Annotated in this window: 60 protein-coding genes, 1 pseudogene and 1 other annotated feature (2 of these 62 only partly in view); of the genes and pseudogenes, 28 read left to right on the top strand and 33 right to left on the bottom strand. The window is 58.5% G+C overall.

The window, feature by feature from the left end:
* The 3 genes from HF327_RS12465 to HF327_RS12455 form a co-directional block, all read right to left on the bottom strand.
* On the bottom strand, positions 1-2,086 hold the 5' portion of the coding sequence (locus tag HF327_RS12465; RefSeq protein WP_169108522.1) for a TonB-dependent siderophore receptor. It extends 401 nt beyond the left edge of the window; the window shows 2,086 of its 2,487 coding nt (coding positions 1-2,086); its start codon is at positions 2,084-2,086; its stop codon lies off the left edge, out of view.
* Positions 2,087-2,189: 103 nt separating this feature from the next.
* Complete coding sequence (locus HF327_RS12460) at positions 2,190-3,203, bottom strand: FecR domain-containing protein (RefSeq protein ID WP_169108521.1); 1,014 nt, start codon at positions 3,201-3,203, stop codon at positions 2,190-2,192.
* Positions 3,204-3,207: 4 nt separating this feature from the next.
* Positions 3,208-3,723 carry a sigma-70 family RNA polymerase sigma factor gene (locus tag HF327_RS12455; RefSeq protein WP_169108540.1) on the bottom strand — a complete coding sequence of 172 codons (516 nt, stop codon included), beginning with the start codon at positions 3,721-3,723 and terminating at the stop codon, positions 3,208-3,210.
* 367 nt (positions 3,724-4,090) lie between these two features.
* Here HF327_RS12455 and HF327_RS12450 point away from each other — a divergent pair, with 367 nt between their 5' ends.
* Entirely contained in the window at positions 4,091-4,558 is a 468-nt protein-coding gene (locus tag HF327_RS12450) for a (2Fe-2S)-binding protein (RefSeq protein ID WP_169108520.1), read from the top strand.
* Positions 4,558-6,843, top strand: a complete 2,286-nt coding sequence (locus HF327_RS12445; RefSeq protein ID WP_169108519.1) for a xanthine dehydrogenase family protein molybdopterin-binding subunit — start codon at positions 4,558-4,560, stop codon at positions 6,841-6,843. Before HF327_RS12450 ends, HF327_RS12445 begins: the two co-directional genes overlap by 1 nt.
* Positions 6,844-6,954: 111 nt before the next feature.
* On the opposite strand, the gene HF327_RS12440 is transcribed toward HF327_RS12445, so the two are convergent.
* Positions 6,955-7,164, bottom strand: a complete 210-nt coding sequence (locus HF327_RS12440) for a hypothetical protein (RefSeq protein ID WP_169108518.1) — start codon at positions 7,162-7,164, stop codon at positions 6,955-6,957.
* A gap of 250 nt (positions 7,165-7,414) precedes the next feature.
* Between HF327_RS12440 and HF327_RS12435 the strand changes: the two genes are divergently transcribed.
* Together HF327_RS12435 and cutA are read left to right on the top strand one after the other, a co-directional pair.
* Positions 7,415-8,419, top strand: a complete 1,005-nt coding sequence (locus HF327_RS12435; RefSeq protein ID WP_169108517.1) for a 2-dehydropantoate 2-reductase — start codon at positions 7,415-7,417, stop codon at positions 8,417-8,419.
* Between the two features lie 42 nt (positions 8,420-8,461).
* On the top strand, positions 8,462-8,821 hold the full coding sequence (gene cutA, locus HF327_RS12430; RefSeq protein WP_169108516.1) for a divalent-cation tolerance protein CutA: 360 nt from the start codon (positions 8,462-8,464) through the stop codon (positions 8,819-8,821).
* A gap of 114 nt (positions 8,822-8,935) precedes the next feature.
* On the opposite strand, the gene ftsY is transcribed toward cutA, so the two are convergent.
* Positions 8,936-10,099, bottom strand: coding sequence for a signal recognition particle-docking protein FtsY (gene ftsY / locus HF327_RS12425; protein WP_169108515.1), 1,164 nt, complete (start codon positions 10,097-10,099; stop codon positions 8,936-8,938).
* 28 nt (positions 10,100-10,127) lie between these two features.
* Here ftsY and HF327_RS12420 point away from each other — a divergent pair, with 28 nt between their 5' ends.
* The 4 genes from HF327_RS12420 to coaD all read left to right on the top strand — a co-directional run bounded on the left by HF327_RS12420 (position 10,128) and on the right by coaD (position 14,333).
* Positions 10,128-11,597, top strand: a complete 1,470-nt coding sequence (locus HF327_RS12420) for a M16 family metallopeptidase (protein WP_407927040.1) — start codon at positions 10,128-10,130, stop codon at positions 11,595-11,597.
* A gap of 17 nt (positions 11,598-11,614) precedes the next feature.
* The gene (locus HF327_RS12415; protein WP_169108514.1) at positions 11,615-12,967 is read left to right on the top strand and encodes a M16 family metallopeptidase; all 1,353 of its coding nucleotides are present in this window, start codon (positions 11,615-11,617) and stop codon (positions 12,965-12,967) included.
* Entirely contained in the window at positions 12,964-13,668 is a 705-nt protein-coding gene (rsmD, locus tag HF327_RS12410) for a 16S rRNA (guanine(966)-N(2))-methyltransferase RsmD (RefSeq protein ID WP_169108513.1), read from the top strand. The genes HF327_RS12415 and rsmD overlap by 4 nt, the downstream gene beginning before the upstream one ends.
* Before the next feature lie 170 nt (positions 13,669-13,838).
* On the top strand, positions 13,839-14,333 hold the full coding sequence (gene coaD, locus HF327_RS12405; RefSeq protein WP_169108512.1) for a pantetheine-phosphate adenylyltransferase: 495 nt from the start codon (positions 13,839-13,841) through the stop codon (positions 14,331-14,333).
* A gap of 10 nt (positions 14,334-14,343) precedes the next feature.
* On the opposite strand, the gene HF327_RS12400 is transcribed toward coaD, so the two are convergent.
* The 5 genes from HF327_RS12400 to HF327_RS12380 all read right to left on the bottom strand — a co-directional run bounded on the left by HF327_RS12400 (position 14,344) and on the right by HF327_RS12380 (position 18,273).
* The gene (locus tag HF327_RS12400; RefSeq protein WP_169108511.1) at positions 14,344-15,429 is read right to left on the bottom strand and encodes a zinc-binding metallopeptidase family protein; all 1,086 of its coding nucleotides are present in this window, start codon (positions 15,427-15,429) and stop codon (positions 14,344-14,346) included.
* Between the two features lie 126 nt (positions 15,430-15,555).
* Positions 15,556-15,876, bottom strand: a complete 321-nt coding sequence (locus HF327_RS12395; protein ID WP_169108510.1) for a BON domain-containing protein — start codon at positions 15,874-15,876, stop codon at positions 15,556-15,558.
* Positions 15,877-15,948: 72 nt separating this feature from the next.
* Complete coding sequence (locus tag HF327_RS12390; RefSeq protein WP_169108509.1) at positions 15,949-16,437, bottom strand: hypothetical protein; 489 nt, start codon at positions 16,435-16,437, stop codon at positions 15,949-15,951.
* 163 nt (positions 16,438-16,600) lie between these two features.
* Positions 16,601-16,762: a DUF1328 domain-containing protein gene (locus HF327_RS12385; RefSeq protein WP_099735842.1), complete on the bottom strand. Its 162-nt coding sequence runs from the start codon at positions 16,760-16,762 to the stop codon at positions 16,601-16,603.
* Between the two features lie 161 nt (positions 16,763-16,923).
* Positions 16,924-18,273: a sensor histidine kinase gene (locus tag HF327_RS12380; RefSeq protein WP_169108508.1), complete on the bottom strand. Its 1,350-nt coding sequence runs from the start codon at positions 18,271-18,273 to the stop codon at positions 16,924-16,926.
* A 135-nt stretch (positions 18,274-18,408) separates the two neighbouring features.
* Here HF327_RS12380 and HF327_RS12375 point away from each other — a divergent pair, with 135 nt between their 5' ends.
* A complete protein-coding gene (locus HF327_RS12375) occupies positions 18,409-19,041 on the top strand; it encodes a response regulator (RefSeq protein WP_158393249.1) in 633 nt (210 codons plus the stop codon).
* A 47-nt stretch (positions 19,042-19,088) separates the two neighbouring features.
* Here HF327_RS12375 and HF327_RS12370 read toward each other — a convergent pair whose 3' ends face one another.
* From HF327_RS12370 to gpmA, 4 genes are all read right to left on the bottom strand, one after another.
* Entirely contained in the window at positions 19,089-19,469 is a 381-nt protein-coding gene (locus tag HF327_RS12370; RefSeq protein ID WP_169108507.1) for a response regulator, read from the bottom strand.
* Positions 19,470-19,594: 125 nt separating this feature from the next.
* Positions 19,595-20,341 carry a HesA/MoeB/ThiF family protein gene (locus tag HF327_RS12365; protein ID WP_169108506.1) on the bottom strand — a complete coding sequence of 249 codons (747 nt, stop codon included), beginning with the start codon at positions 20,339-20,341 and terminating at the stop codon, positions 19,595-19,597.
* A 74-nt stretch (positions 20,342-20,415) separates the two neighbouring features.
* Complete coding sequence (locus HF327_RS12360; RefSeq protein WP_169108505.1) at positions 20,416-21,927, bottom strand: S41 family peptidase; 1,512 nt, start codon at positions 21,925-21,927, stop codon at positions 20,416-20,418.
* A gap of 132 nt (positions 21,928-22,059) precedes the next feature.
* The gene (gene gpmA, locus HF327_RS12355) at positions 22,060-22,803 is read right to left on the bottom strand and encodes a 2,3-diphosphoglycerate-dependent phosphoglycerate mutase (protein WP_169108504.1); all 744 of its coding nucleotides are present in this window, start codon (positions 22,801-22,803) and stop codon (positions 22,060-22,062) included.
* Between the two features lie 288 nt (positions 22,804-23,091).
* Here gpmA and HF327_RS12350 point away from each other — a divergent pair, with 288 nt between their 5' ends.
* The 4 genes from HF327_RS12350 to HF327_RS12335 all read left to right on the top strand — a co-directional run bounded on the left by HF327_RS12350 (position 23,092) and on the right by HF327_RS12335 (position 25,626).
* Positions 23,092-23,499 (top strand): rhodanese-like domain-containing protein, encoded by a 408-nt coding sequence (locus tag HF327_RS12350; RefSeq protein WP_169108503.1) that lies wholly within the window; start codon positions 23,092-23,094, stop codon positions 23,497-23,499.
* Positions 23,500-23,572: 73 nt separating this feature from the next.
* Positions 23,573-23,830 (top strand): glutaredoxin 3, encoded by a 258-nt coding sequence (gene grxC / locus HF327_RS12345; protein WP_169108502.1) that lies wholly within the window; start codon positions 23,573-23,575, stop codon positions 23,828-23,830.
* Positions 23,831-24,032: 202 nt separating this feature from the next.
* Positions 24,033-24,494, top strand: a complete 462-nt coding sequence (gene secB / locus HF327_RS12340; protein ID WP_003051901.1) for a protein-export chaperone SecB — start codon at positions 24,033-24,035, stop codon at positions 24,492-24,494.
* 121 nt (positions 24,495-24,615) lie between these two features.
* Positions 24,616-25,626: an NAD(P)H-dependent glycerol-3-phosphate dehydrogenase gene (locus HF327_RS12335; RefSeq protein WP_169108501.1), complete on the top strand. Its 1,011-nt coding sequence runs from the start codon at positions 24,616-24,618 to the stop codon at positions 25,624-25,626.
* Positions 25,627-25,735: 109 nt separating this feature from the next.
* Here HF327_RS12335 and HF327_RS12330 read toward each other — a convergent pair whose 3' ends face one another.
* Both HF327_RS12330 and lysA read right to left on the bottom strand, forming a co-directional pair.
* Complete coding sequence (locus HF327_RS12330; RefSeq protein WP_169108500.1) at positions 25,736-26,626, bottom strand: DMT family transporter; 891 nt, start codon at positions 26,624-26,626, stop codon at positions 25,736-25,738.
* Positions 26,627-26,904: 278 nt separating this feature from the next.
* A complete protein-coding gene (gene lysA / locus HF327_RS12325) occupies positions 26,905-28,152 on the bottom strand; it encodes a diaminopimelate decarboxylase (RefSeq protein ID WP_169108499.1) in 1,248 nt (415 codons plus the stop codon).
* 109 nt (positions 28,153-28,261) lie between these two features.
* On the opposite strand from lysA, the gene HF327_RS12320 reads away from it, so the two are divergent.
* Positions 28,262-29,194, top strand: a complete 933-nt coding sequence (locus HF327_RS12320; RefSeq protein ID WP_169108498.1) for a LysR family transcriptional regulator — start codon at positions 28,262-28,264, stop codon at positions 29,192-29,194.
* Between the two features lie 77 nt (positions 29,195-29,271).
* A complete protein-coding gene (locus HF327_RS12315; RefSeq protein WP_169108497.1) occupies positions 29,272-29,643 on the top strand; it encodes a polyhydroxyalkanoate granule-associated phasin in 372 nt (123 codons plus the stop codon).
* A gap of 16 nt (positions 29,644-29,659) precedes the next feature.
* On the opposite strand, the gene HF327_RS12310 is transcribed toward HF327_RS12315, so the two are convergent.
* The 3 genes and pseudogenes from HF327_RS12310 to HF327_RS12300 form a co-directional block, all read right to left on the bottom strand.
* Positions 29,660-31,135: a SulP family inorganic anion transporter gene (locus HF327_RS12310; protein WP_169108496.1), complete on the bottom strand. Its 1,476-nt coding sequence runs from the start codon at positions 31,133-31,135 to the stop codon at positions 29,660-29,662.
* 97 nt (positions 31,136-31,232) lie between these two features.
* Entirely contained in the window at positions 31,233-31,682 is a 450-nt protein-coding gene (locus HF327_RS12305; protein WP_169108495.1) for a MaoC family dehydratase, read from the bottom strand.
* A 318-nt stretch (positions 31,683-32,000) separates the two neighbouring features.
* Positions 32,001-33,045: pseudogene (locus HF327_RS12300) on the bottom strand (IS110 family RNA-guided transposase).
* 299 nt (positions 33,046-33,344) lie between these two features.
* Here HF327_RS12300 and HF327_RS12295 point away from each other — a divergent pair.
* Positions 33,345-33,746: a hypothetical protein gene (locus tag HF327_RS12295; protein ID WP_169108494.1), complete on the top strand. Its 402-nt coding sequence runs from the start codon at positions 33,345-33,347 to the stop codon at positions 33,744-33,746.
* 818 nt (positions 33,747-34,564) lie between these two features.
* On the opposite strand, the gene HF327_RS22085 is transcribed toward HF327_RS12295, so the two are convergent.
* Together HF327_RS22085 and HF327_RS12285 are read right to left on the bottom strand one after the other, a co-directional pair.
* Positions 34,565-34,831 (bottom strand): DUF883 family protein, encoded by a 267-nt coding sequence (locus HF327_RS22085; protein ID WP_407927041.1) that lies wholly within the window; start codon positions 34,829-34,831, stop codon positions 34,565-34,567.
* A gap of 34 nt (positions 34,832-34,865) precedes the next feature.
* Positions 34,866-36,112 (bottom strand): IS3 family transposase gene (locus tag HF327_RS12285; protein WP_169108493.1). Its coding sequence is split into 2 segments (ribosomal slippage): positions 34,866-35,830 and positions 35,830-36,112, totalling 1,248 coding nucleotides; the frame shifts between segments, so codons are not numbered across the junction.
* Positions 35,715-35,831: a sequence feature (AL1L pseudoknot), on the bottom strand. Its footprint overlaps the gene before it by 117 nt.
* A gap of 250 nt (positions 36,113-36,362) precedes the next feature.
* On the opposite strand from HF327_RS12285, the gene HF327_RS12280 reads away from it, so the two are divergent.
* From HF327_RS12280 to HF327_RS12270, 3 genes are read left to right on the top strand one after another with little or no spacing between them, the layout of a single operon-like run.
* A complete protein-coding gene (locus HF327_RS12280) occupies positions 36,363-36,614 on the top strand; it encodes a hypothetical protein (RefSeq protein WP_169108492.1) in 252 nt (83 codons plus the stop codon).
* A gap of 43 nt (positions 36,615-36,657) precedes the next feature.
* On the top strand, positions 36,658-37,497 hold the full coding sequence (locus HF327_RS12275; protein ID WP_169108491.1) for an alpha/beta fold hydrolase: 840 nt from the start codon (positions 36,658-36,660) through the stop codon (positions 37,495-37,497).
* Between the two features lie 34 nt (positions 37,498-37,531).
* Positions 37,532-37,864, top strand: a complete 333-nt coding sequence (locus tag HF327_RS12270) for a four-helix bundle copper-binding protein (RefSeq protein ID WP_236024162.1) — start codon at positions 37,532-37,534, stop codon at positions 37,862-37,864.
* Positions 37,865-38,470: 606 nt separating this feature from the next.
* On the opposite strand, the gene HF327_RS12265 is transcribed toward HF327_RS12270, so the two are convergent.
* Together HF327_RS12265 and HF327_RS12260 are read right to left on the bottom strand one after the other, a co-directional pair.
* Positions 38,471-38,665, bottom strand: a complete 195-nt coding sequence (locus HF327_RS12265; protein ID WP_198460481.1) for a hypothetical protein — start codon at positions 38,663-38,665, stop codon at positions 38,471-38,473.
* A gap of 578 nt (positions 38,666-39,243) precedes the next feature.
* A complete protein-coding gene (locus tag HF327_RS12260) occupies positions 39,244-39,810 on the bottom strand; it encodes a hypothetical protein (RefSeq protein WP_169108490.1) in 567 nt (188 codons plus the stop codon).
* 434 nt (positions 39,811-40,244) lie between these two features.
* On the opposite strand from HF327_RS12260, the gene HF327_RS12255 reads away from it, so the two are divergent.
* Positions 40,245-40,796 carry a ferritin-like domain-containing protein gene (locus HF327_RS12255; protein WP_169108489.1) on the top strand — a complete coding sequence of 184 codons (552 nt, stop codon included), beginning with the start codon at positions 40,245-40,247 and terminating at the stop codon, positions 40,794-40,796.
* 356 nt (positions 40,797-41,152) lie between these two features.
* On the opposite strand, the gene panC is transcribed toward HF327_RS12255, so the two are convergent.
* The gene (panC, locus tag HF327_RS12250) at positions 41,153-41,992 is read right to left on the bottom strand and encodes a pantoate--beta-alanine ligase (protein WP_169108488.1); all 840 of its coding nucleotides are present in this window, start codon (positions 41,990-41,992) and stop codon (positions 41,153-41,155) included.
* Positions 41,993-42,056: 64 nt separating this feature from the next.
* Positions 42,057-42,926 carry a 3-methyl-2-oxobutanoate hydroxymethyltransferase gene (gene panB, locus HF327_RS12245; RefSeq protein WP_169108487.1) on the bottom strand — a complete coding sequence of 290 codons (870 nt, stop codon included), beginning with the start codon at positions 42,924-42,926 and terminating at the stop codon, positions 42,057-42,059.
* A 208-nt stretch (positions 42,927-43,134) separates the two neighbouring features.
* On the opposite strand from panB, the gene HF327_RS12240 reads away from it, so the two are divergent.
* The 6 genes from HF327_RS12240 to yiaA all read left to right on the top strand — a co-directional run bounded on the left by HF327_RS12240 (position 43,135) and on the right by yiaA (position 47,523).
* Complete coding sequence (locus tag HF327_RS12240) at positions 43,135-43,866, top strand: Crp/Fnr family transcriptional regulator (protein WP_169108486.1); 732 nt, start codon at positions 43,135-43,137, stop codon at positions 43,864-43,866.
* Positions 43,867-43,995: 129 nt separating this feature from the next.
* Positions 43,996-44,289, top strand: coding sequence for a DUF4148 domain-containing protein (locus HF327_RS12235; RefSeq protein ID WP_169108485.1), 294 nt, complete (start codon positions 43,996-43,998; stop codon positions 44,287-44,289).
* Positions 44,290-44,443: 154 nt separating this feature from the next.
* Positions 44,444-45,640 carry an aminodeoxychorismate synthase component I gene (gene pabB, locus HF327_RS12230; protein ID WP_236024160.1) on the top strand — a complete coding sequence of 399 codons (1,197 nt, stop codon included), beginning with the start codon at positions 44,444-44,446 and terminating at the stop codon, positions 45,638-45,640.
* Between the two features lie 3 nt (positions 45,641-45,643).
* On the top strand, positions 45,644-46,273 hold the full coding sequence (locus HF327_RS22080) for an aminotransferase class IV (RefSeq protein WP_236024159.1): 630 nt from the start codon (positions 45,644-45,646) through the stop codon (positions 46,271-46,273).
* 50 nt (positions 46,274-46,323) lie between these two features.
* Entirely contained in the window at positions 46,324-46,896 is a 573-nt protein-coding gene (locus tag HF327_RS12225; RefSeq protein WP_169108484.1) for a DUF4274 domain-containing protein, read from the top strand.
* 108 nt (positions 46,897-47,004) lie between these two features.
* Positions 47,005-47,523, top strand: a complete 519-nt coding sequence (gene yiaA, locus HF327_RS12220; protein ID WP_169108483.1) for an inner membrane protein YiaA — start codon at positions 47,005-47,007, stop codon at positions 47,521-47,523.
* A gap of 6 nt (positions 47,524-47,529) precedes the next feature.
* Here yiaA and HF327_RS12215 read toward each other — a convergent pair whose 3' ends face one another.
* The 3 genes from HF327_RS12215 to panD form a co-directional block, all read right to left on the bottom strand.
* Positions 47,530-48,222, bottom strand: a complete 693-nt coding sequence (locus tag HF327_RS12215) for a tRNA-uridine aminocarboxypropyltransferase (protein ID WP_169108482.1) — start codon at positions 48,220-48,222, stop codon at positions 47,530-47,532.
* Between the two features lie 131 nt (positions 48,223-48,353).
* Positions 48,354-48,719, bottom strand: coding sequence for a 5-carboxymethyl-2-hydroxymuconate Delta-isomerase (locus HF327_RS12210; protein WP_169108481.1), 366 nt, complete (start codon positions 48,717-48,719; stop codon positions 48,354-48,356).
* 32 nt (positions 48,720-48,751) lie between these two features.
* A complete protein-coding gene (gene panD / locus HF327_RS12205; RefSeq protein ID WP_099735871.1) occupies positions 48,752-49,132 on the bottom strand; it encodes an aspartate 1-decarboxylase in 381 nt (126 codons plus the stop codon).
* A gap of 349 nt (positions 49,133-49,481) precedes the next feature.
* On the opposite strand from panD, the gene HF327_RS12200 reads away from it, so the two are divergent.
* Positions 49,482-50,507, top strand: a complete 1,026-nt coding sequence (locus HF327_RS12200) for a porin (protein WP_169108480.1) — start codon at positions 49,482-49,484, stop codon at positions 50,505-50,507.
* Between the two features lie 167 nt (positions 50,508-50,674).
* Here HF327_RS12200 and HF327_RS12195 read toward each other — a convergent pair whose 3' ends face one another.
* From HF327_RS12195 to HF327_RS12175, 5 genes are all read right to left on the bottom strand, one after another.
* Positions 50,675-51,046: a 6-pyruvoyl trahydropterin synthase family protein gene (locus tag HF327_RS12195; RefSeq protein ID WP_169108479.1), complete on the bottom strand. Its 372-nt coding sequence runs from the start codon at positions 51,044-51,046 to the stop codon at positions 50,675-50,677.
* Position 51,047: 1 nt separating this feature from the next.
* Positions 51,048-51,686 carry a 7-carboxy-7-deazaguanine synthase gene (queE, locus tag HF327_RS12190; RefSeq protein WP_169108478.1) on the bottom strand — a complete coding sequence of 213 codons (639 nt, stop codon included), beginning with the start codon at positions 51,684-51,686 and terminating at the stop codon, positions 51,048-51,050.
* A 109-nt stretch (positions 51,687-51,795) separates the two neighbouring features.
* Positions 51,796-52,653: a segregation and condensation protein A gene (locus HF327_RS12185; RefSeq protein ID WP_169108477.1), complete on the bottom strand. Its 858-nt coding sequence runs from the start codon at positions 52,651-52,653 to the stop codon at positions 51,796-51,798.
* A 72-nt stretch (positions 52,654-52,725) separates the two neighbouring features.
* Complete coding sequence (locus HF327_RS12180) at positions 52,726-52,932, bottom strand: DUF3460 family protein (protein ID WP_099735876.1); 207 nt, start codon at positions 52,930-52,932, stop codon at positions 52,726-52,728.
* A 62-nt stretch (positions 52,933-52,994) separates the two neighbouring features.
* Entirely contained in the window at positions 52,995-53,456 is a 462-nt protein-coding gene (locus HF327_RS12175) for a hypothetical protein (protein WP_169108476.1), read from the bottom strand.
* Between the two features lie 108 nt (positions 53,457-53,564).
* Here HF327_RS12175 and HF327_RS12170 point away from each other — a divergent pair, with 108 nt between their 5' ends.
* On the top strand, positions 53,565-54,034 hold the 5' portion of the coding sequence (locus HF327_RS12170; RefSeq protein WP_169108475.1) for an outer membrane protein assembly factor BamE. Its footprint extends 37 nt past the window's final position; the window shows 470 of its 507 coding nt (coding positions 1-470); it begins with the start codon at positions 53,565-53,567; its stop codon lies off the right edge, out of view.

The raw sequence follows: 54,034 nt of genomic DNA, 5'->3' as shown, positions 1-54,034 counted from the left end.
ATCCCGGCGCAATGCGGCCATTGACCTCAGCTTCCACGCCCTGGCTGCGCATTTTGCCGGAGGCGACGGAGAACAGCGGATTGGCGGGGTCGGTCATCGCGCGGTTGGTATCTTCCATGCGGAAGATGGCGGCACGGCCGTTGAGTTGCTTGTTCAGCCACTCGCCCTTGAGGCCGGCTTCGAACTGTTGGCCGACACGCGGGCGCAGCGTATTGCCTGCGGCATCGTTGGCAGTCTGTGGCGCAAAAATGCGCGTGTAGCTGGCGTAGGCGGACAGCTGTTCGTTCAGGTCCAGTACCAGGCCGGCATAGGGCGTAAACTTGCCGCTGATGCGGGTGTTGCTCTCCGAGAACTGATTGAAATAGGCGTTGCGGTTGACGGCATGGTTGTCCCACCAGCTCATGCGTCCGCCCATGCTGAGCAGCACGCCGCTGGCCGGGCGCAGATTGGCACGTCCATAGATACCATATTGTTCTGTGCGATTGTCATTGCCGTTGGAGAACGTGTAGTTGGTCGGTTGGGGGACGTTGTTGTCCGGGTTGAAGATGTTGATGGGCGCATCGTTGCCTCCGCCGTACTGGAAATTCTTATGTACCTTGCGGTAGTCTGCTCCCACGGTCAGCTCGTTGTTGGCTGAACCGAAGGCGCTGAAGGGGGTGCTGATGAAGCCATCGAGTCCATGCGTCTTCCAGTGGCTGCGGTAGGCCCAGCTGATGAGGCAGCTGTCGCCGGTGGCAGGATCGGCGGCGCAATCCGACCAGCCAAACAGGCGCGAGGGCTCGTCTTGCTCGCGATAGGTGGCGCTGAGCTTGACCTGCCCGCCATTGTCCAGGCGGTGTTGCAGCTCGGCGAAGTATTCGGTGTTGCGCTCGGTAATGTGGTTCCAGATCGGGTCCAGATAGCTGGAGCGCGGAATGTCCAGCAGTCTGCCGTCGGGATAGGCTGGCAGTCCGAATGCTGGTCGGCCCTTGTATTCTTGGTAGCTCGCACCGGCCGTGAGCATGGTGGCTGGTGTGAGATCGGCCTCCACCACGCCGTAGACCAGGGGTTTTCTGGAGTACACATGATCCACGAAGGAGCCGTGATCCTGATAGGCCGTAACCAAGCGGCCGCGGATGCGTCCGTCTTTGCTCAGCGGCCCGGTCATGTCGGCTTCGGCGTAGTAGCGGTTCCACGATCCGGCAGACAGCTGGGTGTTGAACTCCGCCTTTGCCTTGGGGCGTTTGCGCACCAGGTTAATCGATCCTCCCGGATCGCCGGCTCCCTGGAACAGTCCGGCGGGGCCGCGCAGCACTTCGATACGGTCGTAGATGGCCATGCCGAATCCGGTGGACAAGTCATTGCCAGTGCTTGCCGGCGTGTTCACACCGTCGATCTGCACGGTATCCACGGCGTAACCACGCAGATAGAAGTTGCCGTGGTTGCCTCCGGTACTGCCGGGCTCCACGGTCACGCCGGGCACGGTGCGCATGGCGTCATCAAGGCTCTGGATGTTCTGGTCTTCCAGCATCTGGCGCGTGACCACGGACACCGACTGCGGAATCTCGCGCAAACTTTGCGCGCTCTTGCCAATGGTGACGGTCTGCGCCGCATACGAGACCGAGTCTTCCGAAAAGGTCGAGGTTTCCGCAGGTGCGGTCACCAAGACTTCGGCCAGGCTGGGGGCCGTGGCGCTTGCGGCAGGCAGCGAGATATTGCTTTTGCGCAGCACAAAGATGCCAGGGCTGGTCTGCACCGCTTCGAGTCCCGTGCCTTGCAGCAGCTGGACGAAGCCGCTGATCACAGCGAATCTGCCGCGGAGGCCCGGTGACTGGATATCGCCCATCAAGGCTGAGCCTGCGGACAGTGTCACGCCCGATTCGCCTGCAAAACGGGATAGGGCCTGGCTTAGTGGCCCCTGGGGAATGCTGTATTCACGCAAAGCCTGTGCGCTGCTGGCGCTGGAGACAGGCTGTGCCTGAACGGTGCTGGCACCTGCCGCTCCCAGGAGCAAGATCAATGCGGCTTGCAGAGAACTATGCCGGAATCCCGCACGGGAGATGGAGGTCGCGAAAGTATGCCTAGAGATGCGCTGTGCCGGGGCCATGGAGTGGAATCCTTTTGAAGAAACGCCGATGAATTGCTTGTCTTATGGGTATGACCGGCGTCCTGACAAAAGGGGACATGGAAGGCGGAAAAAATCGGAAATTTCAGCGCGGGCCTATGGTGATCCAGTAGCTGGTGCGCTGCAGAATTTTCACGGGCAGCGATGCTGCCAGAGCCATCAGGGCCTCATCGGTATTGCGCAATTGAAAGGCACCGCTGACCGGCAAGGCCGCGACCGCTGGATCGCAGCGCACAATGCCGGGCCGGTAGCGCGAGAGCTCGGTGGCGAAGATGCCCAGCGGGGTTTTTTCTGCATACAGCACGCCGTGTGTCCAGCCGTCGGCGGCAAGGCTGGCAGGCTCGGGCAAGTCTATATGTTCAGCCGTCATACGCGTCTGGCTTCCCGCATCCAGACGCACAGCCCTGCCGCCTTTAGCAGGTTGGAGCTCTACGGCACCGTGTTGCACGGCAATCAGCGAGCGCGCTGCTGCGCCCCTGGATCTGGGGTCCATGCGCACGGTGTAGCGCGTTCCCAGTGCGCGAACCGTGCCTTCGCTGGTCTGCACCAGAAAAGGACGCTGCGCGCTATCGGTCGCCGTCTGAATCCAGACGGCGCCTGAGCGCAGAATCAGGCGTCGCTCCGACGAGGAGAAGGCCAAGTCAACAGCGCTGCCGGTATCGAGCTGAATGATGCTGCCGTCGGCCAGTTTTGTCTCGCGCCGCTCGCCGGTTGCGGTGCGCATATCGGCAGACCACTCGTTCCACGGCGCTAGGCGCCAGCTGGCGTAGCCGACGGGCCCCGCCACAATGGCTGCGGCCAGCAGCCGAGTGGCCATGCGCCGCTGTGAGCGGCTGGACTCGCGCAGTGCGGCCGCGCTCAAGGCTCCCAGCCGGTTGTCGGCGCTGATATCGGCACCAGCTCGGCCAGCACTGAGCTTGCCAAGCACCCGCTCCGCGCGTTGCCAGGCTATTTCATGGCGCGGGTCCGAGGAGCGCCAGCGCAAGAGCTCGGCTTGGTGAGTGGGAGTATTCCCCTCAGTTTGCAGCCGCACCAGCCACTCGGCCGCTTGCAGCGCCACGCAGGGATCGATTTCTGAAGCAGGGTGCGCTGAGGTCATGGACTCAAATCGCCAGAAGAATGCACTGCGCGAACGCCTGAGCCATATAGCGCTTGACGGTGCGATCCGTGACGCCCAGTTGCAGGGCCACCTGCGCATAGGTCAGGCCATCCAATTGAGACAGCAGAAAGGCCTCGCGGACCTTGGGTGGCAAGCCGTTCAGCATGGCATCGATCTGGTAGAGGGTCTCTAGAATCAGCAGCTGTTGCTCGGGGGAGGGCGCCATGGGCTGGGGCAGCTGCGCCATGGCATCCATCCAGGCCTGCTCCAGCGCCAGGCGCTGTACATGGTTGATGAGCAGGTTGCGCGCCACCGTCGTGAGATAGGCGCGCGGCTCGCGCAGCACCAGGGCCCGCTGCTCCGCCTGGGCCGACAGCAGGCGCACAAACGTGTCTTGAGCCAGGTCGGCTGCATGATCGGAGCCCCTTAGCTTGCGCCGTAGCCATCCCAGAAGCCAGGAATGGTGATCCCCATAGACCGTGGCTAAGTCGGGCGCGGCGTTGGAGAGCTGAGACAAGATACGACTGTTGTTTTATTTGAGAATGAGAATTATTGTTGATTGGTGGTGAATTTGAAATAGCTGTGGCTATAAGAGCGCCACGAATCACTGCAATCGTTGTTTTCTGGAGGTGTTTGGTATTAAGTGGTCTGCTGCCCAAGCCACTGATTGGTTGCTGTTGATATTTCTGAGAGCACTATCGAATAAGGAGCTTCTGGCGAATTTTGCCTAAGCGCTGAAGTATTTTTTATTCTCACTCTGGGTGTGCCCAGGCTTGCGCAGTCTGACAGGCTGTCGCCAGGGTTGGGCGGATGGGGCAAGGGGTTTGTATGCTGGGTGCAGATTTGACTGTGATCAAATTCCACCCCATACCAAGAAAGAAGCCCTCATGACGAATCTCCAGATCAACGGCCAGAAGCAGTCGGCCGATGTGCCCCAGGAAACCCCTTTGCTGTGGGTCTTGCGCGATGAGCTAGGCCTGTGCGGCACAAAGTTCGGTTGCGGTATGGCGCTGTGCGGTGCCTGCACCGTTCATTTGGACGGACAGCCGATTCGCTCCTGCATCACCCCGATTTCGGCGGTCGAGGGCAAGAAGGTTTCCACCATCGAAAGCATGGAGTCTGACCGCGTGGGCAAAGTGGTGCAGGCCGCATGGGTGGAGCTGGGTGTGGCTCAGTGCGGCTATTGCCAGGGCGGACAGATCATGTCTGCGGTTGGTTTGCTCAAGACCAATGGAAAGCCTACGGACAAGCAGATTGACGAGGCCATGAGCGGCAACATCTGCCGCTGCGGCACCTATCCGCGCATTCGTGCGGCCATCAAGCTGGCAGCGCAACGCCTGCAGGGAGCCAAATGATGCAAGACATCGCAACATCGCCTGAAATTTCACGCCGTATCCTGCTCCAGGGCAGTGCGGGTCTTGTCTTCAGTCTGGCGGTCACTGCGCAAGGCGTGGTCCATGCCCAAGAGGCTAAAAAATACGGTGCCGATTCCATGCCCGGCGGCACGGTCGATGACCCGCTGGTCTTTGTCAGCATTGCGGCGGATGGCTCCGTGACCATCATTGCCCACCGCGCCGAGATGGGCACCGGAGTGCGCACCAGCCTGCCCATGGTGGTGGCTGATGAGCTGGAAGCGCGATGGGACAAGGTCAGCGTGGTTCAAGCGCAGGGCATTGAATCTAAATACGGTAACCAGAACGTGGATGGCTCGCGCAGCGTGCGCCACTTCTTTGCCCCCATGCGCCGCGTGGGCGCAGCCGCACGCCAGATGCTGGAAGCCGCTGCTGCTGCCCGTTGGGGCGTTCCTGTGGCGCAGGTCAAGGCGGTACAGCACGAGGTGATTCATACCGCCACCGGCAAGCGCTTCGGTTATGGCGAGTTGGCGGCGGATGCGGCCAAGCAACCGATACCAAAGGGCGATGCGTTGCGGCTCAAAAAAGCTGCGGACTTCCGCTACATCGGCAAGGGCAAGCTGGCGGTGGTCGATCTGGCGGACATTGGCAGAGGCAAGGCCGTTTATGGACAAGACAAGCATCTGCCCGGCATGGTCTATGCCGTGGTGGCCCGACCTGCGGTGCTGGGTGCCAAGTTGCGCAGCGCTCAAAAAGACAAGGCGCTGGCCGTGCCCGGCGTGAAGGCGTTGGTGGATATTCCTGCGTACAAGGGCGCGCCCGCATTTCAGCCGCTGGGCGGCGTGGCTGTGGTGGCGCGCAATACCTGGGCAGCCACCAAGGGGCGCGAGGCGCTGGTGCTGGACTGGGACGAGGGCCCGCACGCCAGTTATGACTCGGCTGCATACCGCAAGGAGCTGGAAAAGTCAGCCAACAGCCCGGGCAAGGTTTTGCGCAGCAACGGTGATCTGGAGGCGGCTGTTAAAAATGCGGGAAACCAGGCTCTGGTCAAGGCTGATTACTACGTGCCGCACTTGGCCCATGCCTCCATGGAGCCGCCTACGGCCACTGCGCTGTTGTCGGCTGACAAAAGCCATTGTGAAATCTGGACTTCGGTGCAGGCACCGGAAGCTGCCAGAGAGCTGGTGGCTGCAGCTCTTGGCTTGAAGCTTGAGCAAGTCACGGTCAATGTGCTGCTGCTGGGCGGCGCTTTTGGCCGCAAGTCCAAACCGGACTTCGCGGTTGAGGCAGCGCTGATTGCCAAGACCATGCCGGGCACGCCCGTCAAAGTGGTGTGGACGCGTGACGATGATATTCAGCACGACTTCTATCACGCAGTGGCAGCTGATCATCTGGAGTCCGTGCTGGATGCCAAGGGCATGCCCCAGACCTGGCTGCACCGTTCGGCAGCACCCAGCATTAGCTCGTTGTTTCAGGAAGGTGCCAAGGGCCAGAGCAGCATGGAAATGGGAATGGGGGCTATCAACATGCCCTACCAAATTCCCCATGTGCGCATTGAGACTGGCGAAGTGGAGGCGCATACCCGCATTGGCTGGTTCCGTTCGGTCTACAACATTCCCCATGCATTTGCGGCGCAATGCTTTATCGCCGAGCTAGCCCATCGTGCCGGTAAAGACCACAAGCAATACGCGCTGGAGCTGATTGGCCCGCCGCGCAAACTCAATCCTGAAAAGGACTTGAGCGATAGCTGGAACTACACCGAATCGCCCACGCTATACCCTTATGACACAGGCCGTCTGCGCGCTGTGATTGAAGCGGCGACACGTGGCGCGCGTTGGGGCCGAAAACTGCCCAAGGGCCATGGACTCGGGCTGGCTTTCTGCTACAGCTTTATGAGCTATTCCGCCGTAGTGGTCGAAGCGGCAGTCGACGATAAAGGCAATGTGAAAGTGATTGCGGTGGATACCGCGCTGGACTGCGGGCCGCAGATCAACCCCGAGCGCATTCGCTCGCAGCTGGAGGGTGGCGTCATCATGGGCATGAGTTTGGCGATGAGCAGCGAAATCACCTTTGCCAAGGGGCGTGTGCAGCAAAGCAACTTCCATGACTATGAAGTGCTGCGCCATGCCGACCAGCCACAGACCATTCGCACCCATCTGGTGGGCGGCGGCATGGATGTCCCGCTGGGCGGCGTGGGCGAGCCCCCATTGCCTGCCGTGGCTCCGGCCTTGGCCAATGCCATTTTTGCCGCCACAGGCAAGCGAGTGAGATCGCTTCCGATTCGCTAGGTCACCTGATCTGCGAGGCCTAAGGGTTAGATAAAGAAAGCCGGCGGGCAAATGGCCCGGCCGGCTTTTTTCATGGATTTGGTGATCCGTGCATCAAACGATCAACGGAGATCAACCCAGTAATGCGGCCTTGATGGTTTTGACACCGCTGGCGTTGTCCCACATCCCTTCTTCCTGCGCGTCATGAATGGACTGGTTCAGCGCGGTGGCCAGTTGCTCGCGTACCTGAGCGGCATTGGAGCTGGCATCGAGAACGATGCGCAGCGCAGTGCTCAGGGTGGTGATCTGGGCGGTCAGGTTGATGGTGTTGCTGGAACTCATGAGGACAGTCCTTGAAAATACAAAACACAAGGCAGCGGGCACCCGGCTGGCGGGTCTGTCAGCTGTCAACGGCCCTCAGTTTCTCTCGGGTTGATACTGATGTTCACGTGTCAACAATGCGCAAAGATGCGCCCGCCCGGTGAAAATTAAGTATGAAAAAAGCCCCAAGCGCTTTCTCATCAAGCGCTAGCTGCTCTTGTTTTGAGAGTCATTGCTGCGCCCGGATAAAACTTAAAAGTGAGATGTGGAGATGAATTTGACCAAGGTATGCATTTTTGGCGCGGGTGCCATTGGTGGCTGGCTGGGTGTGGCGCTGGCCAAGGCTGGGTGTGAACTCAGCGCGGTGGCGCGGGGCCAGACGCTGGCCGCCTTGCAGCAAAACGGTTTGACGCTGGTGCATGGCGATGCGCGCGAGACCGTGGCCGTCAATGCCCAGCCAGACCCTGCCGCACTGGGTGTGCAGGATGTGGTGGTGATTGCTGTCAAAGCCCCGGCCATGCCGGATGTGGCGCGCCAGATTGCTCCGCTGATCGGCCCGCAGACACTGGTGCTGACAGCCATGAATGGCGTGCCATGGTGGTTTCTGGCCGGCGGGGTGGACGCCAGTCTGCGCGGCTTGCAGCTCAAGACCGTGGACCCGCAGGGTGAGATAGCGCAGGCCATTCCCACGACGCAGGTGATTGGCTCAGTCGTGCATGCCAGCTGCTCGCTGGATGCGCCCGGCGTGGTACGCCGCCATTTTGGCAACAGCATCATCGTGGGCGAGCCCATGGCGCTGCCTGGCGACGAACCTACGCCGCGCCTGCTGGCGCTGGCCGGGCTGTTAGGCGGGGGAGGGCTGGAGGTCAAGGTCTCCAGCAACATCCAGCGCGACGCTTGGTACAAGCTCTGGGGCAATATGACCATGAACCCCGTCAGTGCCATCACTGGTGCGACGACGGACAGGATTCTGGGCGATGAGCTGGTGCGCAACTTCATCACCGCCGTGATGCTTGAGGCCAAAGAGGTTGGTGCCCGCATCGGCCTGCCGATCAGCGATTCGCCGCAGGACCGCCATCAGGTCACGCTCAAGCTGGGTGGCTTCAAGACCTCCATGCTGCAGGATGTGGAAGGCGGCAAGCCGGTGGAGCTGGATGCACTGGTCGGCGCGGTGCGCGAGATGGGCGTCATGTGCGGTATTGCCACGCCGTTTACCGATGCACTGCTGGGGCTGACCCGACTGCGTGCGCAGCAGCTGGGTTTGTATCCGTTGTAACGCTTGGCGGGTCGGAATGCTCTTGGGCCTAGACTAGGCTGCATGAGCACCCTATCTACCAAGACCGCGTCTTCACCCGAAAGCCATTGGGCCACGCTCTGCGTGGTGACCACCACCGTGGGCCATTCTGGCGAGGCCGAAGACATGGCGCGCGCACTGGTGGCGGCCAAGGCGGCGGCCTGTGTGCAGACCGAGCGCATTACTTCGTACTACGAATGGGATGGGGTGCTGCAGTCATCGCCAGAGTGGCGACTGGTCTGCAAGACCCTGCCCGAGGCCTTGCAGCGGCTGACCAAGTTGATGCGCGACCAGCACAGCTACGAAGTGCCGCAAATTACGATGCGTACCGAGCGCTGCCTGAGCGACTACGCCAAGTGGCTCAAGCAGCAGGTACAGGCCTGAACCCTAGATACCTATAAAAAAGGAGCGCCTTGTGCGCTCCCTTCATGGGTTTTAGTGTTGAATCGCTTTGAAACCCACAAGGATAAGGGCTTCAAGCTATCAATGGCTTGCAGATCAGGACAGCAGAGCCTGCGAGAACTCGCGGGCGCTGAAGGTTTCCAGGTCTTCGATTTTCTCGCCCACACCGATGAAGTAGACGGGAATAGGGCGCTCCTGCGCAATCGCGGCCAGCACGCCGCCCTTGGCGGTGCCGTCCAGCTTGGTCACGATCAGGCCGGTCAGCTGCAGCGCATCGTCAAAGGCGCGCACCTGAGCCAGAGCGTTCTGGCCGGTGTTGCCGTCAATGACCAGCAGCACTTCGTGCGGCGCAGTGCCGTCGGCCTTGTTGACCACGCGCTTGATCTTGCGCAGCTCTTCCATCAGGTGCAGCTGCGTGGGCAGGCGACCGGCGGTATCGACCAGTACCACATCTTTTTTGCGCGCCTTGCCGGCGGAAACGGCATCAAAACTCACGGCGGCGGGGTCGCCCCCTTCCTGGCTGATGATTTCCACGGTGTTGCGGTTGGCCCATACGCCCAACTGCTCACGCGCCGCAGCGCGGAAGGTGTCGGCGGCGGCCAGCAGCACAGTCTGGTCGCTGTCGGCCAGGTGCTTGGTCAGCTTGCCAATCGAGGTGGTCTTGCCCGCGCCGTTGACGCCGGCCACCATGACCACGGTGGGCTGGTGCTCACCAATGGTCAGCTGCTTCTCAAGGGGCTTGAGCAGGTCGGTCAGGGCATCGGCCAGCAGCGCCTTGACGGCGGCGGGCTCGGTGGTCTTGGTGTCCTTGACGCGGCGCTTCAAGTCTTCCAGCAGGTGCTGGGTGGCTTTGACACCGGTGTCTGCCATCAGCAGCGCATCTTCAAGCTCTTCATAAAGTGCGTCGTTGATCTGCGTGCCAGTAAAGACGGTGGCGATGCTGGAGCCGGTCTTGCGCAGGCCGGCCTTCAGGCGCTCCATCCAGCTTTGGCGGGAGTTATCCGCTTGCGGCTTTGCGGTAGGCTCGGGGGCTGCTACAAAATCCTGAGTGGCTGGGACTACTTCGGTATGCTTGTCAGCGCCGCCACCAAAGGGCTTGCGCCACCACGAGGCGTTGGCGCTCTCGGCAGGCACCGCAGGCGTATCCTTTGGGATGGGCTTGGACTCGATAACAGGAGCGGGCGCAGCAACTGCCGGGGCAGCTGGCGTGGGCTCCACCGCATTGGGCGGGCTGGGCTTTTTCTTGAAAAAACTGAACATTGGCTGGTTTTTAGAATCGCATCATTCTATGAAACATGTACTCGCACTCCCTGCACTGGGCTTAATGGCCTGTTTGAGCGCTGGGGCAGCTTTGGCTGCACCGGGCGCATCGTTGAAACCTGTGCCTGCCGCGACCGCTGAAGCCGCACCGCTGGTGCAGCAGTTCACGCTGAAAAACGGCATGCAGCTGATTGTGCAGCCAGACCGCCGCGCGCCGACTGCGGTGCACATGGTCTGGGTGCGCGTGGGCTCCATGGACGAGGTCGATGGCACCACGGGCGTGGCCCATGCGCTGGAGCACATGATGTTCAAGGGCTCCAAAACCGTCAAGCCGGGCGATTTCTCGCGCCGCGTGGCGGCACTGGGCGGTCAGGAGAACGCTTTTACCTGGCGCGACTACACCGGCTATTACCAGCAGATTCCGTCCAACCGCCTTGAAGAGGTGATGAAGCTGGAGTCTGACCGCTTTGCCAACAACCTGTGGCCTGATTCTGAGTTCAAGAAGGAAATCGAGGTCATCAAGGAAGAGCGCCGCATGCGCACCGATGACCAGCCGCGTGCCATGCTCATGGAGCAGTTGATGGCAGCCACCTTCATGGCCTCGCCCTATCGCCGCCCCGTGGTGGGCTGGATGAGCGATCTGGATTCCATGACTCCCGCCGATGTCCGCGACTTCCACAAGCGCTGGTATGTGCCGGCCAATGCGGCCGTGGTTGTCGTGGGTGATGTGAACGTGAACCAAGTGCGCGCCTGGGCCGAGAAATACTACGGCAGCACTCCTGCCCGTGCTGTGCCGCAGCGCAAGCCGCAGACCGAACCCACGCAGATCGGTGTGCGCCGCATCGAGGTCAAGCAGCCCGCAGAGCAGGCCTTTATCGCCATGGCTTACCGCGCCCCCAGCTTGAAGAGCGTGGAAAAGATGGGAGTGGAGGACAGAGAGGCGCTGGCGCTGCTGGTGCTGTCTGCCGTGCTGGATGGTTATGACGGCGCGCGCCTGGAGCGCGCACTGGTGCAGGGCGAAGGCCAGGCCAATGGCCGCGTGGCCGATAGTGCTGGCAGCTCGGCGAACATTATGGGCCGCGGCCCCAGCCTGTTCATGCTGACGGGCGTGCCCGCCAAGGGCAAGTCTGTGGCGGATGTGGAAGCCGCGCTGCGTGCCCAGATCAAGAAGGTGGCCGACGAGGGCGTGCAAGAGGACGAACTCAAGCGCGTCAAGATTCAGTGGATGGCCTCCAACGTCTATGAGCGTGATTCGGTCATGGGTCAGGCCCAGAACCTGGGCAGTTACTGGATTCAGGGCATGCCGCTGGATGCCGAAGACAAGCTGCTGGCGGAGTTGCAAAAAGTGACTTCGGACGAGGTCAAGGCCGTGGCGGCCAAGTATTTTGGCGACGACCAGCTCACCATTGGCACCCTGAATCCCCAGCCCCTGCCTGCAGGTGGCAAGCCCCAGCGCCCCATGTCGGGCAAGGCGGACATGGGTAATTCACTGCACTAAGCACAGCGGAGTAATACATGAAAACTATGAAAAAGATAGCTGCTGGCGCTTTGGTTGTAAGCGCTGGAATGGGTTTTTTGACTCAGTCTGCCTGGGCGCTGTTGCCGATTGAACACTGGACCCAGCCCAGCGGTGCGCAAGTCTGGCTGGTGCAAAGTCCTGGCATTCCCATGGTGGATGTGCAGATGGACTTTGATGCTGGCAGCCGCCGCGACCCGCAAGGACAGGCGGGTCTGGCCGCTGCCGTGGCCATGATGGCATCCAAGGGCATCAAGGCGGCTGGCGATGCGCCTGCGCTGGATGAAAATGCGCTGGGTCAGGCCTGGGCCGATCTTGGGGCCAGCTTTGGTGCGAGTGCCGGTCGCGACAGCTTTACCTTTGGTCTGCGCACCTTGACCGTGCCCAATCTGCAGCAAAAGGCCGTGGCCCTGGCTGCACGGCAGATGGCTGCGCCCAGCTGGCCCGATGCCGTGTGGCAGCGCGACCGCGAACGCTGGAGCGCATCGATCAAGGAATCCGATACACGCCCCGGCACCATTGCCTCCAAGGCCTTTCGCAAGGATGTGTTCGGCAACTCGCCCTATGGTTACCAGACCACGGTCGACAGCCTGAGCAAGATCGATGTCTCGGCCATGCAAGCCTTTCACAAAGAGCTGATCAAGGCCTGTCGTGCCAAGGTCAGCGTGGTGGGGGCGGTCAGCCGCGAGCAGGCCGATGCCATGGTCAAGCAGTTGCTGGGCCCACTGCAAGCGACCAATGGAAATGACTGTGCGCCTTTGCCTGCAGTCGCCAAGGTGCAGGATTTGAAGGAGGCCAAGGTGGAGAGCATTCCATTTGAGTCTGCTCAGGCCCAGGTGCTGATCGGCCAGCCCGGCATCGCACGCAACAACCCGGACTTTTTGGCGGTGATGGTCGGCAACCATATTCTGGGCGGCGGCGGTTTCACCTCGCGCCTGATGGAAGAGGTGCGTGAAAAGCGTGGCCTAACCTATGGTGTCTCCAGTGACTTCTCTCCCGGTCTTGATCGCGGTGCGTTTGTGATCAGCCTGCAGACCCGTCCAGACCAAGCGGCCGAGGCACTCAAGGTTTCGCAGGATGTGCTGCGTAAATTCATCGCAGAAGGCCCGACAGAGAAAGAGTTGAAGGCAGCCAAGGATAATCTGGTCGGCGGCTTCGCGCTGCGCATCGACAGCAACCGCAAGCTGCTGGGCAATGTCTCGAACATTGCCTGGAACGGCTTGCCACTTGATTATCTGGAGCACTGGACGGACCGCGTTCAGGCGCTCACCACCAAAGACGTGAAGGACGCCATGCAGCGCATGGTGCAACCAGAGCGTATGGTGACTATTACCCTCGGAGCTAAGCCATGAGCCGCAGCGCCATCAAACTACACACCCCCGCAGGCCGCAAGGCACTGGACAAGATGATTAACGAGGCCGAGCGCAAGGCCCAGGAGCTGGCCGCGACCCAGCCCGGCCGCCCCGGCGCAGCCAAAGGTGCCGCGTCGACTGGCAAGAGTACGGGGGCGGGAGAAATTCGCATCGTCGGCGGCCAGTGGCGCCGCACGCGCCTGACCGTGGCGCAAAAGCCCGGTTTGCGCCCCACACCTGACCGCGTGCGCGAGACGCTGTTCAACTGGCTGGGTCAGGATCTGACCAACTGGAAATGTCTGGATGCCTTTGCTGGCACGGGCGCTCTGGGTTTTGAAGCCGCTTCGCGCGGTGCCACCAGTGTCATCATGAACGAGCAAGACCCGGCGCTGGTGCAGCAGCTGCAGCGTCTGCAGCAAAAGCTCGACGCCAAGATGGTGCGCGTGCAGCGTGGCGATGGCCTGAGCTGCCTGAAGACGGCTGCTGGCCAAGACCTGATCTTGCTTGACCCGCCATTTGAGAGCGTTGACCTGTTCGAGCCCTCCGTCAAGGCGGCCATGGCTGCGCTGAATGACGGCGGCTTCATCTATCTGGAAGCGCCCGAGGCCTGGTCTGAAGAGCGCTTGCTGGAGATGGGGCTGGAGCTGTACCGTTATCTGAAAGCGGGTGCTGTGCACGCCCACCTGCTCAAAAAGCAATAAAAGTCAAAGCATTCATTTGCTATTGATATAAGAGCTGTTAGCGCTGATAAGTAAGGCGCTAGCAGCTTTTTTTATGCAAAAACAGCGCACTTTGAGGCTGCATGCATAATGCTTTTGTGCTGCACTGCAGCAGCATATAAATCCATAAAAAGCCGCAGGAGAGTTAAGCCATGAGCCAGAACGTGATTGCCGTTTACCCCGGCACCTTCGACCCGATTACGCTGGGCCATGAGGATGTGGTGCGCCGGGCCACCCAGCTGTTTGGCAAGGTGATCGTTGCAGTGGCGGCCGGTCATCACAAGAAGACACTGTTCACCCTGGACGAGCGCATTGCCATGGTGCGCGAGGCTTGCGCCAGCTACCCGCAGGTTGAGGTTGAAAGCTTTGACGGCCTGCTGGCGCACTTTGTGCTGGCCCGCGGAGCCAAGGCCATGGTGCGCGGTTTGCGCGCGGTGACGGATTTTGACTATGAATTCCAGCTCGCCGGCATGAACCGCACGCTGATGCCCGAGGTGGAAACCGTGTTCCTCACGCCCAGCGACCGTTACCAGTTCATCAGCTCCACCTTTGTACGCGAGATCGCCACACTCAACGGCGAGGTGGACAAGTTCGTCTCCAAGGGCGTGCACGAAAAGCTGATGGCAAAGGTCGGCCGTAGCAGCTAAGAATAGTTAATCACAGGGCGGGCACTGCAAAGCCAGATTTCTGGCGGTAGTCACTGATCAGGTCGTGCACAAAGCGCAGCTTGTCCCACGCCATGGCTGAGATGGAGAACGGGTAGGCATCCTCAAGCCCCAGACTGCGGTTGAGGCTGTTGTGCAGCAGCGTCAGCGGCACCCATTGCGCCTGCATCACAGAAAAGTTCAAAGGCACATTCCCCAGCGGGTTGCAGATCATCTGCGGTCCCGAGCTGGGAATGTCCGGCACGGTGATGCTGGTGCTGTAACTGGCCGCTGTCTCCATCAAATCCACCATGTGCAGGTAATGTGCCCAGGTCTCGGCCCAGTCTTCCCATGGGTGGGATGTGGCATAGGCGCTGATGGCACTCTGGCTCCAGCGGGTGTCCAGGGGGTCTTTGTTGTAGTGCTGTTGCAGGGCCTGCGCGTAGTCCAGATTTTCATAGCCGAATAGCGCTCTGAACGGCTCCAGCCAAGCGCTTTGTGCTATCAATTGATCCCAGTAAAAATGCCCTGATTCGTGACGCAGATGGCCAATCAACGTTCGCAATGGTTCACGCAGCGCAAGGCGGCGTCTGGCGCGCTCATCATCGTCAGCTTCGACCACGTTGAGAGTAATCATGCCGCTGGCGTGGCCGGTCATCACCGGGGTGGAGCCTGGGATATCCGCAAGCAGTGAAAACCGTGGCTCGGGAACCCGGTGCCCATGGGGGTCAAGAAGGCCCAGCTTGGCCAAGGTGTAGAACAGACGCCGCTTGGCGACTTCAATTTTGGCCCATCGCAGCTCGTTGGCAGGGTTGCTGGAGTCTGGCAGCCATTCCGTCTGGCGGCAGGAAACGCAGAGCTGGTGAGGATCAGAGGGCTCAATTGCAAAATTGCACAGGCTGATGTTGTGCCGGTGCGCACAGGGGCGGTAGCGTGCGGTCAGATCGCTGGATGGCGTATACGAAGTAGCGTCGGAGGACTGAAGAATCCCCACCCTCAGCTGATCGGGCAGAAATGCCTGAGCCGCACCGCAATGCACGCATTGCAGGCTGTCAAAGTAGATCAGATGGCCGCAGGCCTCGCAGTTGAAAACTCGCATGCATTCACTTTAGCGGCGAAGTGTGGCTCCGTGGTGTAGGTGCACAAAACAAAGCCAGCTTCAAGCTGGCTTTGGCTGAGGAAAGCAGTGCCTTTCAGGCTCCGCTTTCAGGCGGTGTGATCAGAATCAGGGCTTGACCACAATGCTGTTGCGCACTTCGCGCACATTCTTTGTTGTGCGGGCAATTTCACCAGCGCGTGCTTTTTCTGCCTCAGACTTGGCAAAGCCTGATAGCTGTACAACGCCCTTCAACGTTTCCACGCTGATAGCCGTGGCGGAAACGCTCTTGTCTTCAGCCATCTTGGCCTTCACTGCGGTGGTGATGCCAGCGTCATCAACATAGGAACCGACGGTTTGCTGGTCACGAGCGACCGAGCAAGCGGTAGTGCCCAGAACGGCAGTGACGGCAACAAAGCTGAAAGCCAAAGCACGAGTCATGTTCTTCATAGGTTTCTCCCTTGGTGTTGAAAACGGCGCCAAAACGTTTGCTAAGGCGCCTGCAGAAAAAGAGTTGAAAGCTTATTTTTTGCGCGAGCGACCGAGGAAAAAGGCCGTTGCCAGAGCTGCGCCAGTGGCGGCAGCAATCAGTACCGATTTGCCGGGTTGCTCGCTCACATACTTGGTGGTTGCATCTGTGGCCGTGTTGATCTGGCGACGTGCGCGGTGAGAGTTATCGGCCCAGAAATTGATGCTGCGCTCGGCCAGATCCTGCGCGCGGTTGGCAAGGTTGTCGATCAACGGGTTGACTTCATCATCGGCATTGCGCAGGTGACGACCCGTAGAGTCAATGGCTTCAGAAGCCGTACGACGCGCGCTGCGTGCAGTGTCCTTGGCTTTGTCTGCCAAATCGTCAGCCATGTCTTCGGCGGCATCAGCAACCTTGTGAGCCGTGCTCTTGGCGGAGCTCACTGCATCATTCACAGCCTCTTTGGCATCTCCAGCCAGCTCTTTGGCCGTGCTCTTGAGGTCTTCCATGGTGTCTTTGGTGTCTTTTGCAGCTTGGCTCATTGTCTGAAACTCCCAGAAATTTAGAAATTCTTACGAAAGTGTGCGGTCATGCGGCTCATGAACATCGCAACTTCTGAAATGCAGAAGTTGAGAGGAATGATGGCCAATACTCCTTGTTTGCGCAATGCATATGAACAAAGTTCTACACATTTGCAAAGCAAGCTTACTTCTTCACCAGTCCAACCAAGAAGGTGATAACGGCCATCACGATAAAGACGAAGAACAGGATTTTTGCGATGCCTGCAGCGCTGGCTGCAATGCCGCCGAAACCAAAGATGGCGGCAATCAAGGCGATGACAAAAAAGACAATAGCGTAGTGCAGCATGGTTCTCTCCTCGAAAATACAGACCCGGCAGAAGCTTTTGCCAGGGCCATGTGTTCACTGTAGGGATTCGATGCCAAGGGGGGTGACGGTGAGCATCTTCCTACTGCGTAGGGGTAATTTCGGACACTTGCGTAGGATAAATCTCTATGAAGTACTTACTATCAGGCATTCACCATGGCCAGTGGAATGACAGCTGAAATAGTCGTTCCTTTGCTGGGTTGCGATGCAACGGTGAGTCGGCCTCCCACGGCTTCAACGCGGTGCTTCATACCTGCCAGCCCGTGGGAGTTGGGGCGCATGCTGGCCAGCTCAAAGCCCTGACCATCATCCTGAATCTGCACGGCTACATAGGTTGGGTAGTTGTGAACGGTCACTATCACGTGACTGGCTTTGGCGTATTTTCCAATATTGGTCAGAGATTCCTGAACGATGCGGTATACCGTTAGCTGGGTTGACTCCGTCAAATCGACAGGTTCCAGACTGCATTCCACTTCAATGCTGCTGCGCTCACCAAACTCGCGAGTCAGAATTTCCAAAGCCGTGGTCAGGCCCAGATTGGAGAGGGATGAGGGGCGCAGGTCTTCAATGATGCGGCGCTTGAGTGCGATCCCGCTGTTGAGCGTTTCGATCAAGTGAGCGACTCTCTCTGAGACTTCGGGGGTTGAGGTATCAATCTTTGATTTGAGTCTTGCCACATCTAGCTTGGCAGCGGTTAGCAGCGATCCCAGCTCATCATGGAGCTCTCGTGCCAGATGACCGCGCTCATCTTCGCGTACCTGCTGCAGGTGGGTTGCCAGTTCTGTCAGTGTGGCAGTTCGCTCACTCACCACTTCTTCGAGTCGATTGCGCTCTTCGCGCTGAATTTCTTGCTCCCGCTGGTGCGAATGCTGCAGGGCGTTCGCTTGGCGCAAGTACATGAAGAAACCAAGAATTCCGAGCGCGGTCACGGTGGCAATGCCTATGCGGGACAAGCTCAGAGTTTGCTCGATATCAGCCAGGTTGGCTTGGGCGCGCTGGTCGATGCTCTCAACCAGGGTTTTGATGTGCTCCCGGATGGCATCCATGTTTTCTATGCCGATATCGGTAAACATCACAAAGCGCCATGCTTCATTGTTGCCTTGGCGATACAAGCGCAGGCTTAACTCCATTTCACTGGTCTTGCGCTCTACTTGGCGGGCCAGTGGCGTGAAGGATGCCAGCTCCTTGGGATCCATGATGAAGATGCGACGCAACTCATCCATGCTGCCACTAATGGCTGCATTTGCGGAGTTATAAGGTTCTAGATAGCGTTCTTTTCCTGTAAGCAGATAACCGCGCAGACCAGTCTCGGCGTCCAGTATTTGCTGCATGAGCAAATTGAGCTTGGACCTAGTGCTTTGTGTCTGGGTGAGCGTATCCAGTGCCTGCAAGGATCGTTTATAGCCAGCTTCATTAATACTTACCATTAAGACAGCCGCAATGATCGCTATCGTCAGGCTGACTGCAATTTTGCGGATATTGGTCCAGCGCATCTACATCCTCTCACCTACAAGGCAATTACCTGATATTCTGCATAACCGTATCGTCAATGACTGACATCATAGTTCGGGTCTTAAAAAGTTATGCGCAGGGGGAGACGAGCGCAACTTCATGAAAAAGAGGTGTTCATGATAAAAGTAGGCATAGTGGATGACCACGCGATTGTTCGTTCGGGATTACGCCAATTCCTGTCTGAACATGTAGACCTGAGAGTTGTTGGAGAAGCAGGCAATGGACGAGAGGCCATTGATTTGGTACGAGAGCAAGAGATTGACGTGCTGTTGATGGATTTGTCTATGCCAGGGCAAAGTGGCATCGATGCACTGGCAATGCTCCGAGCTAAAGCGCCGGACATGGGGATTTTGATTCTCAGTGGATACCCTGAGGAGCACTACGCAATCAACTTGATTCGCCAAGGTGCCAGCGGATATCTAAACAAGGAATGTGATCCCCAAGATATTGCCGAAGCGATTCGAACTGTTGCGCTGGGACGACGTTATCTGACACCTACAGTCGCTGACCTTCTGGCGCAGCAACTCAATCGCAAAGATGATGTGCCGGCACACGAGCAACTGTCTGAACGCGAATTTCAGGTGTTTCTGAAACTGGCCCGCGGTGAGACTGCTGGTGATATTGCTAAATCACTTTCTTTAAGTGTCAAGACTGTCAGTACTTACCGAACAAGATTGATGGAGAAAATGGGACTTTCTTCTAATAGTGATTTGACATATTACGCGTTAAAAAATCGTCTGATCGATTAACGAAAAGAGGCTTGAAAATTCAAGCCTCTTTTTACTTGTGGTAGAGATTAGGCTTTGGCCGTGTTCAGATCAATGCAGAAGTCAATGAGAGCATCGATTTCATTGGATTTGTCAAACACAGCGTCGGCATTCAGTTCAAGGCAGCGCTCGCGAACATCTGCGGTTGCATAGTTGCTGAGCACCAGCAGCTTTTGCGATGAAAGACGTTGCTGGAAGCTGGTGACAATGCCAAGGCCGCTACCTTCTCGAAGGAACAGATCCACGATAACGAGATCCCATGCGCCTGGGTTGATGCTTAGCCACTCGGATGCATCAGCCTCGGTCTCTGCGAGACCCACTGCTTCGACATCCGCAAGCTCCGCCAGCGTCGCAATCAGGTTCTCGCGAATCGTAGGGTTGTCTTCAACGAAAAAGGTGCGCAGTTTCACAGTGGCAGGCGTTCGGTGGATAGACTTTTTGCGGGAACTATGTGAGAACTACCAAGTTCCCGCATAGTGAAATAAATTACGATTTATGCAATTTTATTGTAATGTCAATTTACTTGAAGGGCATTTCAGCTGCCGCAAACAACACAGGTTTTAACCCTAGCCACTTTCATCGTACTCCACTCCAAAGTGCGTGCATCAAGCATTTGGAGTCGTCCGACAGAAGGTTGGCCAAAACCGACGATCAGCTTCATTGCCTCTGCGGCCTGCTGTATGCCGATGAGCCCCACTAGCGGCGCAAAAACCCCCATGGTTGAGCACTGAATTTCTTCAAACTCAGCCTCTGGTGGAAAGACGCAGGCATAACAAGGGCTGTCAGAGACTCGGGGGTCTATGACCATGAGCTGTCCGTCCACCCGAATGGCTGCACCTTCTATCAAGGGAGTGCCGTGGCGCACGCAGGCGGCGTTGATAGCTTGGCGGGTCTTGTAGTTGTCGGTGCAGTCCAGAACGACAGTTGCCTCTGGAAGTAGCTCATCAAGCAAAGCATCCGTAGCGCGCTCCTGAATGCAGTGAATATCAACCTCGGGGTTGATGGCGTGTACTGCTGTTCGAATGGAGTCGACTTTGGGCATGCCGATGCGCGCGGTGGTATGGGCAATCTGGCGCTGCAGATTGGTCATGTCCACGGTGTCGTTGTCGACGATGGTCATGTGGCCTACGCCAGCAGAGCCCAGATAAAGTGCAGCAGGGGAGCCTAGGCCGCCTGCGCCAATGATCACGACATGTGCGGCAAGAATTCGCTCCTGACCTTCGATGCCGATTTCGTCGAGCATGATGTGGCGGGAGTAGCGCAGCAATTGATCATCGTTCATCGGTTGGCTTCCATGGGTCCAAGAAAAAAGCCGGGCAAGCCCGGCTCGTTGATAGAGGTTCTGCAACCCTGAGCTTATTTTTTGCTCTTGTCGGATTCGCTTTTTTCAGGCAATTTTTTAACGGCAGGCTTCTTGTCTGTAGCGGCCGTATCGTCGGACTTGTCTTCAACTTTGCGCTCTGTCAGCGTTTTGCTGACCTGAACGGTCTGGCCTTTGAGTTTGTTCAGTGCTTGCTGCAGCTGGAAGTCTTTATCAGAGCCGAACTCTGGCAGGCGGCGTTCAGAAATGGGCTTTTTCGTTTCTTCTTCGAGGCGCTTGCGCGCTTCTTCGCGGGCTTTTTCCAGTGCGTCGTTCTTGACTTCAGCGCCTTGCCCGCTGGAGAGGTGCTTTTCCAGATCTGCCTCGCGCATGCCCAGAGCTGCGAAGAGGTTACCTTCTGGAGTTTCGTCCACCATCAGATCGGGGACGATGCCCTTGGCCTGAATGGACTTGCCGCTAGGGGTGTAATAGCGTGCAGTGGTCAGCTTGAGTGCTGTCTCTGGGCCCAGAGGGCGCACCGTCTGAACGGAGCCTTTGCCGAAAGACTGGCTGCCCATCACAGTGGCGCGCTTGTGATCTTGCAAGGCACCGGCCACGATTTCGCTGGCAGAGGCCGAGCCTTCGTTGACCAGTACAACCAAAGGCAGCTTTTTCAGCGCAGCAGGCAGGCGTTGTAGGGGGTCTCCAAAGCCCCGCTGAGCGTAAAACTCGGGGGACGCCTTGTAGACAGCCTTGCTCTCGGCCAACTGGCCGTTGGTAGAGACCACGGGCACATCGGGCGGCAAGAAGGCAGCAGAGATGGCGACGGCTGCATCCAGCAGGCCGCCAGGGTCGTTGCGTAAGTCCAGCACCAGTCCCTTGAGATTGGGGTCCTGTTTGTAAATTTCTTCGACCTTGCGGACAAAGTCATCGACCGTGCGTTCCTGGAACTGGCTCAGGCGAATCCAGGCGTAGCCGGGCTCGATGACTTTGCCCTTGACCGACTGGGTCTTGATCTCTTCACGCGTGATGGTGACGGGGAAACTACGACTTTCATCCTTGCGCAGGATGTTCAGGCGCACCTTGGTATTGGGCTCACCACGCATGCGCTTGACGGCATCATTGAGCGTCAGGCCCTTTACGGCGGTGTCATCAATCTTGGTGATCAGGTCGCCGGTCTTGAGGCCTGCACGGAAGGCGGGCGAGCCTTCGATGGGAGAGACAATCTTGATCAGGCCATCTTCCATGGTGATCTCAATGCCTACGCCCACGAACTTGCCGGAAGTGCCTTCCTTGAATTCTTTGTATGTCTTCTTGTCGAAGTATTGGGAGTGAGGGTCAAGGCTGGAGACCATGCCTGAGATGGCATCGGTGATCAGCTTCTTGTCACTGACTGGCTCCACATAATCTGTCTTGATCAGACCAAAAACGGCCGAAAGTTGCTGGATTTCTTCAAGTGGCAGAGGCGTTACGCCGCCACGAGCCAGCGTCTGCAGTGATACGGTGGTCAGCGCACCAGCGACCACGCCGACAGAGATCCAGCCTGCAATTTTGATTTTTTGACCCATAGCACCCCTTTAACCATTCGCAATATACACCTTGGACGACAGAAGGCCCATGAGGTTCCATAGGCCTTTTTCTGCGTCAGCCCATCTTCAGACTACCGAAGCCGTCTGAGCAATGGGCGGCGAAAAGGAATCTCAGGCCTTGCCCTGAGCTGCGACGGCAGCAGCTGCCTTGGCTGCTGCTTCGGCATCGCCCAGGTAGTAGTGGCGAATGGGCTTGAGATCAGCATCCAGCTCATACACGAGAGGAATGCCATTGGGAACGTTCACACCCACGATGGCATCGTCGGCGATATTGTCCAGATACTTGATCAGAGCACGGATGGAGTTGCCATGCGCCGTGATAACGATGCGCTTGCCTGCCTTGATGGCGGGGGCAATGGCCTCGCTCCAGAACGGAACCACGCGCTCAACGGTGTCTTTGAGGCACTCGGTCAGCGGGATCTGTTCAGGTTGCAGCTTGGCGTAGCGCACATCGCCGCGCTCGCTGCGGGGATCCGTGGCTTCCAGTGCAGGAGGCGGCACATCGTAGCTGCGGCGCCAGACAAGAACCTGATCATCGCCGTATTTCTTGGCGGTGTCGGCTTTGTTCAGGCCTTGCAGACCGCCGTAGTGGCGTTCGTTGAGACGCCAGCTATGCACCACGGGCAGCCAGGTGCGGTCCATTTCATCTTGCACATGCCAGAGGGTGCGGATGGCACGCTTGAGCATGCTGGTATAGGCTACATCGAAGTCGAAGCCTTCTGCCTTGAGCAGTTGGCCGGCCTTCTTGGCCTGCTTGACACCGGTGGCAGTCAGATCCACATCGGTCCAGCCGGTGAAGCGGTTTTCTAGGTTCCAGGTGGATTCACCGTGGCGGATCAGAACGAGCTTGTACATGGATTCTCTCAAAGTAGCAAAGCAGTAATGACACAAAGTCAAAACCGTGCATTCTAGAGGCAGGGCCTTTGTCCGGGAGCGAGTCCAGGAAAGCCACTTCAGGCAAATAGCCGGACTGCTGCCTATTCCTGTGAGACTTTTCGGGAATTTTGGGAGAGCATGCACTTTCATTTGTAGCCTTGTAAACAAACCGTATGGGCTTGTGCGGCGCGGGCCTGTGCAGTGCCGCACGGGCTGAATGGTGGACCAGCCTCTAAAATCAGCAGGTTTGCCATCCCAAGGAATGACGTGAAATTCATCATCGATAACTGGTATTTGATCCTGATTGCTGTGGCTTCGGGTGTGATGCTGCTGTTGCCCGCACTGCGCGGCGCTGCTGGCGGTTCCCTTTCGGCTGCTGCTGCTGTGCACCTGATTAACCGTGAAAAAGCCATGGTGCTGGATATCTGCGAGCCCGAAGAGTTTGCTGCAGGCCATGTCAACGGAGCCAAGAATTTGCCTCTGAGTCAGTTTGAAGAAAAGCTGGCGACGACCGTGAAGAACAAGCAACTGCCCTTGGTGCTGGTCTGCGCATCGGGTGCTCGTGCTGTACGCGCTGAAGCCATTGCCAAGAAGCTGGGTTACGAAAAGGCCCAGGCATTGGCTGGCGGTATGAAGGCCTGGCGCGATGCGGGTCTGCCCATTGAAAAAGCCTGATTCAGTCTCAGCTAATCATTCTGAAGAGCGGTGGGTCTAGGCTGCGCCGCCATCCATACAAGGAAGTTGACTCATGCAAGCCGTGAAGATGTACACCACCGCCGTCTGCCCTTATTGCACGCGTGCCAAGCAGATTCTCAAGTCCAAGGGCGTTGAGCAGATTGAAGAAGTCCGCATTGATTTCGACGTTGCTGCACGCAATCACATGATGGAGATCACCGGCCGCCGCACCGTGCCGCAGATCTTTATTGGTGAGACCCATGTGGGTGGCTGCGACGATCTGATGGCGCTGGATGCCAATGGCGGCCTGCTGCCACTGCTGCAAAGCTAATTACATACCCTGTAAAAATGCCAGCAAATGACATGAATTCCCGCTTTACACAAGTAGCGACCATAGGCCTGTTGGCAGTCGCTGCATAATGCAAGGCGCTATTTCATGGAAATGCCTGCTGTGAGACTAGCCATCGTGCTGACACTCACCGCAGGCATTTGCATTTCTCCCGCAAGAATTTTTCTGAAAGACCAAGCTCATCATGGCCGAACAAGACAACAGCCCCGTGTTCCAGATCCAACGGGTGTACCTGAAGGATCTGTCCCTGGAGCAGCCTAACTCTCCCGCTATCTTGCTGGAACAAGAGCAGCCTAGCGTGGACATTCAGCTGGGCGTGGAAGCCACTCCCGTGGCCGAAGGCGTGTACGAAGTGGCCGTGACAGCGACCGTTCAGACCAAGATTCAGGACAAGACCGTGTTCCTGGTCGAAGCCAAGCAAGCGGGCATTTTCGAAATCCGCAACGTGCCTGAAGACCAGATGGGTGGCGTAATCGGCATTGCCTGCCCCCAGATCATTTACCCCTACTTGCGCGGCAACGTGGCTGACGTGGTGACCCGCGCTGGCTTCCCTCCTGTGCACTTGGCCGAAATCAACTTCCAGGCCATGTACGAGCAGCAGCAAGCCGCTGCCGCAGCACAGACTGAAGGTCAGCTGCCCCAGTAAGGCGCGCCGCTTTTTGATCGGATGTCCCTGTGGGACAATCAGATCAAGGCACCCAGCAAAGAGGCCCCAGTGGCCTCTTTCGCATATCTGGCGTGCGTTATTTGCTATGAATTCCAAAGCTATGAAAATTCTTGTCATCGGCGCTGGCGCCTGGGGTACGGCCATGGCCATCAGCGCGGCTACCCATCCGGACAAGCGCGCCGTCAGCCTTTGGGCGCGTGATTTGGCGCAGGCCCAGCTCATGCAGGCTGAGCGTGCCAATAGCCGCTATCTGCCGGGCATCCGCTTTCCCGAACCGCTCACCGTGGTCAGCGGCGATGTGATGGCCCATGCGGCGACTGCGGATTTGATCGTGCTGGGCACGCCCATGGCAGCGCTGCGGCAGTGGCTGGGCTTGCTCAAAGATTGCCGCGTGCCCGTGGTCTGGTTGTGCAAAGGCTTTGAAGCGGTGCCCGCCGATGCTGCCGCTGGCAGCTATGGCCTGATGGCCCACGAGGTCTGTCAGCAAGTGGCCCCGCTATTGCAAAGCGGGGCCCTTAGTGGGCCCAGCTTTGCGGCCGAGGTGGCCCGTCAGCAGCCCACGGCATTGGTCGCGGCCAGCGCGCATGAGGGTGTGAGCGAGCTGCTGGTTTCCGCCTTTCACGGCGATGCCATGCGCGTCTATGCCAACCACGACATCGTGGGCGTGGAGGTCGGTGGTGCCGTCAAGAATGTGCTGGCCATCGCCACCGGCCTGTGTGACGGGCTGGCGCTGGGCTTGAATGCCCGTGCTGCGCTGGTGACCCGCGGCCTGGCCGAGATGACGCGGTTGGGCGTGGCACTGGGCGCGCAGGCCGAGACCTTCATGGGCTTGTCGGGCCTGGGCGATCTGGTGCTGACGGCCACGGGCGATTTGTCACGCAACCGCAAAGTGGGTTTGCTGCTGGCGGAGGGCAAGACGCTGGAGCAGGCCGTTACATCGCTGGGCCATGTGGCCGAGGGTGTTTACAGTGCTCGCACCGTGCTGGCCCGTGCCCGCCAGGTGGGGGTTGAGATGCCGATCACCGAAACCGTGGTGGCCTTGCTGGATGGAGCCTTGCCCGTGACCGAAGCTGTGCAGTCTTTGATGGCCCGTGATCCGCGCGGCGAGTAAAGCCCCATAAAACAATAGCTGCATACGCCTGATATTTATAGGTTTCAGATGATATTTGCACTGATATCAAATGAATCAAGGCGGTGGCAGCTATTCTTTTTGATGCGATCTAGCGACTCTCTCGCATGCTCAGCCAGGCACTGGCCGCTCCGCACAGTGCAATGACAGCCATGCCCATCACGGCCCATTGATCGGGGATATGGCCATAGACCAGCCAGCCGGCCAGCAAGGCACAGGGAATCTGGCTGTAGAGAAAAGGTGTGATGGTGGCGGGCTCGGCCTTTTCATAGGCTTTGAGCAGCATCAGGTGTCCCACGGCGCTGCCTACGCCCATGGCAATGGCCGCTAGCCATAGCGCTGCGGTATTGGGCAGTTGCCAGATCCAGGGCAGGGCCATGCAGGTCACGCTCAGTGCCAGCAGGCTGGTGTAGATCTGTGTGGTCAGCGGGCGTTCTTTACCGGCCATGCGGCTGCTCAGCACTTGATAGGCCGTATTGGCGGCGAGCTGCAATGCAGGCCAGACCAGTGCCCAGCCGCTGAACTGCGCACCGCCCGGGCGGATAATGACCAGCGTACCTGCAAAGCCCAGTGCCACCAGCACCCAGCGCAGCGGGCTGACCTTCTGGCGCAGCCACACAGCGGCAACCAGTGTCAGAGCCAGCGGTGTCAGCGCCACGATGGCGGTGAACTCAGCCAGCGGCAGATAGCGCAGGCTGAGCATGGCCAGCGCATTGCTCATGCAAAACAAAATGGCGCGCAACAACTGAAACCCCGGTCGCTGCGTGCGAAAAATATCCAGCCCATGGCGTGCCACGCCAAAACCGACGGTCAAGGCCGACTGCAGCACATAGCGCAGCCACAGCGCCATCAACAGTGGCAGCAGCGCGCCTGCATATTTGGAGCCGGTATCCAGTATGGAAAAGCAGGCACAGGCCAGCACCGTAAAGCCAATGCCCGTCAACGTGTGGCGATGGGCGGAGGGGGCGGAGTGCTGTGGCATGGAAGAACTGGCTGGGCACTGTACGGTGCCGAGAGAAGCAGGTTTCAGACGATTTCGGCCTGAAGCCCTTGATGAATAAGCGTTAGCTGCTATCGAATCAGCTAGCCGCAGTGCAGTATGACGCCTGTATCGCATGAAACCGGCGCAGACCAAACCAGTGCAGCCGAGCAAGGGCCGCCCCGCAGCGAGGGCTGGGCCCCCCTCCCTTAGCGCGCGGCGCGTAGAGAGAGGGGAAAGGCAACAATGCCAAATGTTGTGCGCCTCAGGGGGCGCTTTAATTACAAGCCCAGTTCCAGTGCCAGCAGCTCATCCACCGTCTGGCGGCGGCGAATCAGCTGTGCCTTGCCTGCATCAACCAGCACTTCGGCGGCCAGAGGGCGGGTGTTGTAGTTGCTGGACATGGAGCTGCCGTAGGCACCCGTGTCATGAATTACCAGCAGATCGCCCACGGAGGCACCGGCCAGCGAGCGCGGCAGCACCACGCCGCCATCGCCCTGGGTAAACACGTCACCTGATTCGCACAGCGGGCCGGCCACCACGCTGTCTTGCGCGGGCAGTTGCTGGCCATCACGGCGCAGCACTTCCATGCCGTGGTAGCTGCCGTACATGCTGGGGCGCATCAGTTCGTTGAAGCCGGTATCGACCAGCACGAAGTGGTTGCTGCCCGCATTCTTGGTAGCGCGCACGGTACCCAGCAGCACGCCGGATTCGGCCACCAGGAAGCGACCGGGTTCCAGCTCCAGACCCAGTTTGTGGCCGACCACTGCCTCGGCTTGCTTGCGCGCGGCATCCCACAGGCCGTGGTAGTGGGCGGTATCGATAGTGGCGTCGCCCTTTTTGTAGGGGATGGAGAGGCCGCCGCCAGCGCTGATGGCGTGCAGATCGACACCCGCAGCCTTGGCGCGCTTCACCAGTTGGACCATGGCGCCACACACTTCCTGCAGGTGGCCGTAGTCCACGCCCGAGCCGATGTGCATGTGCAGACCCGCCAGCACCAGGCCGCCAGCCTTGATGGCTTCCAGCGCCTCTTCCAGCTCGCTGTGCCAGATGCCGTGCTTGCTGTGCTCGCCGCCGGTATTGGTCTTGTTGCTGTGGCCGTGGCCAAAGCCAGGGTTGATGCGCAGCCACACATGGTGACCCTTCGATACCGCCGCCAACTGGTCCAGCATGTCGATGGAGCCAGCGTTCACAGGTACCTGGTGCTCGACCACGGTGGCCAGCGTGGCCTCATCCATCACATCGGCGGTGAAGACGATTTCTGCGGGCTCGCCAAAGCCGGGCTTGAAGCCCGCAGCCAGCGCACGCAGGATCTCGCCGCGCGAGACTGCATCCACCTTCACGCCTTGCTCGCGCATCAGCTTCAGGATGTGGATGTTGGAGCAGGCCTTTTGGGCAAAACGCACGGTGTCAAACGCCTTGAGCTGGGTAATGCGCTCGCGGATGGTGGCGGCGTCGTACACCCACAGCGGGGTGCCGAATTCGTCGGCCAGGTTCCAGAGCAGGGCGGGAGTGAAGGGGTTTGACATGGTGGCTGTCTTTTGAGAATAGAAAAATCCTGCGCATCATGCCAAGTGCAATCTATTCAGTCCAATAGCTTGTTTTTTTAAGAGTATTCAAACTGGATATGCTTTTGCCATGACCGATTCAGATTCTTCGCTGCGCATCACGCACCGACATATCGAGGTGTTTCGCGCCGTCATGACGGCGGGCAGTGTCACCGGCGCGGCGCAGTTGCTCTACACCTCGCAGCCCACTGTCAGTCGCGAACTGGCGCGCATGGAGCAACTGCTGGGTTATGCCCTGTTTGAACGGGTGCAGGGCCGCCTGCGAGCCAATGCGCGGGCCTTGTTGCTGTGGGATGAGGTGCAACGCAGCTGGCAGGGGCTTGAGCGGGTGATTGACCGCGCTGTCGAGTTGGGCCGCCCGCAGAGTGCACGCATCAGCGTGCTGTGCCTGCCGGCACTCAGTCATGCTTTGCTGCCGGGCGCATTGGCGCGGCTGCATGCCAGCCATGGCAAAGTGCTTGTCAGCGTGGCTACGCAAGAAGCACCGCTGCTGCAGGAATGGATGGCGGCGCAGCGCTTTGATCTGGGCCTGTCTGAACTGGCCGATGCCCCTCCCGGCACGCGCAGCCAGCCGCTGCCCGCCATGGACGAGGTGGCTGTGCTGCCCGCCAGCCACCCGCTGGCGCAAAAAATACAGCTCACGGCGCGGGACTTTGAAGGTGAATCTTTTATCAGTCTGGCGCGCGATGACCCTTACCGCGTGCAGATTGATGCCGTTTTTGCCAAAGCCGGTGTGCAGCGTCAGCTGAGTCTGGAGACTGCCAGTGCCGTGGCCGTCTGTGCCATGGTGCAGCATGGGCTGGGCGTGGCCATCGTCAACCCGCTCACAGCGCGGGCCTGCGCCGGGCCGCAACTGGTGGTGCGGCCGCTGGCGTTTTCCATTCCGTTTCAGGTGCACATGCTGCTGCCGCTACACCGCCCCGGCGATGTGGGCGTGCCCTGGCTGATGGAGGCGCTGCTGCAGGAAGCCCACGGACAGACCTTGGTGGATAGTGGTTTTTAAAGTGAGCGTGCGCACGCATTTATGCTGCAGTGCACAATAAGTTGTTTTTTGAGTAACGCTTTGAGCAAAAAACCTGCATGACCGAATCCGCCATTCCCCACCGCACCGCCAGCGAACTGCTGGAGCTCAGCATGGCTGTACCTCAGGTCATTAGCCACAGGCTTACACGCATGGCGCTCAGCGGCCCCGTGCTGTCCCCGCGCGATCAGCGTGAATTCACGCGCATGGTGGTGGAGAAGCAGGAGGCCTTCAACCAGTCTTGGCTGACCATGGGAGCCGAGATGTTCAAGATGCAGCAGCAGCTGTGCCAGGCATGGCTGCAAAACCCCTGGGCTCTGGGGCAGAAGCTGCCCGCCGTGGCAGACAAGGTGGCGGCCAAAAGTCTGGCCCCTATCCGCCGCAAGGCCGTGGCCAATGCCAAGCGCCTGTCTAAAACCAGCTTGAAATAAGGTCAGACCTTTGCCGTCAGACCTTCAGTCTTTCAATCAACCGCTGGCTGCTGTCATCCAGCCCGATCAGCTCCACGCTGCAGCCATGCTGGCGCAGGCGCTCCATCACCTTGTCCAGCGCGCCGACGGCGGTGATGTCCCAGAAGTGGGCCGCGCTCACATCAATGCGCACAGGCTTGCCAGCGGCAGCGAGCACATCAAACGCCTCAATCAGTGCATCGGCTGAGGCAAAGAACACCTGGCCTGTCACTGTCCAGATGTAGGTGTCCTGATGGACATGGCCCTGCACCTCCAGCATATTGGCCACCTTGAAGGTAAAGAACACGCCTGACAGCAGCACACCCGCAATCACGCCCATGGCCAGGTTGTGGGTGGCGATGGTAATGACCACGGTGACCAGCATGACCGAGCTGGACAGATGCGGGTAGCGCACCAGATTGCCCAGCGACTTCCAGTCAAACGTCGATATCGACACCATGACCATGATGGCCACCATAGCAATCACCGGCACCTGCGACACCCAGGGTTTGAGGGCCACCATCAAAATCAGCAAAAACACCCCGGCAAACAGCGTGGACAGTCGACCCCGGCCGCCGTACTTCACATTGCCCACGGCCTGACCAATCATGCCGCAGCCCGCGATGCCGCCAAACAGGCTGGCCGCGACATTGGCCATACCCAGACCCGAGCATTCGCGGCTCTTGTTGCTGGGCGTTCCCGTTAGATCATCGATGACGGCGGCGGTGAGTACAGACTCCAGCAGGCCCACCATGGCAATCGCCAGCGCGGGCAAAGCGATGATGCGCAGGGTTTCAAGGCTGGCGGGAATCTCTGGCAGAGCAAACAGCGGCAGGCTGTCGGGCAACTGGCCCAGATCAGCCACGGTCTTGAGTGGCAGACCCATGAAGCTGCTGAGCAGCGTCAGCAGCAGCACGCAGATCAGCGGTGAGGGAATAGCCGTCAGCGCCTTGAGCTGCAATCTCTGACCCAGCCAGGGCAGGCCGTAGATCAGTGCCAGACCCAGGGCCAGCATGATCCAGGTGGCAGTGTTGGCGCCATGCAGATGTGGCAACTGGGCTGAAAAGATGAGAATGGCCAGCGCATTGACAAAGCCTGTGCGCACGGAACTGGAGACAAAGCGCACCAGGCTGCCCATCTTGCACAGGCCAAAAACGATCTGCATGGCCCCGGCCAGCAAGCCTGCCGCCAGCAGATATTGCAGCCCGTGTGATGCGACAAGAGGAGCCGCCACCAGCGCCACCGAACCCGCAGCGGCTGAGATCATGGCCGGGCGCGCGCCAAATACTGCAATCACGATGCTGATGATGAAGGACGCGTACAGCCCCACGGCCGGGTCTACCCCCGCCACAAAGGAAAAGGCAATCACTTCGGGAATCAGCGCAAACGTGGCAACGGCACCAGCCAGTAGTTCACGCGGCACGCTGGGTGCCCATTCAGCACGCAGGCGGGTCAGCAGGGGGGAGGGATTCATATCGCAGCAGCAAGTGATGCGCAGCCCCTGCAGAGGAGGCAGCGGCAGCGCCAGTCGGCGATGTTAATCAGTGCCCCGAACTTTTGCTGCGCGAGGGTCAGGCCGGTCGTTTGAAGCAGACCATCTTGGGCCTGAAGCGCTGCAGCACCTCGCCGCGCTCGTTCTTGGTGTGGGCCAGAACGCGCACCAGAGCACGATTGGGCTTGGACTGGGAGGGAATGATTTCCACAATCTCGGACTCCACCTGCAGCACATCGCCGGGGCGCGTGGGCTGGGGCCAGGCCAGCTCCTCCATGCCGCCGCCGATCACGCCATCGGCCAGCGGAATGCTTTGCGTCACCAGCCGCATGCTGATAGCCGCCGTATGCCAGCCACTGGCAGCAAGGCCTTGAAAAAAGGTGTTCTTGGCAGCCTCTGGGTCGAGGTGAAAGACCTGCGGGTCGAACTGCTGGGCAAAGGCAATGATCTGCGCTTCATCCAGCGGGTAGCCCTCGCTCACAAACTTCTGGCCCACATACAGATCGTCCAGATACAGCTTTTCACTCATGCTTGCTTCCCCTTTTGGTTTGGGCATTAAGAGCATATATGGACGCCCCGGTTTGCCAAGCCTTCAGTTCGTGATGCCAGGAAGGTCAAGATTGCAAGCGTATATCCGGACTGTTGTGGCAGCGTGCTGCCACTGTCCCTGATGGAATTCGCTGGCCAAGGTCCCATCGGCTAAGCGCACTCGAGGTGCATTACTCTTATCGGACTATCTTGGCCCCGGTCTAACCTGTCTTGCCATCACTGCATGACTGCCTGAGCAATCGGTGGTCTTTCTCTTGGTCGGCTAAATCGCTGGGTGTCGACTGCTACGTCCAATTATTCACGCGCTGACTACTTGGCTTCGCTCTTCGTAGTTCTTGTCTCCCGCCAGCAGTGCCCAGCAGATCCGCGCATTCTTATTGGCCAGAGCCACAGCAGCGATGTTTTTGTTGCGCCGCTTGTGCAACCCCGCGGACCCATTGGCATGTCGCACTTGCTGACTCTCGATTGGGCTGGTCTGCGTGATAGACCACTGATCGAGCGCCCTGGATGAGGAGGGTGCGCAGGTAGGTGTCGCCACGCTTGCTGATGCCCAGCAGATTCTGTTTGCCGCCGCTGGAATGCTGCTTTGGAACCAAGCCCAGCCAAGCTGCAACCTGCCGGCCATCCTTGAAGCTTCGGGCATCTCCCAACGAAGCAATCAATGCGCTGGCAGTGATCGGACCAATGCCGGGTATGTGTTCGAGTCGTTTGCTGGCCGGATTGCTACGGTGCCAAGCGAGGATCTGGGCTTCGAGCTGCTGGATCTGCGCCTGCAGCGCCTTGAAGTGCTCGAGCAGCCGATCCATCAGGATACGGAAGCTGCCTGGCAACTCGTTGCTGGCATCCTCGATCAAAGTGGGCACGCGTTTGGTGATGTGCGCTATGCCCTGCGGAACGATCAGGCCGAACTCCGATAGCAGGCCCCGGATCTGATTGGCCTGTGCTGTGCGGGCACGAACAAAGCCTTGACGCACCCTGTTCATCGACAGCACCGCCTGTTGCTCCACGTTCTTGATGGGCACGAAACGCATGGTGGGGCGAGCGACGGCCTCACAGATGGCCTCGGCATCCGCTGCATCGTGCTTGTTGCCCTTGACGTACGGCTTGACGAATTGCGGAGCCATCAGCCGAGCGGTGTGCCCCATGCTCTGGAGCTTACGCGCCCAGTGGTGTGCGCTACCGCAGGCCTCCATGCCCACCAGAGCAGGAGGCAGGTTGACGAAGAAGGTCGCCATCTGCTCGCGCTTCAAAGCCTTGTTGAAGAGCTTCTTTCCATGCGCATCCACGCCGTGTACTTGGAAGATGTTCTTGGCCAGATCAATACCGATGGTCGTCGCTTGCATGATGGACTCCTAGTGGTGAATGAGGGCTGAGCCACAGCTGTGACAGAGCGCGCACTGTGCTCCGGTAAAGGAGGGGCGTCCATTCCATTGGCTAACACAACCCAGCAAACCGCAGGTTTGAGTTTGAGACAAGGCACGAAGCCGCAGGCAGTACAGCCGTACGACAAGGCAAAGTAACGACTTATCAAGGGTTGCGTTAGCTGCTCTAAAGACCAAGCAGTATGCGCGGGGCTGGGCCCAGCACCTGTTGCGCAGGTGCCAGCCCGCTCCCCTTCCTGCCGCCCGTTATGCTTGGCCGCATGATTTTTGAGTTTGAAGATTCCGAAGTCGCCGAGGTCACGCTGCACGGCGATGCGTTGCATATCCGCTTCTCAGCCGCCCGTTTGTATGACGCAGGCCGCACCGGCGCTGGTGAGGGTTTGTGGCAGCCTTTGCTATTGATTTGCAAGCAGGTAGCTGATGCCAATAAAGCGCCAGAGCCTCATTTTGCTGAAATATTGACCGCCATAGGCCGCGTGCAGCAGGCGCAGTTGATGCTGGACGGGCAGCGCCTGCGCGGCCTGCCCATGCCGCTTGAAAGCGATGCCGTCTTTACGCTGGAGCTGGAGTTTGCGGGTGGACTGTTGTGCGAGCTAAAGGGAGAGGGGCTGGAGCTGCGCTCGCTGCTTAGCCAGTGCTCTGTGGGTTCTTATCAGTGTTGAGTAAGGCTGGGCAAGGGGGCTCGAATGGAGCGTCGGAAAACGACCCATTACGGTCGCTAGCAGGATTGCCAGCCAGCGTCTGCTTTCGGCGGGAGCGGTCACTCGACACTAGGCAATCTGGACGAAGTTTGGCAGCAAATCTGCATGCTGGTTAGCGGTAATTGGGGAAGACCTGCGATCGACCCGTTGTGGTCGTTCGTGTTTCGGCTCTGGATGTCTGCTGCACAGCAATTGTTGCAGCCCAGATTGGCGCTGGACCTATTGCTAATTATTCAATAGCGGTCATTTGAACACCGATACTGCTTGGATCCAGATCCACTCTTCCTGAGCAAAGCTGCTCGGGTACAAATGCGTCCTCAGCAAATAAAAAGTTACTCATTGGGTGGCTGCCGCCTTGATGGCTCTGCGGGAAACAGCTCTTCTCTTCCTCCCTCAATCGGATTCGGGCTGTTGGGATCCGAAGGGTCCATCGGATCAGCTGGATATTCCGGTTGCTGTGACGGTCGTGGATTGGCAGGCTGTTCAGGTGGCGCTGGCGGCGCGCTGGCAGCCGTGAAGTCGGCAGGTATGTGTTTTGGACCTGTGGGTGACTGCCTATCTTGTTCCGCAATGATTGTCGGCTCAGATGCCTTGTTATCTGAGGACTTGTCGTTAGCGCAATGTTCCGGCTTATTGGACTCGGAATGCTGATTGCCAGTCATAACAAACTCCTTGAAAGCGCCGCGCTGACGGAGGCGGCTGGTGTAAAGCGCTCACGGCAAGAGCGCTACTGTGTGCGGACCAGATCTACAGCACGCCGTAGTAGTCGTACACAGGCATTACCTCCGACTGAGCACCAAGCCAATCAGTGCTCCAACGGCCAGTGCACCGCCAACTGCGCGCCAAGGTGAGTCGTGTATGTAGGCGTCAGTAGCCTCCGCAGCAGCCTTGGATTCGGAAATCGCATTTGACGAAGCGGCTCTCACTTTCTCCAGCGTTGATGCTGCTTTGTTTAAGAGCATTGATGCTGCCGGCTCTGTCTCACGACCTTTAGTAGTCAAGACTTCTTTCAAGTCGTCTAGCAGTTGACTCAGATCGCTAGAGATGTCAGCGGCTGAATCGCACCGGGTTTGGTGGAGGCTAGTTTGTTGAAGTGCAGGCGTTAGCCTGCACGGTATTGGCAACTTGCCGCCAGTAGTTTGCCTCAGCTTCCGCTGGCGGTATATGCCCTATGGATTCCAGCAGCCTGTCATGGTTGAACCAGTGCACCCATTGCAGCGTTGCCAGCTCCAGTGATTCCCTTGTTTTCCATGGGCCTCGCTTGTGGATGACCTCCGTTTTGTAAAGTCCGTTGATGGTTTCGGCCAGAGCGTTGTCGTAGGAATCTCCAGTGCTACCCACCGAAGGCATCAGGCCAGCTTCTTCTAAACGTTCTGTGTAGCGAATGGAAACGTACTGACTGCCCCTGTCGGAGTGATGAATGAGCTCCGTGTCACTTGAAGGCCGCCTTGCATACAGCGCCTGCTCCAACGCATCAACCACAAAGTCCGTGCGCATGTGGCTACTGACCCGCCAGCCCAATATGCGGCGTGCATACACATCAATCACAAAGGCCACAAACATCTGCCCTTGCCATGTAGATACATAGGTGAAATCTGCGACCCAAAGTTGGTCAGGCCGGTGGGCTTTGAACTGCCGGTTGACCAGGTCTAGCGGGCATCGCCTGGTTGTGTCTGGACGGGTTGTGCGCACCTTCTTGCCACGCCTTGCGCCTTCCAGGCCCAGCTTGCGCATCAGGCGTTGCACTGTGCAGCGGGCAATGGGTAAGCCTTCTCGGTGCATCTGCTTCCAAACTTTGACGGCACCATACACCTGCCAATTAGCGTGCCACACCCGTTGAATATGACTGCAACGTTCTTCATCCGATTGGCTGCGCTTGCAGCGCAGCCACGGGCAGTTTCTTTGCTGAACCCTGCGCCTGTAGCCCGATGGGGCAATTTGCAGCAGCCTACAAATTGGCTCGACCCCATAGGCATCGCGATACTGGTCTACAAAGTCAATTAGCTCTTGATGCGACGGTCCAGCTCCGCCTGCGCAAAAAAAGCGCTCGCAGCCTTGAGGATGTCATTGGCACGGCGCAGCTCCTTGTTCTCTCGCTCCAGTTGCTTGAGTCGCTCACGTTCATCCGTGGTCAACCCTGGCCGTTGGCCTGCATCTATTTCTTTGCGCTGCACCCACCCATGCAGGGTGCTGACCGAGCAACCTATCTTGGGGGCAATCGATTCACACGCACCCCACAGTGATGCGTAATCCGCTTGGCATTCCTGCACCAAACGTACGGCACGTTCACGTACCTCTGGGCTAAAACGAGCAGCTTTAGTGTTCATGACTCAATCCTCTCAGGAGTTGAGCCTCCACGGAAGCCGGTGTGATTCAGATCGGCACAGCATATGCCCGCCCCGTGGTGGTATCCGAAGTTTTGTCCTGGCAAGCGAATTCAGGCAAATCAGTCTTGAATTCGGGAGTTGGACAGCATCATCTCAACACTTCATTAACAACTCCAAACATGTCTTGTCGTATGGACTACACGGCAGCTTTTGTCAGTACACCAGACTGAGCTTTCGAAAGGAGGCGCTTATGAAGCCAAAAGACCGTTTGACCGTGGCCAGCCCCGACGAAGCCAAAGTGAATCTCGCAAAGAAGAGTGATGCGAGGGCGCCTGGCAACGAGTCTCAGTTGCCGCACGAGCGGGATCAGTCATTGCACGCAACCAGAGTCAATGCCCACCCTGAGATGAAGCAAGCTCACAAGGACCTCAAGAAAGGTCTGGTTGATACAGATGCCCGGGCCAGTGATGGCCGCCCCTTGGCAAGCCGAAGATCGACCTAGCCCCGCACCGTTCTTGTATCGCCGTAACTACGCAGGAAATCCCATGCCATATATTGAACTTTCCCAATCCCAATCCAAACTAGTACAACTGCATTATCAAGATTTTGGTAGTGGTCCGCCCGTTGTGCTTATTCATGGCTGGCCGCTAAGCGGACGCACCTGGGAGCCTCAGGTTGCCGATCTGGTGGATGCCGGATTGAGAGTCATCGCCTATGACCGACGCGGCTTTGGCGCCTCGTCTCAAACTTGGGATGGTTATGACTACAACTCACTGGCCAGTGACCTCAATGAGCTCATCACAGTGCTCAAGCTGAAGAACGTCTGCTTGGTGGGCTTCTCCATGGGAGGCGGTGAAGTTGCTCGCTACATCGGTGCCTACGGCACAGCCTCTATCCGGTGCGCGGTGTTCGCAGCTGCTGTCCCTCCATTTCTGCTCAAGTGCGAATCGAATCCGCAGGGAGCAGTCTCTGAAGAGGACATTGTGATGAAGGAAGAGGCAGTCCTCAAAGATCGCCTGAATTTTCTCGACGAGTTCACACAAAAGTTCTTCTCGAAGCCGGACGGAACCTTGCTGGTCAGTGAAGCACAGCGCGAGTATGCCAAAACAATTGCAGCATTTGCTTCGCCGAAGGGAACCCATGACTGCATTGCGTCTTTCTCGCGAACTGACTTCCGTGATGACCTGAAGAAAATTGATGTGCCGACACTCATCATTCATGGTGACAGTGACCGCATTGTTCCTCTGGAGGTCAGCGGGGCGAGAACCCATGATGCAGTGAAAGGCAGTGAAATACACATCATCAAGAACGGTCCGCACGGCTGCAACCTCTCGCATGCTAAGGAGTTCAACCGGGCACTGATTGACTTCATAGCGGCTCACTGAGCCTCTTTCCTTGATACCTTGAAAGGAGTCCGCTTTGATTTCAACCAACCCCTATCTATCCTGCATTGATGAATGCAACGCTTGTGCTGTCGCTTGCGACTTATGCTTCGCGGCATGTCTTAAAGAAAGTGATGTGCAGCTGATGACTCGCTGCATCATGCTTGATACTGACTGCGCAGCGATCTGCCGTCTTGCTGCGTCGTCCATGGCTCGCAACAGTGAGCCAGCCAAGCAGATCTGTCGTCTTTGCGCCGAGATTTGTCTGGCGTGTGCCAATGAATGTGAGCGGCACACTCATCAGCACTGTCAAGCTTGCGCGCTTGCTTGCAGAAAGTGTGCTGCAGCTTGCGTAGCAATGATCCATTGATCCGGAGCCAGTAACCACTAAAAGAATTGTTCAAGTCTCACAGACTGCGAGCCATCCACAACGCTCTGTTTGATGCGCACCGTGCTGAGCCGGCGTTACTATTGCTTGGGCTTGGCATTGGCTCTGCCTGAGCCGGATTTCTTCCCACCGCCAGATTCTTTGTTGACCGTAGCCTATGCGATCTCTTGGGCTTTTTTTTCGCTCGTTCCCCGCTTCTCATAGCTCTCTTCGATATGAGCAGCTTGGCGTTTTTGCTTGTCCGTGTACTTGGATTTGTCTCCTCTTGGCATCTTTAGTCTCCATTAAGGCTGAGGCGCTGGCTCTGGAGGAAGCTCTACGGGAGGGACTTCCTGAGGTGGATCGATGGGCTTAGGCTTCGGTGGCACGCCTGGAGGTTGACTCGGATCATTCAATGGGGGCAGATTGGGGGCATCAGGGCCGGTCGCAGTCAAGAATTTCATTGCCTGTCTCCTTCGATTTCATCCTGACCTTACTGTCACTGCAGACGCAAGTAAATGGCAGACCTTGGTCGGTGACGATCAACGTTACAAAAGACAGGTTTGGTCAGTGACTTCCTACAAAGTGGTTTTTTGTGAAGGTTCATGCTTAAAGCACAGCAAGCAACCGCTTGTTGTTCACTACGACCGAAGGACTAGAGTTATGCAACAGCAAAACAACCAGCGGAACAACGTGAACCAACAAGACCAACACACCGCAGATCAGCAAAAGAAGCAGCATGAGCAGCAAGCCCCAAAGCAGCAACAGCCAGGGCAGCCGCAAGATCAGAAGAAGCAGCAACAAGCCAAATAGATCATGACAACGCTTCCAGTGGACATCAAGATACTGGCCGCTCTTGGATGAACAAGCAGTATCGGAGTCTTTACTGGCCGCTGCAGATGGGGCAACCTATCAAGAGTCCAAACTTCTATCAGCAACAGTGCAAATGCAATAAGCGGCAACTGGGTGAGGAAACCAAACCATCGCCAAGTATTCAAATGCATTGACTGCAAACGCTGCAAGACTACTTGATATGCCCCTGAGAATTCGCCCGCTACTGTGGGCTTTTTGTTGGGTATTTTCCGCTCCTGCAGCACCTCAGGTGCTCTTACAAGGCTGCAGGCAGAGCACTCCAAGCCTGGCGTTTGAATGAGGTACACCGTCAACAGGCGAATGAGCTCTCACTGAAAAATTCGCTTCAACACTGGCAAACGTGACATTCGAGTCCTGGCTTCGTCGGCCGTGTTCCGCGCAAAATTTTTTCGACGCAAAGGCTGGTCAGGCTCTTCAAAATCTCCTGCTTCGAGATTGGCGTGAGCCCACAAGCTCACAAGAAAAAGGCGGAGCATGAAGCTCCGCCTTTACGCTTTCATCGCGTTAGCTTATTGACCGAATCGCCTCTTGGCATCCGCTATACAAGCATCTTTGGCATCACCGGACAGCGGGTCGCATCGCTGCTTGGCAGCCTTGTAGTCCGCTTCCATGGTTTTCTCGTTAGCGTCCTTTCTTGCGTTTGCGATGTCACCTGGCTTTGAAGACGGATCTTTGCGAACTTCAGAAACTTTCGCGGACTCAAGCGCCTTCACATGAGCGGATTTTGCATCTTTTTGACACACATCTTTCGAGTTGCCAGAGAAGTCGTCGCATTTTTCCTTGGCTACTCCATAGTCAGCATCAGCCTTTGCTTTGGCGACCGCATACTGGTTCTTTTCGTTAGGTTCGACTTTGTATTTCAGCTCTGCTGACGATACCTTTTCGACGCCTTTAGCCTGCTCTTCACAGACATCTTTGGCATTGCCCTTCAAGGCTTTGCATTGCTCTTTGGCTGCCTTGTACTCTGCACTGATACGGTCCTTTTCTGCCGAGTGTTCGGCGGGAGTCAGTGCGAAAGCTGATGTAGCCAGCGTGGCTGCAGCGTAAACGATAGCCAGCTTAGGGTTGAACTTCATGACACTTTCCTTTTCAGGTTGTTATCACGATGCCTTCAGACATACGCAATAGATCGTTATCCCACGCAACGGCGGCGATGCCAGGGCGTGCTCCTCTGTTGTGCAGGGCGAACTTTGACTCTAGAACTTGTAGGCCGATGGCTGCGTCAGGCATACCTAAAAATGAGGGTGGGTTTGCACCTACGTAGGCCATCCGAAGGTCTTTCCGGTTCGAGCATGCGAAGTCATCTGTTGTGAAGAAGGAATGATTCCAACCTCTGTCGAGCAAGGCGAGGAGCGCCTTAAACATTGAATTGCACTTCACCGAGACATATGCGAACTTGTCTCACAGACATGCGTGGCGATGCAATCTACTTTGAACTTACGCGGCTGGCCGCCCACTAGCTGGAGCTGGCAGTCTTTTTCTGTTTGCCCCATAACTTAGAGGCCCACGTATGACCAAAATTGCACAAAGGACACACACTCACGCGAAGCTGGAGATCGATATCGAAGCGCTAGAAAGAGCCAAGCTCAGCCTGGATGATGGAGCCGTCGTTGAAGAAAAAAGCCCCTGGCGCGAGGACATCATCCGGCTGCTAAATGACTCGCTGGCTACCGAGCTGGTCTGCGTTCTCCGCTACAAGCGTCACCACTTCACGGCAACCGGACTGTCCTCACCAGCTATTGCAGATGAATTTCTCGTGCATGCTAATGAGGAGCAGTCCCATGCCGATCGAATAGCTGCGCGCATTGTTCAGCTAGGTGGCGAGCCTGACTTCAATCCCGCTTCGCTTGTTGACCGCAGTCACGCTGACTACGATGAGCAGCTCGACCTGCACTCAATGATTCGGGCGAACCTCGTTGCTGAACGTGTCGCTATCGAGGTCTATACACAGATGATTGCCTTGATCGGAGATAAAGATCACACCACCCGCCGTCTGATTGAGCAGATCCTTGAACAGGAACAGGAACACGCTGACGAGCTATCCGATTGGATGCACAAATAGCAGATCGATGTATTCGCTCATCATGCTGGACTAACTTTCATGGCCTCAAGGGCAATCAGCAGCTAGCTAACACGGTCACTGAGGTTTGCTTTGCATCGAATCCTTGTCATCGAGCCGTTAAAGCTTGATGGCTGGTTTCAGCTAAACGCCGTCGCTCGGGAGCCAGCGGTGGCCGACCGCTCTTGGCCGGTAGAAGTCCTCGACCACTCTCCAAAATCTAGCGAATCGTCGCCACAGGGCGAGCCTGAGACATCAGAGACATCGAGCAAGCACCGCCGCGTAGCCAGGATGTCGTCCCCCTCCCGCAAAGCGAGAGAGGGGGAGGACGCAAGGCGCCACAGGGGGAGCTTAAATTTTTAAAACTCCAGGTTGTCGATCAGGCGTGTACTGCCCAGTCGTGCAGCGCCCAGTGCGACGAGGTCGCCGGTGGTGGCGTCCGCTGGCGTCAGCAGGTTGCTGCGCTGGCGCACCGTGAGGTAGTCAGGCTCCCAGCCCTTGGCGCGCAGGTCGGCCATGGCTCGTGCTTCGAGTTCCGCCAGATCACCGCCTTGGCGCGCGGCATCGGCCAGCGCTTTAAGGGCTTGCGACAGCGCCATGGCTTGCACGCGCTGCTCGTCGCTGAGGTAGCCGTTGCGTGAGCTGAGTGCCAGACCGCTGCCCGCGCGGGTGGTGGGGCAGCCAATGACTTCAATGGGCAGCGCAAACTGCTGCACCATGCGGCGAATCACCATCAGCTGCTGATAGTCCTTTTTCCCGAACACGGCCACGCCGCCGCCGGTGGTGGCGAAGACGACCTGAAACAGCTTCATGACCACGGTGCACACACCGGTGAAGAAGCCGGGGCGAAAGTGCCCTTCCAGAATGTCAGCCAACTGGGCGTCGGGCTGGATCTTGAAGGTTTGTGGCTCGGGGTACAGGTCTTTTTCCTTGGGGGCGAAGACGATGTCGCAGCCTTGGGCTTCCAGCTTGGCACAGTCCGCGTCAAACGTGCGTGGGTAGCTATAAAAATCTTCGTGTGGCAGAAATTGCAGACGGTTCACAAAGATGCTGGCCACGACCACATCGCCATGCTGGCGGGCTTGCTGAACCAGAGAGAGATGGCCTTCATGCAGATTGCCCATGGTGGGCACAAAAGCAGGGCGGCCGCGGCCCGCAAGGGCGGCGCGCAGGTCGGCGATGGTGTGAACGATTTGCATGACTGAAACAGAAGTCGGGGAACAGAGGTCTAAGAGCAGAAAAGGTGAGCGTGATGCCCTTGATTTACCAGGCGTGCAGCGCGTTATTGGGGAAAGTGCCGTTTTTCACAGCCTGCACATAGGATTCCATCGCGCCCTTGACGCTGCCAGCATCGGCCATGAAGTTATGGACGAACTTGGCCATCTTGCCCAGGTTCACGCCCAGCATGTCGTGCAGTACCAGAACCTGACCGGCCGTGCCGTTGCCCGCGCCAATGCCTATGGTGTGGCAGTCTTTCAGCTCTTCGGTGAGCTTGGCTGACAGGGCGGCGGGCACCATCTCCAGCACCAGCATGGCGGCACCTGCATCTTGCAGCTCAAGCGCATGCTGGCGCAGGGTGGCAGCGGCTTGCTCGTCTTTGCCCTGAACGCGGTAGCCGCCCAGTGCGTGCACGGTTTGCGGTGTCAGACCCAGGTGGGCGCAGACGGGCACGCCACGGTCGACCAGAAAACGGACAATGTGCGCCGTCCAGCCGCCGCCTTCCAACTTGACCATGTGGGCACCAGCCTGCATCAACTCGCAGGCGCTGCGCATGGCTTGCTCGGGGCTTTCGGCGTAGCTGCCAAACGGCATATCGGCAATCACCCAGGCGGTAGCCTGGGCACGGTGCAGGCCGCGGGTCACGCTGGCGGTGTGATAGGCCATGTCGGCCACTGTCACGCCCACGGTGCTGTGCAGGCCCTGGCAAACCATGCCCAGTGAGTCACCGACCAGAATGCACTCCACACCGGCAGCATCGGCCACGGCGGCAAAGGTGGCGTCGTAGGCCGTGAGCATGGTGATTTTCTCACCCGCAGCACGCATCTGCGCCAGACGCGGCAGGCTGATGGGGCGGCGCTGTGGCTGGGGCGAAGAGGGGGGGATGGTGCCGTAAGGCGTGCCGGTGGCGGTCATGGTGTTGTCTCCTGATGATCTGTTTCTGGTTCAGCGCGACATACTAGTCGGTGTGCCAATTTGCCCGCGAGTCTATGCCATGCTGCGGTGCAGCGCCAAGTACAAACGGGGTATGGCAGCCGTCAGTGCCCGTACTATGCTGGTCTGCTTGTGCATGGCGTGGCCGTGCGCGTATTCCTGTTTCCATTTCATCCGCGCAAGGTGGTTCATGTCCATGGCCGAGTCCCCGTTTCCGTTCGCTTCTGCGCCTGCTCCCTCGGTGGCCTGGCAGGGGCTGCGCGGCGTCAGCTGGCTGGATTCGCTGTCTGACGAGAAACTGGCGGTGCTTGCCGGGCAATGCCGCTGGCACAGACTGGAGGCAGGGCAGGTGCTGCTGGGGGCCTATACCGACCGGCGCATTTACATGCTGATCAATGGGCAGCTGAGTGTGGCAGGGCACAGCGTCAGCGGGAGGGCCATGATTGTGGGCTATCTGGGGCCGGGCTTTTTCTTTGGTTCCTTTGCTGCGCAGCCGCCCCGCAATGTGGCAGTAGAAGTGCAGGCCACCGAGGCCAGTCTGGTCGCTTCGCTATCCAATGCAGAGCTAGAAGCACTGATCATGAGCGATGTTCAGGTCATGCGTGCCGTGATTCAGCGGCTGAACGAGTTGACGGGCGTGCTGGCCCGGCGCGTGGTCAGCCTAGGGACTTTGTCGGTGCGAGGCCGTCTGCAGGCCCAGTTACTGGAGCGGGCCGAAGCCGTGGGCATTGATGACGATGAGGCGCTGCTGTCCCCCGCGCCCCGGCAAAGCGATCTGGCGCTGATGCTGGGCACCAGCCGCGAGGAGGTGGCGCGGGAGATGTCGCGCCTGACGCGCTTGGGCCTGCTGCAGCGCGAGGGGCGCAACCTGCGTATCTGCCGTGTTGATGGCTTGCGTGTTTTACTCGAAGAAACACGCTGATTTTTCATATGCTGAAATTGGTTTTTGCGTGAGAAAACGCACAGACGGCTTTCGGGATAGCACGCATAGTTCAGTCATACCGCTGCGAAGCCATCAAGCCTTGCAGCTTTTACGACTGAAAGGATTGATATGCGCTCCGCTACCCGTTTGTTGACTGCTCTTGTTCTGACCGCCAGCACTGCCGCTGCCATGGCTCAGGGCATGCCCCAGACTGCTGCTGCCTCCAGCAAAAGCCGTGCCGAAGTGATGGCTGATCTGGAGATGTATCAGCGTGCCGGTCTGGGCTATCTGCCCACACCTGCGGCTTATATCGAAGTCGAGTCCAGTGCCGATTACCGCAAGGCCTATGCCGAATATCAGCGCCTGCTGGCCAGCCCCGCCTACCAAGAAGCAGTGGCCAAGTACCAGTCGGGTGCCAAATAAGCCTGAGACGATAGAGATTGTTTCCTTGGTGGATGCGCGCTGGAGGCTTGATGCTTGCAGCGCGCTTTTTTATGGCGGCAGTATCACCTCCATGGATATAGCAAGTTTGATAGCATTCAGCGCATATTGATACTGCGCTTGCAGGCGATTTGACTTGAAAACCGTTCTTGACTTCACCGCACCCAGACAGGCCGATGCAGCCCGCCTGCAGCATGGCTTTGGCGTGCCTGAAAAAGTCCTGCAGGCGCACAGCCCTGAGGAGGTGCCCGCCATACTTGAGGCCGTGCAGCGAGCCGCCGAACAAGGCCAATGGTGCGTAGGCTGGCTGGCGTATGAAGCGGCCAGTGCCTTTGATGGGGCCTATGCCCAGACGGTGCACAGCGCAGTGCCCGGCCAGCCACTGGCCTGGTTTGGCGTACATGCCGCCCCGCTTACGGCGCAAGCCGCGCCAAAGCCACAACCAAAGCCTCGGCCCACCCCGCCCGTGCAGTGGCAAACCGCCCTGAGCCGCGAGCAGTTTGATGCGCATATTGCGCGCATTCATGCCGCTATTGCCGCCGGTGAGTGCTATCAAATTAACTACACCGCCCCGTTGTCTGCAAAGCTTGCGGGGGCTGCGTCGCTCAATTCATCCGCGCTGGCCGAGGGCCTGTTTGCACGCCTGCAGCAGGCTCAGCCCGGGGGGTATGCCGCGCTGGTGGATAGTGGTGATATGCAGGTGCTGTCCGTATCGCCCGAGCTGTTTTTTGACTGGGATGGTGAGCAGATTCTGACCCGCCCCATGAAGGGCACAGCCGCCCGTGGTCAGACGCCCGAGGCCGATGTACTGGCTGCGCAGACCATGCGTGAGTCCGTCAAAGAGCGGGCCGAGAACGTGATGATTGTGGATTTGCTGCGCAACGACCTCTCGCGTATCGCCGAGCCGCATAGCGTGAAGGTGCCGCAGCTGTTTCAGGTGCAGGCCCTGCCAGCGGTCTGGCAGATGACGTCTGATGTCGTGGCGCGCACCCGCGCAGGCGTGCGGCTGGTCGATGTGTTTGGCGCGCTGTTCCCCTGCGGCTCCATCACCGGTGCGCCCAAGCGCCAGGCCATGCGGCTGATCCGCGAGCTGGAGTCCCAGCCGCGCGGTGTGTACTGTGGTGCTCTGGGTGTGGTGCGGCCGGGCGCTGTGGCTGGGCGCATTCACGCCACGTTCAATGTGCCCATTCGCACCGTGGTGCTGCAAGCCGGGCAGTTGAGCTGTGGCATTGGCAGCGGCATTACGGCCAGCGCCAACGCGGGCGATGAATGGATGGAGTGGCAGCACAAGCAGGTTTTTCTGCGTGGGCTGGAAGAGGCAGGCCAGGGGTAAAGCATGAATACGCATTTTGAAATTCTCGAAACGCTGGCCCTCAAGGATGGCCGCTGGCAGAACTGGCCGCTGCACTGGGCGCGGCTGCAGATTACGGCCCATCACTTTCGCTACCCGCTGATGCAAATGCAGCTGGAAAGCGATATGGCCCAGCTGGCGCAAAAGCATGAAGAGGGGCAGTGGCGCGTGCGACTGGCGCTGTCCTTCACCGGTGCGGTGCAGTTCACGGTGGCCCAGCTCTTGCCCAGCGCCGAGCCTGTCAAGCTGCAACTGGCCCGCCAACCCATTTTGAATGCGGTGGCGCAAAGCGATGTGGTGCGCTTCAAGACTTCGGTGCGTCACCATTACGAGGTGTTTGAGCCCAGAAGCGCAGAGGTGTTTGACACCGTGCTTTTCAATGAAAACGGTCAGATTACCGAGGGCACGCGCGGCAACATCGCCATGCAGCTGGATGGCCAGTGGGTGACTCCGGCGCTGCAATGCGGTCTGTTGCCGGGTGTGGGCCGGGCGCTCGCGTTGTCGCAGGGACGGCTGGTGGAAAAGGTGGTGGTGATTGACGACTTGCGTCGCATTACCGACTGGGCCTTTGTGAATAGCCTGCGTGGCTGGCTGGATGCGCGTTTGATTGCATAGCCTGTGTTTGTTATCGTGGGTGCCTCTGCCAACCGGGAGGAGTCTGAACCATGGAAGACGAAGACTTTAATGGGCTGTATCTGGACTTGATGAAAGAGTTCTTGGCCACCGCGACCCCCATGCAGTGGCTGGCCGTAGTCACTACCATGAACTACGACAACGGTAGCGCATTGGCGGACTGGATCAGCAAGTATCCCAAGCTAGAGCCCGCCGTGGCCAAAGCGCTGTACTGGTACCAGCAGCCCGGCTACTTTCAGCATTACGAGTCGCAAGACAAGGTCCCCAGCATCAACCGCAAAGGCTGGGCGCGGGTGCAGGCCCTGAGCCAGCGCTTTGCAGACGGCAATCTGGCGCCTGCCACCATTGGCTGGGATCCGGCCAATGACCTGGCATCCCCCACGGGCAAGGAAAAGCATCCCGGCTATGACTGGACCAGTGAGGCCGTCAAGGGCAGCGATGCCATGTGGGCCATTCCCCCCATCATGCTTGAAGCCGTGCCCGGAACGCAGCCCGATATCTACGCCTATGTCGACGAGCAAGGCTGGGAAGATGGCATGCCGCCCCATGTGCAGGACGAGCTCAATGCCGCCATGGATGGGGAAGAGGAAGATCCGGAAGATTAGGTTGAAAGTGCGCTTCTGGTATCTTTAAACGATACCCGATAAGAAATGTGGCCGATTGGACGTTTGAGCTTTCTACTATTCATTCACCGCAACTTTTGAGGCAAGACCATGAACTCCCAAGCCGTTTCAAGCCACAAGCCTTCTTCTGCCTTCATTGGTGCTTCCTGGGCTGCGCTGTTGCTGGGTATTGCTGCCTTCATGGCCGGGCTGTGGAATGCCAGCATGCAGCTCAATGAAAAAGGCTTTTATTTCGCGGTGCTGGTGCTCGGTCTTTACTCGGCCATCTCTTTGCAAAAGGTGGTGCGTGACCGGCTGGAGGGCGTAGCCGTGACCGGCATTTACTACGGCATCAGCTGGGTGGCGCTGCTGATTGCGGTGCTGCTGCTGGGCACGGGCTTGTTCAATGCCACGCTGCAGCTGAGCGAAAAAGGCTTTTACGGCATGGCTTTTGCGCTGGCCTTGTTTGGTGCCATTGCCGTGCAGAAGAACACCCGCGACAACCTGGGTGCGGATGATGAAACCCCAAGCTTCAAGCGCAGCAAGGGCGAGCGCAACGGCCCGACGCTGGTGAGCGCAGACCCTGCCAAGGCTGCGGATGCGCAAGATATCGCTGCCAACAACCGCTGAACCGCTTCACTCCTGCGCTTTACCCACCTCATCAGGTGCCCTGACCGGCACCTGATTTACGTTCTGCAGCAATATTTGACGTGCCACAAACTGCGCAAAGACCTGGTTGAGCGCTGCAGGGGCCGCGGCATCCAGCGGCCAGTTCTGCAGCTGTGCAAGGCCCAGCACAGCCGCTTCAAAGCTGGAGAGCTGACCGGGTAGGTGAGCCTTGCGAATGGCGTAGCCAGAATCGCCCACATCCTGCAGCGCTACACGTGGCAAGGTTTGCAGGGCTGGGTTGAGGTAGAGCATTTTGCGGCTTTTGCGCCAGGTGCCGTCGATGAGGACCAGTCGCAATTGCTCGGGCGGCAGGGGCCAGGACTGGGGTAGGGCGCTGGCCTGCGCAAGGCCCAGCGTCGCATCTTGCTCGTGCGTGTCGGGGTAGAGCAGCAGGCTCTGGCGCGGGGCTTGTCCATCCCAGCTGCCTTGCAGAGCTTGCTGCAGCGCCTGGGTATCAAACTGTTCGCCCACCAAAACCCGGCTATGGGGCAGGCACAGGTGCAGCAAGTGGCCTGTACCCTTGGCCTCATGGACTTCCATGGGGTGCATGAGGATAAGTACTTCGACCTGATGCTCCACCGGGTGTGCCAGCGCGCAAATGCAGGTGCTTAGTGCACGGTGGCAGTTGGGACAGCGAGGGCGCTGGACGGTTTTGCTCATGATTTGAGAGCTTCTTACGCTTTATGGATATAGGGTAGAGGCATTTTTTTCCTTAAATCAATGCCCCTGAAACAACAACGCCCGCAAGCGCAGGCTGCGGGCGTTGGTTTGAGGTGGTAAGGGCTGAAGCCTTACAGGCGGCCCTTGAAGTAGGTGGCCTTATCCATGTCGGCCACGTCCACGCTCAGCTGCACATGCAGGTCAGCAGGCTGGGGTACGAGGCGGCGCAGCACTTCGGCGATGCCATCGGACATTTGCTTTTTGGCTTCTGTGCTGCGGCCTGCCATCAGCTGTAGTTGCACGTGCACAAAACCGCGGTTATCGGGCTGGTTGCCGATGTAGACGTTGCCCATGTTCAGGCGTGCAATGCGCGATTTCACATCGGCTTCGTCGGTCACGGTGGGGTGATTACAGACCACGGCGTTGACTTCACGCATCAGCTCGCGCTCGTTCAGGCCGGTCAGGTTGTCGGTGTATTCAATATGCAGATGAGGCATGGTGTTCTTTCACTCAAAAACGGGTGCCGTATTTACAGCATCTGGGTCGGTACTTTATGGCGCAGCTCGACTTGCTTGTTGCTGTCGTCCACAAACACCAGTTGGGGCTGGTGCTCGGCCACGTCTGTTTCATGTACCTGGGCAAAGGCGGCAATGATGAGCAAGTCGCCCACGCTGGCGCGGCGCGCTGCGGAGCCATTGACGGAGATCATGCCAGTGCCGCGCTCGCCCTTGATAGCGTAGGTCACAAAGCGCTCGCCGTTGTCGATATTCCAGATATGGACTTGTTCGTTTTCGACAATATTGGCGGCGTCCAGCAAGTCTTCATCAATCGCGCAGGAGCCTTCGTAGTGCAGCTCGCATTGCGTGGTCTTGACGCGGTGGATCTTGGATTTGAGCAGGGTGCGGAACATGGGTTTGTCTCTCTGGGTCGCTTTGCGCGTTTTGAATGGTGCAGGCCTGTGCTTGCAAAAAACCACGCAAGTCTAAATGCGATCGGGAAAACCCATGTAGTCCTCTGAGGGCATTGACAGAGAAATGTCGTCTAACTGCATTCCCGTTGTCGATAGCCGTGGCAACGGTCTGCGAAGACTGGCGGAGCAAGGGCTCATGAAATTGTTGTTTTGTTGCAAACATCAGGGTTGTAACTAATGTTTCATCTTCGCTTTGTTTAATGACTTCAGTCCCGGGCGGGGTCGAGCTTCTAAGCCCGCCATTTACGCCTTGCAAGGACTTCTCATTTTCATAAACACAGTGAACAGCATGAAACGAACATTCCTCGCCCTTGCCGCTTTGACCGTCTCTGCCGGTGCCATGGCCCAATCCAGCGTCACCGTCTTCGGCGTGGCCGATGTTTCGGTGGCTCATATCTCCACCTCGACCAAGAGCGTGTCCGGCCTGGCCAATGGCGGCAACTCCAGCAGCCGTCTGGGCTTTCGCGGTGTGGAAGATCTGGGTGGCGGCCTGAAAGCAGGCTTCTGGCTCGAGGGCAGCTTGAGCGTCGATGACGGCACGGCTTCCGGCTTCAAGTTTGACCGTCGCTCCACGGTCAGCCTGACGGGCAACTTCGGTGAAGTGCGTCTGGGTCGCGACAAGACGCCGGCCTACCAGAATCTGGAAACCTTTCACGCTTTTGGCGACACCGGCATGGGTGCCATCAGCGGCCACAATCTGATTACCAGCGCTGGCGGTACCGCCGAAGGCTCTAACCCCAAGCGTGTCTCCAACGGCATCAGCTATCTGCTGCCCAAGCTGGGCGGCGTTTACGGCCAAGTGACGCACAGCTTCGGCGAGCAGTCCGGCAACAACAGCCTAGCCAGCAACACCGGTCTGCGCCTGGGCTATGCCAACGGCCCCGTGAATGTGGCTGCAGCCTACGAAATTTCCCGAGGTGGCACCGCCGCAGCTGGCGTGGACTACAAGACCTTCAATATTGGCGCTTCCTACGACTTTGGCGTGCTCACTCCCATGCTGCTGCTGGCTTCCGAGCGCGGCAACGACAAGCGTGTGGACCTGTACAGCGTGGGCGTGAAGATGCCTCTGGGCGCTGGCGAGTTGCGTGCTGCTTACACCTGGTACAAGGACAAGAAGCAAAGCGATGCGGACTCACAGCGTCTGGCGCTGGGCTATGGCTACAAGCTGTCCAAGCGCACTGAAATCTATGCGGCAGTGGCACGCATGAGCAATGATGACAAGGCCAGTCGCAAGCTGGGCTCTTCGCTGAGCCCCACGCCCGTGGTGGGCAAGAGCATGACAGGCTACGAAATCGGCCTGCGCCACAACTTCTAAGCGCGTCAGCGCTGCCGAGGTTGCTGCAGCGCATGCAGTGGCCTCGCATACAAACAGAGCTTGCAGGGTTTGGCCTCCGGGTGGGGAAGCCTTCAGACTCCAGCAAGCGGCCCCGCATCAGCGGGGCCTTTTTTGTGGAGATGATGCCGCGCTTGGCGGCATCGCTCTCAATCCGTGCGCAGATCCAGCACGCAGCCGTCGCCGATGCTGTCGCGCCAGACGCGGATTCTGCTGGGAGCGGGTTGCAGATCAGACAGGGCGTTGGCGATGAAGAGGCTGAGGTTCTCCAGCGTGGGCTTGCCCAGGCCGGGAATTTCGTCGAGAAAGTGATGGTCGAGCTGGTCGCGCAGTAGCTCCAGGCGCGCGCGCAGGTGGCCGAGGTCGATGACCATGCCGTTGTCGGCATTGCGGGGTCCCGTCACGCTGACTTCGGCGTGATAGGTGTGGCCGTGAATGCGGCGGCTGCTCTCAGTCTCGATAGCGCGCTCCAGCGTATGGGCCGCATCAAAGAAAAAACGCTGGTGAACGGTAAATTGCATTTCAGCGAATTCCAGTGAGCTTGTGCGTCTGAAGACTGAGACGCCATTTGGGACGCTGCATGCTTTGCTCAATACAGGTGGCGATGTTGCTGGCCTGCTGGACGTTGTCCATGGGCTGCAGAAAGTAATGGCTGAACTGGGTGCTGGCCTCAATGGCCTCCAGATCAAACGTGGGCTGGGGCCAGACCAGTTTCAGCTCCTGACCGCTGCGCTGAATCCAGTCGGCACCCGCCTTGGGGCTGATGCACAGCCAGTCAATGCCCTGGGGCGCAGCCACCGTGCCATTGCTTTCGACAGAGATGCGAAAGCCGCGTGCGTGCAGAGCGGCAATCAGCGCTTCATCGACTTGCAGCAAAGGTTCGCCGCCGGTGAGCACCACCATGCGGTGCTGGCTGTCGCTGGCGGGCCACTGGGCCAGAATGCGCTCGGCCAGCTCATCGGCTGTCGTGAACTTACCGCCCAGCGTGCCGTCGGTGCCGACAAAGTCGGTATCGCAGAACTGGCAGATGGCGCTGGGACGATCCTGTTCACGGCCGGTCCACAGATTGCAGCCCGCAAAACGGCAGAACACGGCGGGCGTGCCAGCCTGGCCACCTTCGCCTTGCAGGGTATAGAAAATTTCTTTGACGCTGTATGTCATGTTGAATCCAAAATTCGCACACCCCAGGTCAGAGACAGCAAGCAAGCGCCGCCGCGCAGCGAGGCTGTCGTCCCCGGGGGAAGCGGCGCAGCCGCTCAGGGGGTATCAATTACACCGGGGTATAGGCCAGCCGCACGTAAATAGGGGCATAGGCCTCGGCCTGGGTGATCTCTATCAGCGTTTCCTTGGCCAGCTCCAGCATGGCGATAAAGGTCACCACCAGCACTGTCGAGCCTTTTTCAGGATTGAAGATGCGTTCAAACTCCACAAAGCGCTGGCCTTGCAGCTGCTTGAGGATCTGGCTCATGTACTCGCGCACCGAGAGCTCTTCACGCGTGATCTTGTGGGTCTGCACCAGCTTGGCGCGCTTCAGAATGTCGCGCCAGGCGGCTTGCAGCTCACCGATCTCCACATCCGGAAAGCGCGGCTGCAGGCTTTGCTCGATATGAACCGTGGCCTTGAGAAAGTCGCGTCCATACGTGGGGACTTGGCCCAGTTGCTGTGCGGCGAGCTTGATCTGCTCGTACTCCAGCAGGCGGCGCACCAGCTCGGCACGGGGGTCTTCGGCTTCTTCGCCGCCTTCCTGCTTCTTGGGTGGCAGCAGCATGCGAGATTTGATCTCGATGAGCATGGCGGCCATCAGCAGGTATTCGGCGGCCAGCTCCAGATTGCGACCGCGCACCTCATCGACATAGGCCATGTACTGGCGCGTGACGTCCAGCATGGGGATGTCGAGGATGTTGAAGTTCTGCTTGCGGATCAGGTAGAGCAGCAAGTCCAGTGGGCCTTCAAAGGCTTCGAGAAAGACTTCCAGCGCTTCCGGCGGAATATACAAATCCTGCGGCAGCGCAAACAGTGGCTCGCCATACAGGCGTGCCAAAGCCACCTGGTCGATAACCGAAGGTGTCGAGTCAAGTGTGTCCAGGCCTTGGCCTGGCAACAGTGCCTGGTCTTCAGCCTCGCTCATTGCTTGCTATGAAATATAGAGCTGAGAGCGCTTGATATATAAGCGCAGGAGGCTGATTTCATTGAAGAAGAGTCAGGAGTGGTTGGTCTGGTAGACGTAGGAGTTTTGCTCCACGCGGCCAGCGCGCAGATCATCCCAGACCTCGGCGCTGATGTTCTTGTCCCACAGCAGGGCGCGGCCAGCCAGTTGTTGCTGCTCCAGCTCGGGCTTTTGCTTCTTCAGGTCGTTGATGAAGTTGGTGGTGTCGGAACGGTAGTCGGGGCGACGGAAGAAAGACATATTCGTAAAACCTCTCAGATCCGTCGATTTTAGCCGGTCGCGGGCGCAAGCCGATTGAGCGGCTATTTCAGATCGTTGAGGCAGACCTGTGCGAATTCCTTGCAGCCGTCGGAAGCCAGCGGCGAAGTGATGATTTTCTCCAGCACGGCGGAAAATTCGTCAGGCCCGACCGGGCTGGGGTCGCCGCGCTGGAAGTCTTCGTCCACGCCCATGGTGCGGTCCAGCCAGCCGATCACCTGGACGCTGGGCTGGCGCTCCAGCGATGCCAGCAAGGCTGGGGTGTAGGCCGCCATGGGATGCTCCTCGATCAGGCTGCCGAACGGGCCCGGACCGCCGTAGTCCAGCTCGGGGTAGGCTTCAATCAGTGCCAGGATATGGGGCAGGACCTGGTCCAGCTCAGCGGCCTGAAGTGTCTCCAAATGCTCGTAGACGGGGTCGATGATCAGCCATTTGTCTTGTTGCTCCTGGGCGGCCTGGGCGGCGCGGGTAAATTGGGAAAACAATTGCTCTATGGTTGTGCTCACGAGAGAGGGCTCCTTTTTTGACAAGCGCTTGCAAAACTGTTGCGCTTGCGTGGGTGGCTTGCTGTCAGAATCCGCATTCTGTCTGGCAATCGTTAATGCTTCATGCCCATGAAACTATTTTCCCGTGTGACGGCTGCGCTGGCGGCTGCGGCGATCAGCACTCTGGCCCTGGTCGGCTGCGATGAGCAAAAGATCAAAGAACTGGAGGAAGGCCTCTCCACCGAAGCAGATGTGCGCGCCCAGTTTGGCGAGCCCGAGCGGGTCTGGAGCGAAGAGGATGGCTCGCGCACCTTTGAGTACAACCGCCAGCCAGCAGGTGCCAAGAACTACATGATCACGATTGGCACTGACGGCAAGATGAGCGCTTTGCGCCAAGTGCTGGCCCCGCATGTCTTTGCCAAAATTGTGCCGGGCATGGATGAAAACGAAGTGCGCCGCATGCTGGGCAAGCCCGCCAAGATGATGACGTTCAAGCTCAAGCAGGAAACGGACTGGGACTGGAACTATATCGACCCGCCCAACCGTGAGATGCAATTCACCGTCACCTTCGGCCCTGACGGCCGGGTGCTGCGCACGCT

Origin of the sequence: Comamonas suwonensis (assembly GCF_012844455.2) — a bacterium.
Classification (GTDB): domain Bacteria; phylum Pseudomonadota; class Gammaproteobacteria; order Burkholderiales; family Burkholderiaceae_C; genus Comamonas; species Comamonas suwonensis.
Note: the sequence above shows the minus strand (reverse complement) of the source record. Positions and strands in the feature narration are given on the sequence as shown.

Excerpts from the sequence above, each read along its gene's own strand:
- HF327_RS12460 (WP_169108521.1), bottom strand. The coding sequence starts at position 3,203 with ATGACCTCAGCGCACCCTGCTTCAGAAATCGATCCCTGCGTGGCGCTG.
- HF327_RS12450 (WP_169108520.1), top strand. The coding sequence starts at position 4,091 with ATGACGAATCTCCAGATCAACGGCCAGAAGCAGTCGGCCGATGTGCCC.
- HF327_RS12445 (WP_169108519.1), top strand. The coding sequence starts at position 4,558 with ATGCAAGACATCGCAACATCGCCTGAAATTTCACGCCGTATCCTGCTC.
- HF327_RS12440 (WP_169108518.1), bottom strand. The coding sequence starts at position 7,164 with ATGAGTTCCAGCAACACCATCAACCTGACCGCCCAGATCACCACCCTG.
- HF327_RS12435 (WP_169108517.1), top strand. The coding sequence starts at position 7,415 with ATGAATTTGACCAAGGTATGCATTTTTGGCGCGGGTGCCATTGGTGGC.
- cutA (WP_169108516.1), top strand. The coding sequence starts at position 8,462 with ATGAGCACCCTATCTACCAAGACCGCGTCTTCACCCGAAAGCCATTGG.
- ftsY (WP_169108515.1), bottom strand. The coding sequence starts at position 10,099 with ATGTTCAGTTTTTTCAAGAAAAAGCCCAGCCCGCCCAATGCGGTGGAG.
- HF327_RS12420 (WP_407927040.1), top strand. The coding sequence starts at position 10,128 with ATGAAACATGTACTCGCACTCCCTGCACTGGGCTTAATGGCCTGTTTG.
- HF327_RS12415 (WP_169108514.1), top strand. The coding sequence starts at position 11,615 with ATGAAAACTATGAAAAAGATAGCTGCTGGCGCTTTGGTTGTAAGCGCT.
- rsmD (WP_169108513.1), top strand. The coding sequence starts at position 12,964 with ATGAGCCGCAGCGCCATCAAACTACACACCCCCGCAGGCCGCAAGGCA.
- coaD (WP_169108512.1), top strand. The coding sequence starts at position 13,839 with ATGAGCCAGAACGTGATTGCCGTTTACCCCGGCACCTTCGACCCGATT.
- HF327_RS12400 (WP_169108511.1), bottom strand. The coding sequence starts at position 15,429 with ATGCGAGTTTTCAACTGCGAGGCCTGCGGCCATCTGATCTACTTTGAC.
- HF327_RS12395 (WP_169108510.1), bottom strand. The coding sequence starts at position 15,876 with ATGAAGAACATGACTCGTGCTTTGGCTTTCAGCTTTGTTGCCGTCACT.
- HF327_RS12390 (WP_169108509.1), bottom strand. The coding sequence starts at position 16,437 with ATGAGCCAAGCTGCAAAAGACACCAAAGACACCATGGAAGACCTCAAG.
- HF327_RS12385 (WP_099735842.1), bottom strand. The coding sequence starts at position 16,762 with ATGCTGCACTACGCTATTGTCTTTTTTGTCATCGCCTTGATTGCCGCC.
- HF327_RS12380 (WP_169108508.1), bottom strand. The coding sequence starts at position 18,273 with ATGCGCTGGACCAATATCCGCAAAATTGCAGTCAGCCTGACGATAGCG.
- HF327_RS12375 (WP_158393249.1), top strand. The coding sequence starts at position 18,409 with ATGATAAAAGTAGGCATAGTGGATGACCACGCGATTGTTCGTTCGGGA.
- HF327_RS12365 (WP_169108506.1), bottom strand. The coding sequence starts at position 20,341 with ATGAACGATGATCAATTGCTGCGCTACTCCCGCCACATCATGCTCGAC.
- HF327_RS12360 (WP_169108505.1), bottom strand. The coding sequence starts at position 21,927 with ATGGGTCAAAAAATCAAAATTGCAGGCTGGATCTCTGTCGGCGTGGTC.
- gpmA (WP_169108504.1), bottom strand. The coding sequence starts at position 22,803 with ATGTACAAGCTCGTTCTGATCCGCCACGGTGAATCCACCTGGAACCTA.
- grxC (WP_169108502.1), top strand. The coding sequence starts at position 23,573 with ATGCAAGCCGTGAAGATGTACACCACCGCCGTCTGCCCTTATTGCACG.
- secB (WP_003051901.1), top strand. The coding sequence starts at position 24,033 with ATGGCCGAACAAGACAACAGCCCCGTGTTCCAGATCCAACGGGTGTAC.
- HF327_RS12335 (WP_169108501.1), top strand. The coding sequence starts at position 24,616 with ATGAAAATTCTTGTCATCGGCGCTGGCGCCTGGGGTACGGCCATGGCC.
- HF327_RS12330 (WP_169108500.1), bottom strand. The coding sequence starts at position 26,626 with ATGCCACAGCACTCCGCCCCCTCCGCCCATCGCCACACGTTGACGGGC.
- lysA (WP_169108499.1), bottom strand. The coding sequence starts at position 28,152 with ATGTCAAACCCCTTCACTCCCGCCCTGCTCTGGAACCTGGCCGACGAA.
- HF327_RS12320 (WP_169108498.1), top strand. The coding sequence starts at position 28,262 with ATGACCGATTCAGATTCTTCGCTGCGCATCACGCACCGACATATCGAG.
- HF327_RS12315 (WP_169108497.1), top strand. The coding sequence starts at position 29,272 with ATGACCGAATCCGCCATTCCCCACCGCACCGCCAGCGAACTGCTGGAG.
- HF327_RS12310 (WP_169108496.1), bottom strand. The coding sequence starts at position 31,135 with ATGAATCCCTCCCCCCTGCTGACCCGCCTGCGTGCTGAATGGGCACCC.
- HF327_RS12305 (WP_169108495.1), bottom strand. The coding sequence starts at position 31,682 with ATGAGTGAAAAGCTGTATCTGGACGATCTGTATGTGGGCCAGAAGTTT.
- HF327_RS12295 (WP_169108494.1), top strand. The coding sequence starts at position 33,345 with ATGATTTTTGAGTTTGAAGATTCCGAAGTCGCCGAGGTCACGCTGCAC.
- HF327_RS12280 (WP_169108492.1), top strand. The coding sequence starts at position 36,363 with ATGAAGCCAAAAGACCGTTTGACCGTGGCCAGCCCCGACGAAGCCAAA.
- HF327_RS12275 (WP_169108491.1), top strand. The coding sequence starts at position 36,658 with ATGCCATATATTGAACTTTCCCAATCCCAATCCAAACTAGTACAACTG.
- HF327_RS12260 (WP_169108490.1), bottom strand. The coding sequence starts at position 39,810 with ATGAAGTTCAACCCTAAGCTGGCTATCGTTTACGCTGCAGCCACGCTG.
- HF327_RS12255 (WP_169108489.1), top strand. The coding sequence starts at position 40,245 with ATGACCAAAATTGCACAAAGGACACACACTCACGCGAAGCTGGAGATC.
- panC (WP_169108488.1), bottom strand. The coding sequence starts at position 41,992 with ATGCAAATCGTTCACACCATCGCCGACCTGCGCGCCGCCCTTGCGGGC.
- panB (WP_169108487.1), bottom strand. The coding sequence starts at position 42,926 with ATGACCGCCACCGGCACGCCTTACGGCACCATCCCCCCCTCTTCGCCC.
- HF327_RS12240 (WP_169108486.1), top strand. The coding sequence starts at position 43,135 with ATGTCCATGGCCGAGTCCCCGTTTCCGTTCGCTTCTGCGCCTGCTCCC.
- HF327_RS12235 (WP_169108485.1), top strand. The coding sequence starts at position 43,996 with ATGCGCTCCGCTACCCGTTTGTTGACTGCTCTTGTTCTGACCGCCAGC.
- HF327_RS22080 (WP_236024159.1), top strand. The coding sequence starts at position 45,644 with ATGAATACGCATTTTGAAATTCTCGAAACGCTGGCCCTCAAGGATGGC.
- HF327_RS12225 (WP_169108484.1), top strand. The coding sequence starts at position 46,324 with ATGGAAGACGAAGACTTTAATGGGCTGTATCTGGACTTGATGAAAGAG.
- yiaA (WP_169108483.1), top strand. The coding sequence starts at position 47,005 with ATGAACTCCCAAGCCGTTTCAAGCCACAAGCCTTCTTCTGCCTTCATT.
- HF327_RS12215 (WP_169108482.1), bottom strand. The coding sequence starts at position 48,222 with ATGAGCAAAACCGTCCAGCGCCCTCGCTGTCCCAACTGCCACCGTGCA.
- HF327_RS12210 (WP_169108481.1), bottom strand. The coding sequence starts at position 48,719 with ATGCCTCATCTGCATATTGAATACACCGACAACCTGACCGGCCTGAAC.
- panD (WP_099735871.1), bottom strand. The coding sequence starts at position 49,132 with ATGTTCCGCACCCTGCTCAAATCCAAGATCCACCGCGTCAAGACCACG.
- HF327_RS12200 (WP_169108480.1), top strand. The coding sequence starts at position 49,482 with ATGAAACGAACATTCCTCGCCCTTGCCGCTTTGACCGTCTCTGCCGGT.
- HF327_RS12195 (WP_169108479.1), bottom strand. The coding sequence starts at position 51,046 with ATGCAATTTACCGTTCACCAGCGTTTTTTCTTTGATGCGGCCCATACG.
- queE (WP_169108478.1), bottom strand. The coding sequence starts at position 51,686 with ATGACATACAGCGTCAAAGAAATTTTCTATACCCTGCAAGGCGAAGGT.
- HF327_RS12185 (WP_169108477.1), bottom strand. The coding sequence starts at position 52,653 with ATGAGCGAGGCTGAAGACCAGGCACTGTTGCCAGGCCAAGGCCTGGAC.
- HF327_RS12180 (WP_099735876.1), bottom strand. The coding sequence starts at position 52,932 with ATGTCTTTCTTCCGTCGCCCCGACTACCGTTCCGACACCACCAACTTC.